This is a genomic window from Arthrobacter sp. CAN_A6, assembly GCF_015751715.1.
Classification (GTDB): Bacteria; Actinomycetota; Actinomycetes; order Actinomycetales; family Micrococcaceae; genus Arthrobacter_D.
On record NZ_JADOUV010000007.1, the window covers coordinates 57,672 to 115,342 of the forward strand.

Annotated in this window: 49 protein-coding genes (2 of these 49 cut by a window edge); 33 read left to right on the forward strand and 16 right to left on the reverse strand. The window is 66.5% G+C overall.

The genetic code is table 11. From position 1 onward, the window contains the following. The 18 genes from IWX75_RS12335 to IWX75_RS12420 form a co-directional block, all read left to right on the forward strand. Positions 1-954, forward strand: partial view of a UDP-N-acetylmuramoyl-L-alanyl-D-glutamate--2,6-diaminopimelate ligase gene (locus IWX75_RS12335; protein ID WP_196822542.1) — the 3' portion only. The gene continues 672 nt to the left of window position 1, outside the view; 954 of the gene's 1,626 nt are visible here — the last part of the coding sequence; its start codon lies beyond the left edge, outside the window; its stop codon occupies positions 952-954. A 6-nt stretch (positions 955-960) separates the two neighbouring features. After that, a complete protein-coding gene (locus IWX75_RS12340) occupies positions 961-2,520 on the forward strand; it encodes a UDP-N-acetylmuramoyl-tripeptide--D-alanyl-D-alanine ligase (protein ID WP_196822543.1) in 1,560 nt (519 codons plus the stop codon). Continuing rightward, entirely contained in the window at positions 2,517-3,617 is a 1,101-nt protein-coding gene (gene mraY, locus IWX75_RS12345) for a phospho-N-acetylmuramoyl-pentapeptide-transferase (protein WP_196822544.1), read from the forward strand. Before IWX75_RS12340 ends, mraY begins: the two co-directional genes overlap by 4 nt. Then, a complete protein-coding gene (murD, locus tag IWX75_RS12350; protein WP_196822545.1) occupies positions 3,602-5,191 on the forward strand; it encodes a UDP-N-acetylmuramoyl-L-alanine--D-glutamate ligase in 1,590 nt (529 codons plus the stop codon). Before mraY ends, murD begins: the two co-directional genes overlap by 16 nt. Beyond that, positions 5,192-6,484 carry a putative lipid II flippase FtsW gene (gene ftsW / locus IWX75_RS12355; RefSeq protein ID WP_196822546.1) on the forward strand — a complete coding sequence of 431 codons (1,293 nt, stop codon included), beginning with the start codon at positions 5,192-5,194 and terminating at the stop codon, positions 6,482-6,484. Further along, a complete protein-coding gene (murG, locus tag IWX75_RS12360; RefSeq protein ID WP_196822547.1) occupies positions 6,481-7,590 on the forward strand; it encodes an undecaprenyldiphospho-muramoylpentapeptide beta-N-acetylglucosaminyltransferase in 1,110 nt (369 codons plus the stop codon). The genes ftsW and murG overlap by 4 nt, the downstream gene beginning before the upstream one ends. Continuing rightward, positions 7,587-9,029 carry a UDP-N-acetylmuramate--L-alanine ligase gene (gene murC, locus IWX75_RS12365; RefSeq protein ID WP_196822548.1) on the forward strand — a complete coding sequence of 481 codons (1,443 nt, stop codon included), beginning with the start codon at positions 7,587-7,589 and terminating at the stop codon, positions 9,027-9,029. The genes murG and murC overlap by 4 nt, the downstream gene beginning before the upstream one ends. Continuing rightward, a complete protein-coding gene (locus IWX75_RS12370) occupies positions 9,019-9,915 on the forward strand; it encodes a cell division protein FtsQ/DivIB (protein ID WP_196822549.1) in 897 nt (298 codons plus the stop codon). The genes murC and IWX75_RS12370 overlap by 11 nt, the downstream gene beginning before the upstream one ends. 213 nt (positions 9,916-10,128) lie before the next feature. Continuing rightward, on the forward strand, positions 10,129-11,313 hold the full coding sequence (ftsZ, locus tag IWX75_RS12375) for a cell division protein FtsZ (RefSeq protein ID WP_196822550.1): 1,185 nt from the start codon (positions 10,129-10,131) through the stop codon (positions 11,311-11,313). A 53-nt stretch (positions 11,314-11,366) separates the two neighbouring features. Next, complete coding sequence (locus IWX75_RS12380) at positions 11,367-12,215, forward strand: polyphenol oxidase family protein (RefSeq protein ID WP_334684313.1); 849 nt, start codon at positions 11,367-11,369, stop codon at positions 12,213-12,215. Then, the gene (locus tag IWX75_RS12385) at positions 12,212-12,964 is read left to right on the forward strand and encodes a YggS family pyridoxal phosphate-dependent enzyme (protein ID WP_196822552.1); all 753 of its coding nucleotides are present in this window, start codon (positions 12,212-12,214) and stop codon (positions 12,962-12,964) included. The genes IWX75_RS12380 and IWX75_RS12385 overlap by 4 nt, the downstream gene beginning before the upstream one ends. A gap of 94 nt (positions 12,965-13,058) precedes the next feature. Then, positions 13,059-13,577, forward strand: coding sequence for a cell division protein SepF (locus IWX75_RS12390; RefSeq protein WP_196822553.1), 519 nt, complete (start codon positions 13,059-13,061; stop codon positions 13,575-13,577). A 60-nt stretch (positions 13,578-13,637) separates the two neighbouring features. Then, positions 13,638-13,928, forward strand: a complete 291-nt coding sequence (locus IWX75_RS12395) for a YggT family protein (protein ID WP_196822554.1) — start codon at positions 13,638-13,640, stop codon at positions 13,926-13,928. A gap of 144 nt (positions 13,929-14,072) precedes the next feature. Further along, positions 14,073-14,726 carry a DivIVA domain-containing protein gene (locus IWX75_RS12400; protein WP_196822555.1) on the forward strand — a complete coding sequence of 218 codons (654 nt, stop codon included), beginning with the start codon at positions 14,073-14,075 and terminating at the stop codon, positions 14,724-14,726. A gap of 48 nt (positions 14,727-14,774) precedes the next feature. Beyond that, positions 14,775-15,392 carry a signal peptidase II gene (lspA, locus tag IWX75_RS12405; protein ID WP_196822556.1) on the forward strand — a complete coding sequence of 206 codons (618 nt, stop codon included), beginning with the start codon at positions 14,775-14,777 and terminating at the stop codon, positions 15,390-15,392. Beyond that, positions 15,382-16,329 carry an RluA family pseudouridine synthase gene (locus tag IWX75_RS12410; protein ID WP_196822557.1) on the forward strand — a complete coding sequence of 316 codons (948 nt, stop codon included), beginning with the start codon at positions 15,382-15,384 and terminating at the stop codon, positions 16,327-16,329. The genes lspA and IWX75_RS12410 overlap by 11 nt, the downstream gene beginning before the upstream one ends. A 103-nt stretch (positions 16,330-16,432) precedes the next feature. Next, the gene (dnaE, locus tag IWX75_RS12415; protein ID WP_334684314.1) at positions 16,433-19,972 is read left to right on the forward strand and encodes a DNA polymerase III subunit alpha; all 3,540 of its coding nucleotides are present in this window, start codon (positions 16,433-16,435) and stop codon (positions 19,970-19,972) included. A gap of 172 nt (positions 19,973-20,144) precedes the next feature. Further along, a complete protein-coding gene (locus tag IWX75_RS12420; protein WP_334684315.1) occupies positions 20,145-20,888 on the forward strand; it encodes a GAF and ANTAR domain-containing protein in 744 nt (247 codons plus the stop codon). 130 nt (positions 20,889-21,018) lie between these two features. Here the strand turns inward: IWX75_RS12420 and IWX75_RS12425 are convergent, their stop codons facing one another. Further along, positions 21,019-21,534, reverse strand: coding sequence for a flavin reductase family protein (locus IWX75_RS12425; RefSeq protein ID WP_196822558.1), 516 nt, complete (start codon positions 21,532-21,534; stop codon positions 21,019-21,021). Between the two features lie 86 nt (positions 21,535-21,620). On the opposite strand from IWX75_RS12425, the gene IWX75_RS12430 reads away from it, so the two are divergent. The 3 genes from IWX75_RS12430 (at position 21,621) to nrdR (ending at position 24,151) form a co-directional block, all read left to right on the forward strand. Beyond that, a complete protein-coding gene (locus IWX75_RS12430; protein ID WP_196822559.1) occupies positions 21,621-22,151 on the forward strand; it encodes a hypothetical protein in 531 nt (176 codons plus the stop codon). 41 nt (positions 22,152-22,192) lie between these two features. After that, positions 22,193-23,539, forward strand: coding sequence for a histidinol dehydrogenase (hisD, locus tag IWX75_RS12435; protein ID WP_334684316.1), 1,347 nt, complete (start codon positions 22,193-22,195; stop codon positions 23,537-23,539). Positions 23,540-23,653: 114 nt separating this feature from the next. Continuing rightward, positions 23,654-24,151, forward strand: a complete 498-nt coding sequence (gene nrdR / locus IWX75_RS12440) for a transcriptional regulator NrdR (RefSeq protein WP_196822560.1) — start codon at positions 23,654-23,656, stop codon at positions 24,149-24,151. A 92-nt stretch (positions 24,152-24,243) separates the two neighbouring features. On the opposite strand, the gene ppgK is transcribed toward nrdR, so the two are convergent. Together ppgK and map are read right to left on the reverse strand one after the other, a co-directional pair. After that, positions 24,244-25,065 (reverse strand): polyphosphate--glucose phosphotransferase, encoded by an 822-nt coding sequence (gene ppgK, locus IWX75_RS12445; RefSeq protein ID WP_196822561.1) that lies wholly within the window; start codon positions 25,063-25,065, stop codon positions 24,244-24,246. A gap of 96 nt (positions 25,066-25,161) precedes the next feature. Further along, positions 25,162-26,037, reverse strand: coding sequence for a type I methionyl aminopeptidase (map, locus tag IWX75_RS12450; RefSeq protein WP_196822562.1), 876 nt, complete (start codon positions 26,035-26,037; stop codon positions 25,162-25,164). A gap of 58 nt (positions 26,038-26,095) precedes the next feature. Here map and IWX75_RS12455 point away from each other — a divergent pair, with 58 nt between their 5' ends. Then, positions 26,096-26,257: an SPOR domain-containing protein gene (locus IWX75_RS12455; protein ID WP_196822563.1), complete on the forward strand. Its 162-nt coding sequence runs from the start codon at positions 26,096-26,098 to the stop codon at positions 26,255-26,257. 24 nt (positions 26,258-26,281) lie between these two features. Here the strand turns inward: IWX75_RS12455 and panB are convergent, their stop codons facing one another. Continuing rightward, positions 26,282-27,169 carry a 3-methyl-2-oxobutanoate hydroxymethyltransferase gene (panB, locus tag IWX75_RS12460; RefSeq protein WP_196822564.1) on the reverse strand — a complete coding sequence of 296 codons (888 nt, stop codon included), beginning with the start codon at positions 27,167-27,169 and terminating at the stop codon, positions 26,282-26,284. A 178-nt stretch (positions 27,170-27,347) separates the two neighbouring features. Here panB and IWX75_RS12465 point away from each other — a divergent pair, with 178 nt between their 5' ends. Together IWX75_RS12465 and IWX75_RS12470 are read left to right on the forward strand one after the other, a co-directional pair. After that, positions 27,348-28,688 (forward strand): glutamine synthetase family protein, encoded by a 1,341-nt coding sequence (locus IWX75_RS12465; RefSeq protein ID WP_026532417.1) that lies wholly within the window; start codon positions 27,348-27,350, stop codon positions 28,686-28,688. 44 nt (positions 28,689-28,732) lie between these two features. Next, positions 28,733-31,729, forward strand: a complete 2,997-nt coding sequence (locus IWX75_RS12470; protein WP_196822692.1) for a bifunctional [glutamine synthetase] adenylyltransferase/[glutamine synthetase]-adenylyl-L-tyrosine phosphorylase — start codon at positions 28,733-28,735, stop codon at positions 31,727-31,729. 183 nt (positions 31,730-31,912) lie between these two features. On the opposite strand, the gene glnA is transcribed toward IWX75_RS12470, so the two are convergent. After that, positions 31,913-33,337: a type I glutamate--ammonia ligase gene (gene glnA / locus IWX75_RS12475; RefSeq protein ID WP_196822565.1), complete on the reverse strand. Its 1,425-nt coding sequence runs from the start codon at positions 33,335-33,337 to the stop codon at positions 31,913-31,915. 240 nt (positions 33,338-33,577) lie between these two features. Here glnA and IWX75_RS12480 point away from each other — a divergent pair, with 240 nt between their 5' ends. Continuing rightward, positions 33,578-34,015, forward strand: a complete 438-nt coding sequence (locus tag IWX75_RS12480; protein WP_196822566.1) for an RDD family protein — start codon at positions 33,578-33,580, stop codon at positions 34,013-34,015. A gap of 52 nt (positions 34,016-34,067) precedes the next feature. Here IWX75_RS12480 and IWX75_RS12485 read toward each other — a convergent pair whose 3' ends face one another. The 3 genes from IWX75_RS12485 to lipB form a co-directional block, all read right to left on the reverse strand. After that, on the reverse strand, positions 34,068-34,817 hold the full coding sequence (locus IWX75_RS12485; protein WP_196822567.1) for a DUF4191 domain-containing protein: 750 nt from the start codon (positions 34,815-34,817) through the stop codon (positions 34,068-34,070). A 68-nt stretch (positions 34,818-34,885) separates the two neighbouring features. Continuing rightward, complete coding sequence (lipA, locus tag IWX75_RS12490) at positions 34,886-35,887, reverse strand: lipoyl synthase (RefSeq protein ID WP_196822568.1); 1,002 nt, start codon at positions 35,885-35,887, stop codon at positions 34,886-34,888. Beyond that, positions 35,884-36,606, reverse strand: a complete 723-nt coding sequence (gene lipB / locus IWX75_RS12495) for a lipoyl(octanoyl) transferase LipB (RefSeq protein ID WP_196822569.1) — start codon at positions 36,604-36,606, stop codon at positions 35,884-35,886. Before lipB ends, lipA begins: the two co-directional genes overlap by 4 nt. A gap of 84 nt (positions 36,607-36,690) precedes the next feature. Here lipB and IWX75_RS12500 point away from each other — a divergent pair, with 84 nt between their 5' ends. Then, entirely contained in the window at positions 36,691-38,556 is a 1,866-nt protein-coding gene (locus tag IWX75_RS12500; protein WP_196822570.1) for a serine/threonine-protein kinase, read from the forward strand. A gap of 39 nt (positions 38,557-38,595) precedes the next feature. Here the strand turns inward: IWX75_RS12500 and IWX75_RS12505 are convergent, their stop codons facing one another. The 5 genes from IWX75_RS12505 to IWX75_RS12525 all read right to left on the reverse strand — a co-directional run bounded on the left by IWX75_RS12505 (position 38,596) and on the right by IWX75_RS12525 (position 45,232). After that, positions 38,596-39,492, reverse strand: a complete 897-nt coding sequence (locus tag IWX75_RS12505; RefSeq protein ID WP_196822571.1) for a TIGR01777 family oxidoreductase — start codon at positions 39,490-39,492, stop codon at positions 38,596-38,598. Positions 39,493-39,633: 141 nt separating this feature from the next. Next, positions 39,634-40,065 carry an OsmC family protein gene (locus tag IWX75_RS12510; RefSeq protein WP_196822572.1) on the reverse strand — a complete coding sequence of 144 codons (432 nt, stop codon included), beginning with the start codon at positions 40,063-40,065 and terminating at the stop codon, positions 39,634-39,636. Between the two features lie 47 nt (positions 40,066-40,112). Continuing rightward, positions 40,113-41,939: a 2-oxoglutarate dehydrogenase, E2 component, dihydrolipoamide succinyltransferase gene (gene sucB, locus IWX75_RS12515; RefSeq protein WP_196822573.1), complete on the reverse strand. Its 1,827-nt coding sequence runs from the start codon at positions 41,937-41,939 to the stop codon at positions 40,113-40,115. Positions 41,940-42,081: 142 nt separating this feature from the next. Further along, the gene (gene lpdA, locus IWX75_RS12520) at positions 42,082-43,464 is read right to left on the reverse strand and encodes a dihydrolipoyl dehydrogenase (RefSeq protein WP_196822574.1); all 1,383 of its coding nucleotides are present in this window, start codon (positions 43,462-43,464) and stop codon (positions 42,082-42,084) included. A gap of 220 nt (positions 43,465-43,684) precedes the next feature. After that, complete coding sequence (locus IWX75_RS12525) at positions 43,685-45,232, reverse strand: leucyl aminopeptidase (RefSeq protein WP_196822575.1); 1,548 nt, start codon at positions 45,230-45,232, stop codon at positions 43,685-43,687. A 240-nt stretch (positions 45,233-45,472) separates the two neighbouring features. Here IWX75_RS12525 and IWX75_RS12530 point away from each other — a divergent pair, with 240 nt between their 5' ends. The 4 genes from IWX75_RS12530 (at position 45,473) to IWX75_RS12545 (ending at position 50,702) form a co-directional block, all read left to right on the forward strand. Next, positions 45,473-46,474: a proteasome assembly chaperone family protein gene (locus tag IWX75_RS12530; protein ID WP_196822576.1), complete on the forward strand. Its 1,002-nt coding sequence runs from the start codon at positions 45,473-45,475 to the stop codon at positions 46,472-46,474. Positions 46,475-46,485: 11 nt separating this feature from the next. Beyond that, the gene (locus IWX75_RS12535) at positions 46,486-47,865 is read left to right on the forward strand and encodes an MFS transporter (protein ID WP_196822577.1); all 1,380 of its coding nucleotides are present in this window, start codon (positions 46,486-46,488) and stop codon (positions 47,863-47,865) included. 109 nt (positions 47,866-47,974) lie between these two features. Next, positions 47,975-49,219: a DUF4192 domain-containing protein gene (locus tag IWX75_RS12540; RefSeq protein ID WP_196822578.1), complete on the forward strand. Its 1,245-nt coding sequence runs from the start codon at positions 47,975-47,977 to the stop codon at positions 49,217-49,219. A gap of 283 nt (positions 49,220-49,502) precedes the next feature. Further along, on the forward strand, positions 49,503-50,702 hold the full coding sequence (locus IWX75_RS12545; protein WP_334684317.1) for an RNA polymerase sigma factor: 1,200 nt from the start codon (positions 49,503-49,505) through the stop codon (positions 50,700-50,702). 188 nt (positions 50,703-50,890) lie between these two features. Here the strand turns inward: IWX75_RS12545 and IWX75_RS12550 are convergent, their stop codons facing one another. Further along, on the reverse strand, positions 50,891-51,109 hold the full coding sequence (locus IWX75_RS12550; protein WP_196822579.1) for a DUF7455 domain-containing protein: 219 nt from the start codon (positions 51,107-51,109) through the stop codon (positions 50,891-50,893). Positions 51,110-51,336: 227 nt separating this feature from the next. On the opposite strand from IWX75_RS12550, the gene IWX75_RS12555 reads away from it, so the two are divergent. Further along, positions 51,337-53,445, forward strand: a complete 2,109-nt coding sequence (locus IWX75_RS12555) for a DNA gyrase/topoisomerase IV subunit B (protein WP_196822580.1) — start codon at positions 51,337-51,339, stop codon at positions 53,443-53,445. Position 53,446: 1 nt separating this feature from the next. Here IWX75_RS12555 and IWX75_RS12560 read toward each other — a convergent pair whose 3' ends face one another. Then, complete coding sequence (locus tag IWX75_RS12560; RefSeq protein WP_196822581.1) at positions 53,447-54,436, reverse strand: M48 family metalloprotease; 990 nt, start codon at positions 54,434-54,436, stop codon at positions 53,447-53,449. 7 nt (positions 54,437-54,443) lie between these two features. Beyond that, positions 54,444-54,812, reverse strand: coding sequence for a BlaI/MecI/CopY family transcriptional regulator (locus IWX75_RS12565; RefSeq protein ID WP_196822582.1), 369 nt, complete (start codon positions 54,810-54,812; stop codon positions 54,444-54,446). A 222-nt stretch (positions 54,813-55,034) separates the two neighbouring features. Between IWX75_RS12565 and IWX75_RS12570 the strand changes: the two genes are divergently transcribed. Both IWX75_RS12570 and cydB read left to right on the forward strand, forming a co-directional pair. Beyond that, a complete protein-coding gene (locus IWX75_RS12570; protein ID WP_196822583.1) occupies positions 55,035-56,624 on the forward strand; it encodes a cytochrome ubiquinol oxidase subunit I in 1,590 nt (529 codons plus the stop codon). A 54-nt stretch (positions 56,625-56,678) separates the two neighbouring features. Further along, positions 56,679-57,671: the 5' portion of a cytochrome d ubiquinol oxidase subunit II gene (gene cydB / locus IWX75_RS12575; protein ID WP_196822584.1), read on the forward strand. It continues 30 nt past the right edge of the window; only the first 993 of its 1,023 coding nucleotides appear in the window; the start codon lies at positions 56,679-56,681; its stop codon lies beyond the right edge, outside the window.

Here is a 57,671-nt window from a genome sequence, read left to right on the forward strand (position 1 = left end):
GGCTTCACCAACCTCACCCAGGACCATCTCGACCTTCATGGCGACATGGAGCGTTACTTCGCGGTCAAAGCCCAACTCTTCGATGCGGCGCACGCACGGACGAGGGTCATCACAGTCGATGACGCCTGGGGGCAGCGGCTCGCCCGCGAGGCCGCCCATCCCGTCACCACGCTGCTGACCACCGAGGCACGGATCGACGCGGCAAGCGACGGCGACGCCGCCGACTGGCGGGTGGGGGGCATCGAGCAGGACGGCCTCGGCCACGCCTTCACCATCACCGGGCCCGACGGCGTTACCCTGTCCCTGCGCTGTGGGCTGCCAGGAACTTTCAACATCTCCAACGCAGCCCTGGCTGCGGTCATGGTGCTTGCCTCTGGAGTGTCCGCGGACGAGGTGCAGCGCGCCGCCGACAGCCGGGACCCGTTCACCATCCAGGTCCCCGGGCGCATGCAGGTGATCAGCAACCGTCCTGCCGGCATCGTCGATTTCGCCCACAATCCCGACGCCCTGGAGCGCACCCTTTCCTCGGTGCGGCGGGACGGGTCACGCGTGATCGTCGTTTTCGGGGCAACAGGGCAGCGGGATGAGACGAAACGCCCCATCATGGGCGCCGTCGCGGCGCGACTGGCCGACGTCGTCATCGTCACCGACGATGATCCGCACGACGAGGATGATGCGTTCATCCGCGCCGGTGTCCTGGCGGGCGCCACCGCGGCCGTCCGCGCCGGCTCCCTGGCCACCGAGGTGCTGGAGGTGTTTCCGCGCGCGGCGGCGATCGAGCATGCGGTGCTGCTGGCGGGCCCCGACGACACCATCGTGGTCGCAGGCCGCGGCCACGAAGTGTGGCAGGAGGTCAAGGGTGTCAACCATTCCCTCGATGACCGCGTCGAACTGGCCGCCGCGTTGACAAGGCGCGGATTCTCTGTGCTTCCGCAGCCGGGGATAGAATCCTGAACCGTCATGATTGAATTCAGCGCAGCCGAGATCGCGGCAATCACCGGGGGCTATCTTTCACGCTCCGCCCAGGCAGATCCTTCCCGAACCGTCACCTCTGCAGCCACCGATTCCCGCGAGTGCACGGCGGGCAGCCTCTTCATCGCCAAGCCGGGCGAAAGCTCGGACGGGCACCGATTCGTCCCGCAGGCGGTTGAGCGCGGCGCTGTCCTCGCCCTGGCGGAGCGGCCCGTCTCGGCAACCGGTGACGGCGCCGACTTTCCTTCGGTGATCGTCCCCGACGCGGTGCTGGCCATGGGCGCCCTCGCAGCGGAAGCGGTACGCCGGATCCGGGCCTTCAGCCCACTGACGGTGATCGGCATCACCGGGTCGGCCGGCAAGACCACCACGAAGGACCTCCTGGCCGGCATGCTGGGAACCGAGGCTCCGACCATCGCGCCCGGCGGATCCTTCAACGGCGAGGTCGGAGTGCCGCTCACGGTCTTCAAAGCCGCCCTCGACACGCGCTATCTCATCATCGAGATGGGAGCCACGAAACCCGGGCATATCCGCTACCTGGCGGAGATGGTCCAGCCCGATATCGGTGTGGTCCTTGGGGTCGGGTCCGCCCACGCCGGGGAGTTCGGCGGCGTGGAGAATATCGCCGCGGCCAAGGGCGAACTCTTCGAGGCGCTCCCGTCCGGTGCAACCGCCGTCTTCAACGCGGACGACGAGCGCGTCTCCGCCATGAGGACCCGCACGGCCGCCGATAAGCTCTACTTCACATCGTCCACCGACTTCACGACCGACGACGGCACGGTCCTGAGCGCACGCGACAGCACCACCACCGCCGAGGGCCACCCCGACTTCACGCTCGTCCTGCCCGACGGTGAGACGCACCGGGTGACCTCACCCCTGCTGGGCCTCCACCAGGTGACGAACCTGCTTGCCGCCGCAGCAGTGGGCTGGGCCGTCGGAGTTCCGGGCGAGCGTATCGCGGCGGCCCTCCGCACCCAGCAGGCGACGAGCCGGTGGCGGATGGAACGCACTGAGCGCGACGACGGCGTCACCATCATCAACGATGCCTACAATGCCAACCCCGAATCCATGCGTGCCGCATTACGCACCCTGGCCGAACTCGGAGCCGGCCGGCGGCGTACCTGGGCCGTGCTGGGCGAGATGCTCGAACTGGGCGAGCGGTCGATCGAGGAACACGACCTCCTGGGACGCGTGGTGGTCCGGCTGAATATCTCGAAACTGGTCGTGGTGGGGGACAACGCCCGCGCGCTCTTCAACGGTGCAGTGCTCGAAGGTTCCTGGGGTGAGGAAGCCGTCCACGTGAGCGACGCGGCCGCCGCAGGCGAGATTCTCCGGGCGGGAGTTGCACCAGGGGACATCGTGCTGTTCAAATCCTCGAACGGCGCCGGACTGCGTTTCCTCGGCGACAGTTTCACCGCGTCCGGCGGCGTGTCCGTCGGCAGCGACACCTCCGGCAGCGACACCGTCGGCGGCGTGTCCGTCGGCAGCGACACCTCCGGCAGCGACACCTCCGGCAGAGTCCGGCCTGAAAGCGGGACACGGCCGTGATCGCGATACTGATCGGAGCGGCCACCGCCCTCGTCATCGGATTCCTCGGGACGCCCCTGTTCATTCGGCTCCTCGTCAGCAGGGGCTACGGACAGTTCATCCGCGACGACGGCCCCACAGCGCACCACACCAAGCGTGGTACTCCCACGATGGGCGGTGCGGTCATCGTCGGCGCAGTGCTCCTTGCCTATTTCCTGACGCACCTCGTCATGGGGATGGTCGGTGGCTCGAACGGGCCCACCGCCTCCGGGCTCCTCCTCCTGCTGCTCATGGCGGGCATGGGACTCGTCGGATTCTTCGACGACTACATCAAGATCTCGAAACAGCGCAGCCTCGGACTGAGCGCTCCCGCGAAGATCGTGGGACAGACCACTGTAGGGGTCGTGTTCGGCGTCCTGGCACTTCAGTTCCCCAACGAGGAGGGCCGGACACCCGGCTCCACCGCTGTCTCGTTCATCCGGGATACGTCCTTCGACTTCGCCTTCGCCGGCACTGTGGGCGGAGCGATCCTGTTCGTGCTGTGGGCGAACCTGATCATCACGGGAACCTCGAACGGCGTCAACCTCACGGATGGTCTGGACGGCCTTGCGGCGGGAGCCTCGATCCTGGTCTTCGGTGCCTACATGCTGATGGGAATCTGGCAGTCCAACCAGAGCTGCGGCTCCTCCCGCGTGGTCGGCGACGTCTGCTACTCGGTGCGGGATCCGCTGGACCTCGCACTCCTTGCGGCTTCCCTCTGCGGGGCTCTCGTGGGCTTCCTGTGGTGGAACACCTCGCCGGCGAAGATCTTCATGGGTGACACCGGATCCCTCGCGCTCGGCGGGGCGATCGCCGGTTTCGCGATCCTCTCGCGGACCGAACTGCTGCTGGTCATCCTTGCCGGCCTGTTCGTGGTCATCACGCTCTCCGTGATCATCCAGGTGGGCTATTTCAAGCTCACCGGAGGAAAGCGGGTCTTCCTCATGGCGCCGCTCCAGCATCACTTCGAACTCAAGGGCTGGCTTGAGGTGACCGTCGTGGTGCGATTCTGGATCCTCGCCGGTCTCTTCGTCGCGGTGGCCCTCGGTATCTTCTACGCGGAATGGGTTGTGGGTTGACCAGTACACCGTCCCCGGCCGAATCGGCGCCGGCAGACAGGCTCGGCGGCCTCACGACCTGGGATTCTCCCTGGCGCGGCCTGCGAGCCGTGGTCGCCGGCATCGGAGCCTCAGGATTCTCGGCCGCCGATACCCTTCTTGAGCTCGGCGTCGACGTCGTCGTGGTCGACGGCCTCGACTCTCCCGAGAACCGGGCGAAGGCCGACACGCTTCGCATCGTCGGTGCCGGAGCCGTCCTGCTGGGCAGCGGGCATGCCCTCACGGTGCCGCTGGTCGGCGGCGAGGAGCCCGACGTCGTCGTCACCTCGCCGGGTTGGAGCCCGGCCCAGCCGCTGCTCGTCGATGCCGCACGCCGTGGCATTCCGATCTGGGGCGACGTCGAGCTGGCGTGGCGCGTGCGGATCCGGCAGGGGCGCCCGACGGCGGAGTGGCTCACCATCACCGGGACCAACGGCAAGACGACCACGGTGGGACTGACCGAGTCGATGCTGCTCGCCGCGGGCAAGCGTGCCGTGGCCGCCGGCAACGTGGGGACGCCGATCCTCGACGTGATCCGGGATCCGCAGGGCTTCGATTTCCTCGCTGTGGAGCTCTCGAGTTTCCAGCTGCACTGGTCGGACTCGCTGGCACCGCTTGCGAGTGTCTGCCTCAATATCGCGGAGGACCACGTGGACTGGCACGGCGGCTATGACGCCTATGCGGCGGCGAAGGCGAAAGTGTACGAGCGGACGAGAGTCGCCTGCATCTACAACGTCGACCAGCGCGAGACGGAACTGATGGTGGAGAACGCCGAGGTCCAGGAGGGCTGCCGCGCCGTCGGTTTCACCACCGGCACCCCCGCGGTCAGCATGATGGGAGTGGTGGAGGACCTGCTGGTGGACCGGGCGTTCATCGAGCAGCGGAAGGACTCCGCGGCCGAACTGGCCTCGGTGCGGGAACTGGGCGAGGTGGTTCCACGCCATCTGGTGGCCAATGCGCTTGCAGCCGCTGCACTCGTGCGCGCAGCGGGAGTGGCACCGGCTGCCGTACGCGAGGGTATCCGTGCCTACCGACCGGGGGAGCACCGCATCCAGGTTGCGGGCAACGAGGCGGGGGTGCTGTGGATCAATGATTCCAAGGCGACCAATCCGCACGCCGCTGCCGCTTCGCTCGCCGCCTTCTCGTCCGTCGTCTGGCTGGCCGGCGGCCTCTCCAAGGGGGTCCGGTACGACGACCTCGTCCGCACCCATGCGCGGCGGCTGAAGGCCGTCGTCCTGATCGGGGAGGATGTCAGCGCCCTTCGGGAGGCCCTCCACCGACACGCTCCGGATGTTCCGGTCATTCCTGCCGTCGACCGGCACACTGGAACAGGGCAGTTCCCGGCCGGCGCGGCGGATCCGGCCTACGGCCGGGCCGTCATGGACCGGGCAGTCACCGAAGCCGCACGCCTTGCCGGGAACGGCGACACTGTGCTTCTGGCACCCGCCGCCGCATCAATGGACCAGTTCTCTTCCTACGCCCACAGGGGCACAGCCTTCCTTGAGGCAGTGCGTGCGGTTCTGGAGGGGCAGGCGAAAACCTCGGAGGAGTTGTAGATGGTCACCACGCCAACCAGACCCGGCGGGCACCAGCCGGCGGCTTCCAAATCCCTGGCCGGGAATGAACCGGCAAGGATCAAAGCGGCAGGCGGGCTCCGGCGGGCTTGGACCCTCCTCGAGGGGACGGGCCGCGCACCCAGCGGATCCAGCTACTACCTCATCCTCGGGACGGCGCTGGCCCTGACGGCGATCGGCCTGCTGATGGTCCTCTCGGCGTCGTCGGTCGAAGCGATCTCCGACGGCGAGGACGAGTTCGCCCTGTTCCTGAAACAGTCGGTCTGGGCGACCGCCGGGGTGGTGATGATGCTCATCCTGTCCCGGCTCGGGCCGAAGGCCTACCGCGTGCTCGCCTGGCCGGGGCTGGGCGTGGCGATCGTGCTTCTCGTCCTTGTCCTGCTCATCGGCGAGAACATCAACGGAAACCAGAACTGGATCCGGATCGGGGACCAGAGCTTCCAGCCCTCGGAACCCACGAAGCTGGCGCTCGCCCTGTGGTTCGCCACGGTGCTCGAGCGGAAGAAGGCTCTGATTCGGAACTGGAAACACGCAGTGGTCCCGGCCCTACCCATCGGGGGGCTTCCGATCCTGCTCGTGCTGATGGGTGGCGACCTCGGCACCGGCATGATCCTCATGATGATCCTCGCGGCTGCTCTGTTCTTCGCCGGAGCACCCCTGAAGATGTTCACCCTGGCCGGCATCGCCGGGATCATCGGCGTGCTGCTCCTGGTGGTGACCAGCGACAACCGAGGCGGGCGCATCAGCGCCTGGCTGCGGCTGAACTGCGACAACGGCGCGGATCTCTGCCTGCAGGCCGACAACGGGTTGTTCGCGATGGCATCAGGCGGGTGGTTCGGGGTGGGGATCGGCCAGAGCCGGCAGAAATGGAACTGGATCCCGGAGGCACACAACGACTTCATCTTCGCGATCATCGGCGAGGAGTTCGGGTTGATCGGGGCAACCCTCGTCGTCGCCCTGTTCGGTATCCTGGCAGTTGCCACCATCCGGGTGGCCATGCGCTACACGGACCCGTTCGTCCGCATCCTGATGGGATCGATCCTCGTGTGGCTGATCGGACAGGCTTTCGTGAACATCGGCATGGTCACCGGCCTCCTGCCCGTCATCGGTGTGCCGCTGCCCTTCATCTCCTACGGCGGGTCGGCATTGACCTTCACTCTGGCCGCTGTCGGTGTGCTGTTGTCCTTCGCCCGCAAGAGCCCCAAGATTCCGGGCGACGCAGCCGCCCGGACCGCTTCTCCAGCCAGCCCCGAAAGAGAACCCACAGCGCCATGACACGCAGCAAACCGCTTTCCGCCGTCCTGGCGGGCGGTGGCACAGCAGGCCACATCAGCCCGCTGCTCGCCATTGCACACGCCATTTCCGAACTGGAGCCCGGCGCACGGATCCTCGTGGTCGGCACTGAATCAGGCATGGAGACCCGGCTGGTACCGGCCGCCGGCTTCCAGCTCGAAACCATCGACCGGGTGCCGATGCCGAGGCGTCCGTCCTCCGACCTCCTGAAGCTTCCGTTCCGGCTGCTGCGGGCGATGCGTCAGGCACGGCGGATCCTCGACTCAGCGGGAGCCGACGTCGTCGTCGGTGTCGGCGGATACGTTGCCACACCCGTCTACCTGGCAGCCTGGCTCCGGCGGGTCCCTGTCCTCATCCACGAGGCGAACGCGCGCCCCGGGCTGGCCAATCGGCTCGGTGCCCGCATCGCCAACACCGTCGCCGTCGCGTTCCGGGACGCGGACCTGCCGAAGGCCCAATGGGTCGGCATGCCGATGCGCCCGGAGATCTCCGGTCTGGACCGGGCAACGGACCGTGCGAATGCCCGGCAGGGCCTCGGACTCGACCCGGAGCGGCCCACCCTTATCGTCACCGGAGGATCCTCCGGTGCTGCCAGCATCAACCGTGCGGTGGCCGACGCAGCGCCCGCACTCGTGGAGGCCGGGTTGCAGGTGCTCCACATCACCGGCCGCGGGAAGCAGGTCCTCGCCGCCGACGGCCATGCGCTGGCGCTACCCGGCTACCACCAGCTCGACTACGTGGACGGAATGGAACGCGTGTACGCCGCAGCGGACCTCCTGCTTGCGCGGGCCGGTGCTGCGACGGTGTGCGAGCTGGCTGCCGTCGGCCTTCCATCGATCCTGGTGCCGCTGTCCCACGGCAACGGGGAACAGCGCCTCAACGCCGCATCGCTGGTGACTGCCGGGGGCGCGTTGCTGGTCGAGGACTCCGACCTCACCCCGGAGTGGCTGGTTTCCACAGTGACCTCCCTTCTCACGGATTCCGCCGCCCTCGACGCCATGGGCGCCGCCGCTGCCGGGCAGGGAGTACGCGACGCCGACCAGCGCGTCGCGGCGCTCGTGATCGAAACGGCAGGGCGGAAAGCATGAGCCCCGCGGAAGAACACCAGGAACATCAGGGGGGGCTTGCCGAGCCGGTCCACTTCCTCGGACTCGGCGGAGCCGGCATGTCGGCCGTGGCGCGGGTGCTGCTCGGGCAGGGACTCCGCGTCACGGGGTCGGACGCCTCGGACTCGAAAGCACTCGCCGCACTCGCCGCCCTGGGCGCCGGCGTCCACGTGGGCCATGACGTGGCGAACCTCGGCAACGCCGGCACCGTCGTGATCTCTTCGGCAATCCGCGCAGGGAACCCGGAGCTGGTCGAAGCGAAGCGGCACGGAATTCCGGTTCTTCACCGGTCGGAGGCCCTCGCCGCCGCCACGGCGGGCCGGCAGCTGGTCGCCGTCGCCGGTACGCACGGGAAGACGACGACGACGGCGATGATCACCGTGATGCTCCAGGGCGCCGGCCTTGCGCCGTCGTTCGCGATCGGCGGCGATGTCGCGGCGCTGGGCGTCAATGCACAGTGGACCGGAGGGGACATCTTCGTGGCCGAGGCGGATGAGTCCGACGGCTCATTCCTCAACTACGCGCCGTTTATCGCCGTGGTCACGAACGTCGAGGCGGACCACCTGGACCACTACGGCACGGCGGACGCGGTGACGGCAGTGTTCCGCCGGTTCGCTGAGCTGGTACCCGAGAACGGGCTGCTCGTGGCATGCGCCGACGACCCCGGTGCAGCACAGCTCGTCGCAGGAACAGGTCCGGGCAGACGCGTGCGTACCTATGGCTACGCGGCGGAAGCGGACATCCGCATCGAGGCGACGCGCGCCCTCGGAAGCACCTCGAACAGCGTCCTGTCCTTCGTGGTCGACGGACTCGACGCCCGGCAGGATCTCCAACTCGGTGTTCCAGGGCGACACAACATCCTCAACGCAGCTGCTGCTTTCGCCGTGGCACTGGAACTCGGTGTGGATCCTGCCGTCGCGGCTGCGCACCTCGCCCTCTTCTCGGGCGCCGCACGCCGCTTCGAGGCACGCGGCGTTGGACGGGGAGTGCGCGTGTTCGACGACTACGCGCACCATCCGACCGAGGTTGCAGCAGCACTGACCGCGGCGCGCACCGTCGCCGGGGAGCACTCCGTCCACGTCCTGTTCCAGCCCCACCTCTATTCGAGGACCAGTGAATTCGCGCAGGGTTTCGCCAATGCGCTCGGCATTGCCGATTCCACGGCCATCCTTCCGGTCTACGCCGCCCGGGAGGACCCGGTGCCGGGCGTGGGGGGCTGGCTCATCGCCGATCGGATGGGACCCGCCGGCACCTATGAGGAAAACCCGGCCGCTGCGCTCGAGGCGCTGGTGGCGCGCGCCACTGAAGGGGACATCATCCTGACGGTCGGCGCCGGGGACGTCACCAGGTACGGCGTGCAGCTCGTCGAGCGACTTCGCGCCGGCGAGACCCCGCCGGACGGAGCGGCTGATGTCTTCTAGGAAGCCCCCCACTCCTGCCGGCAGCAGCGCGGCGCCCGGCACAGGATCCCGTGCGAACTCGAGCCGGGTTTCCATGCTCGACGACGGCCCCGCGGCCACCGCCCCCTCCGGCACCGCTCCCTCTGCCACTGTTCCCTCGGCCGTCGCCTCCGGTACGGCCCCCTCCGCCACTGTCCTCGAGTTTCCCGCACCGCCCCGCAGGCGGCGCCGCCGTTACGCGCTGATCTTCGTTCCACTCCTTGTACTTGCTCTTGTGGGACTGGTCGCCTACCTCGTGTTCTCCCCGGCGCTTGCGCTGAGGGAACTCGAGGTGCAGGGGAACTCGTTGGTTCCGACCGATGAGGTCACCGCGGCACTTGCTCCCCTTCAGGGCGTGCCCCTGCCGCAGATCTCCGACGACCAGGTCCGGGAGCTCCTGAAGGACAAGGCACCCATCGAGGACATCGATGTCGCTGCGGAACCACCGTCGACGCTGCTGGTCACCATTACCGAGCGGACTCCCGTGGCCATCGTGCAGGACATCAGCGGATTCGTCCTCGTCGATTCCACGGGCCGGCGGCTGGGCACCGTGGCGGCCCGGGACGCCGTACAGCTTCCGCTCATCGACGGCGGAACCGCGGCGATCGATTCCGCCGTTTTCCCCTCCATCACCGCGGTGCTGGCGGAACTTCCGGCAGATGTCCTCACGCGGCTGAACAGCGCCTCGGCATCGAGTCCGGACTCCATCCAGCTATCCCTGTCGGGGGACCAGAAAATTTTCTGGGGCAGCGCTGAGCGGAATGCCGCCAAGGCAAGGGTGCTGACCGCCCTTCTTGCGATGCCGCCCGGGGATCCGCCCGTGAAGGAGTTCGACGTCAGTACACCTGATCGGCCGGTGACGCGGTGACGCGGCAGAGCAGTAGGTCAGCCTGACTGATTGCAGTAATCGGTGCGACACGCGGCCGATGTCATTGCAACGGCGGCCCCGTGCCCATAGCGTCAAGATAGAAGTTACTTGACATAACGTTAACTTTCATCCTGAAGGTTAACGTTTAACGAGGTCCGGTTCCGGCCGGACGAACCCCATACAGCGTAAAGATTCGAACAAGGGACACAGGACGTGGCAGCACCGCAGAATTACTTGGCCGTCATCAAGGTCGTCGGCATCGGCGGTGGTGGCGTGAACGCCATCAACCGGATGATCGAGGTGGGTCTCCGCGGGGTGGAGTTCATCGCGATCAACACCGACGCGCAGGCGCTGTTGATGAGCGATGCCGACGTCAAGCTCGACGTCGGCCGTGAACTGACCCGCGGCCTGGGCGCAGGCGCCGACCCCGAGGTGGGACGGCGCGCAGCCGAGGACCATTCGGAGGAGATCGAGGAAGTACTCCGGGGTGCGGACATGGTCTTCGTCACCGCCGGCGAGGGAGGCGGGACCGGTACGGGCGGTGCGCCCGTCGTGGCCCGTATCGCGCGATCGCTGGGTGCACTGACCATCGGCGTGGTCACCCGACCCTTCACGTTCGAGGGCCGCCGCCGGTCCAACCAGGCGGAGTCCGGCATCGACACCCTCCGCGAGGAGGTCGATACCCTCATCGTGATTCCGAACGACCGGCTGCTCTCGATCAGCGACCGCAACGTGTCCATGCTCGATGCCTTCCGGTCCGCTGACCAGGTGCTGCTCTCCGGCGTCCAGGGAATCACCGACCTCATCACCACGCCCGGCCTGATCAACCTCGACTTCGCTGACGTGAAGTCCGTCATGCAGGGGGCCGGTTCGGCCCTCATGGGGATCGGCTCGGCCCGGGGCGAGGACCGCGCGGTCAAGGCCGCTGAGCTCGCCATCGCGTCCCCGCTGCTCGAGGCATCGATCGACGGCGCGCACGGCGTGCTGCTGTCCATCCAGGGTGGTTCCGACCTCGGCCTCTTCGAGATCAACGAGGCAGCCCGGCTGGTCCAGGAGGTTGCGCACCCGGAAGCGAACATCATCTTCGGTGCCGTGATCGACGACGCGCTGGGAGATGAAGCCCGCGTGACCGTCATTGCCGCCGGTTTCGACCAGGTGGACGTCACGTCCCAGCCCGCTACTCCTGCGCTCAAGCCGGCCTCGGCTCCCACGGTCGGGGAGAACCGCCGCGCGGCTGCTCCCGCTTCCGCCGGGCTCGGTGCCTGGTCGCAGCAGCGCTCGCGCGGTCAGGCCGTTCCGGCCGACGCAGGGTTCGACGTCGATCTGCCCGCGGTCGTGGAGCAGGACCTGTCCTCGGGCCGTTCCGATGACCTCGACGTGCCGGACTTCCTCAAATAGGGACGCCCGGCGCTGTGTTTTTCTGGCGGCAGCAGGTGCGCCCGGGGTTGCACGTGGCTTTCACCAGTGTGACCGCGGGCAACCTTGCCTTTTCGGTGGGGAATGATCCGGAGGCGACCGCGCGCAACCGCTGCGCCCTGGAGGCTTCGCTGGGGGTGCTCCCCGGACACCTGCGCTTCATGAACCAGACCCACTCCAGTGTTGTGGCCGATGTCGAACCGTCGGCAGGCACCGGAGCGGGTGGGTCCGGCGCCGTCACGCCTTCCAGGGGTTCCGGCGCCGGAACTCCTGCGAACGCAGCTGTTCACGCTGACACTGCTGTTCAGGCTGACACTGCTGTTCACGCTGACGCGATGGTTTCCGCGGACGGCTCGGTTCCCCTGGCCGTCCTGGTCGCCGATTGTGTGCCGATCGTGCTGGCTGACAGGCAAAGCCGGGCGACCGCGGTGGTGCACGCAGGCCGGCAGGGAATCCTCGACGGAATCGTCCGCGGGACCGTCGTGCGCCTGCGCGAGGAGGGGGCGACGGATCTCGAAGCATGGATCGGGCCGTCCGTCTGCGGGAAGTGCTACGAGGTTCCGGCGTCGATGAGGGATGAATTTTCGGCTGTGGTGCCTGCCGCCAGGGCCAGCACCCGATCCGGCAGCCCGTCCCTCGACCTTCCAGCGGCGGTTACGAGCCAGCTCGATGGGCTCGGGGTCGAGGTCGTATCCGGAGCCGTGCGTGCGGACATGGTCCTGTCCGATGATGGGTCGGACGCTGTACTGGTGGATACGGCGGCGTCGGACGTGCCGGCGCTGGATCCGTCGGATTCCCGCTGCACCCTTGAGAACCCGCGGCTCTTCTCGCACCGGCGTGAGCCGGGCGCGGGACGGATCGCCGGGCTCGTGTGGCGGACATGACTGATGCACCGGGCTCGCGATCCGGTGGCAGGCCTGCTGAACTGCAGGACCGACTGGCGGCAGTTCGGCAACGGATAGCTGCCGCGTCGGCGGAGGCAGCACTCCCGGAGCCGACCCTGATCGTCGTCACCAAATTCTTTCCGGCGTCCGACGTGCGTATTCTCGCCGGCCTCGGTGTCCGGGACGTCGGAGAGAACCGGAACCAGGAAGCAGCAGCCAAAGCCGACGAAACCGCCGACTGCGTCCTGCGCTGGCACTTCATCGGCCAGCTGCAGACGAACAAGGCGAAATCGGTGGTCCGGTACGCCGACGCCGTCCATTCAGTGGACCGGGCGGCCCTCGTGGGCGCGCTCGCCAAGGCGCGGGCGACGGAGAACGAGCACCGCGACCAGCGGGGGGAGCGGCCCCTGGATCCACTCTCCTGCTTCGTCCAGATCAATCTCGACGACGCCGCCACCGACACCCGGGGCGGGGCACCGCCGGGACAGGTCGAGGACCTTGCCGTCCGGATCGCCGGTGCTCCGGAGCTGGCCCTCGCCGGCGTCATGGCGGTCGCCCCCCTCGGGGTGGATCCACTAGCGGCTTTCCAGCGATTGGGGGACCTCGCTGCCACGGTACGATCCGTGGATTCCCGCGCGACGGGCATGTCGGCCGGCATGAGTGCCGACCTCGAAGCAGCGATCACCGCCGGTGCGACACACCTCAGGATCGGCTCTGATGTGCTCGGTCCGCGACCTCCGTTGCGGTAGCGTCTGAGCTATAACGGCGGGGATACCGGGGTCGACACCAGCGATGCCACGGGAACGACCAGACGTTCCACTTTCTTAGATGACAGGAGTTACCATGGCTGGCGCACTGCGCAAGACAATGATCTACCTTGGGCTTGCCGATGGTGACGAGCACTATGACCCCGAGCCGCGAAGCGCACACAGCAGGAACGAGGAGTACGCAGTGGACTACGACCGCGAAGAACGCCACCTCGAGGCGGCTCCGGCAGCACGAAGCGTATCCGTCGACGAGTACCGCGCCCCGGTGACCCCCATCAAGCGGGCGCACTCCTCCCGGGAGGACTCCTCGTCCCTCCGCCAGATCACCACGGTTCATCCACGGTCCTACAACGACGCGAAGCTCATCGGTGAGAGTTTCCGCGACGGCATTCCGGTCATCATGAACGTCACGGACATGGGTGAATCCGACGCCAAGCGGCTCGTCGATTTCTCCGCCGGCCTGGTTTTCGGTCTTCACGGGAGCATCGAAAGGGTCACCAATAAGGTGTTCCTGCTGTCGCCGTCGTATATTGAAGTCCTTGGCGAGGACCAGAAAGCCAGTGAGGCGCAGACCAGTTTCTTCAACCAGAGCTGAATCCGCGGGCTTCCCGGACCTGCCGCACCCCTGTAAGGCCCAAAGGACTGGATCTTCTCTGTGAGTTTGGTATTTGCCCTCGTCTACCTCGTGTTGATGTTGTTTCAACTCGCGCTCATCATCCGCATCGTGTACGACGCCGTGCAGATGTTCGCCCGCGACTGGCGCCCCAAGAAGTGGGCGCTTGTCCTGGCGACGGGCGTCTACACCGTCACCGATCCACCAATCCGGGCGCTACGGCGTCTGATCCCGCCGCTTCGCCTGGGTGGCGTTTCACTGGACCTGGCATTCCTCGTCCTCTTCATCGCCGTCGTTATCCTGATGGGCGTATCGGCCAACCTGGCAGTCTAAGCAGTTTAGGAACTTGGCTTCCAAAAGATATACGCTGAATTCCGGCTTGATGGAAAGCCGCCGTTCCATGTCCACAATTTCCGGTACCGAAGGCAAGGCCGTGTTGAGAGCCGGCTTTCCTGATAACTCCCACGAGGTGACCAGATGGCCTTGACGCCAGAAGACGTTGTGAACAAAAGGTTCCAACCCACGAAATTCCGTGAAGGCTACGATCAGGACGAGGTCGACGACTTCCTCGACGAGATCGTCGTGGAACTGCGCCGTCTCAACCAGGAGAACGAGGAGCTTCGACTCCAGGTGAACGGAGCGCCCCCCGCCGCACAGCAGCCCACCTCGGTGCCGGCACCGGTGGCGGCAGGCGCCGATGCGCGAGAGGCCTCCGGCGAGGTCGGAGCCGGGGTCGCCCCCGAGCCCGAGGTCGAGAGTTCAGCAGCGGATCCCGCCGCCATACCGGCCCAAACAGGCATCTCCTCCGCGGCATCCGCTGCAGGCGTCCTGGCGATGGCGGAGCGGCTGCACGACGAGTACGTCAACGCCGGCGTCGAGCAGCGCGACAAGATCATCGCCGAAGCGCAGAGCGAAGCCACAGGCCTGGTGACTGACGCCGAGGAGAAGAGCCGCCTGACGCTCGGCGCGCTCGAGGAGCAGAAGTCAGTTCTCGAGGAGAAGGTCGAGCAGCTCCGCGAGTTCGAGCGCGACTACCGTTCGCGGCTCAAGGCGTACATCGAGGGGCAGCTGCAGGACCTCGATTCGCGGGGTTCAGTTGCTACCGAATCCACCGAAGTCGCAGAATCCTAGCCAGTTCCGCCCTGCGGCACGGGACCACGGCCGCGGCGAGAGTGCACCATGACCGATGATGGAATCCCGAATGCCGGGCAGCCCGAGAAGGCTGCCGGCAGCAGCAGCAGGAGGGCCGGGCGCGGGGGCGGCCGGGCGATGTACCGCCTCGTAGTGGTCCTCTGCGCCGCCGTCGCCTACGTCTTCGACCAGCTCACCAAGCTCTGGGTGGTCGGCACCATGACCGAGGGGCAGATCACTCCGGTTCTCCCTCCGCTGCTGAACTGGCACTTCATCCGGAACCCCGGGGCGGCCTTCTCCATCGGCACCGAGATCACGTGGGTGTTCACGATCGTGATGGTCCTGGTATCGATCGCCATCATCACCCAGGTCCCCAAGATCGCCTCAAGGGGCTGGGCCGCGGCCCTCGGACTCGTCCTCGGTGGTGCCCTGGGCAACCTGACGGACCGCCTGGTGCGGGAACCGTCCTTCGCACAGGGCCACGTGGTCGATTTCATCGCCCTGCCGAACTTCGCGATCTTCAACATCGCGGACTCCGCCGTCGTCAGCGGAGTGGTGCTGATCTGCCTGCTCACCCTCCGCGGCATCAATCTGGACGGCTCACGCATCGGCGACGAAACAGGAACCGAAGGGACGCCGGGCGCGGGGGAGCCTCATGAACGCTGAGCTGCCCGGCAGCAGGAGCGTCTTCACCGTGCCGGAGGAACTCGGCGGTGCGCGCGCCGACGCTGCGCTCTCACTGGTCGCCGACGTCTCGCGGTCCGTTGCCGCCGCCTGGTGCAGGGAGGGCAGGGTCACCCGGGGCGGGGCGAAGCTGGCCAAGGCGGACCGGGTGCTGGCCGGACACGAACTCTCCGTGGTCCTGCCTGAAGCGGTGGATCCGCATCGCATCGTCCCGCAGGCCGTCGACGGCCTGGTGATCCTCCTCGATGATGATGACTTCGTGGTGATCGACAAGCCGGTGGGTGTCGCTGCACATCCCTCGCCGGGCTGGGTAGGGCCGACGGTGGTCGGTGCGCTGGCCGCCGAGGGGTACCGCATCTCGACGTCGGGTGCACCGGAACGCGCTGGGATCGTCCACCGGCTCGACGTCGGAACGTCCGGCGCCATGGTCGTCGCGAAGACCGAGCCGGCCTACACCGCACTGAAACGTGCGTTCAAGGAACGAACGGTCGAGAAGGTGTATCACGCGGTGGTGCAGGGTCTGCCCGATCCGCTCGTCGGAACCATCGACGCCCCGATCGGCAGGCACCCGCACGCCGACTGGCGCTTCGCGGTGATGGAGGACGGACGGCCTTCGGTCACGCACTACGCCGTCCTCGAGGCCTTCGGCCGGGCGAGCCTGGTCGAGGTCCACCTCGAGACGGGAAGGACCCACCAGATCCGCGTGCATTTCTCGGCGCTGCGGCATCCCTGCGCGGGAGACCTCACCTACGGCGCTGACCCCCGACTGGCCGCGAACCTCGGCCTGACACGGCAGTGGCTGCACGCCCACCGGCTCGGTTTCGCCCACCCCCGGACCGGCGAGCCCGTCTCGTGCGAAAGTCCCTATCCCCTCGACCTGGCCTACGCCCTCTCGGCGCTGGCCAGCGGGGCCGTCTAGGCCGCTCCTTCCGGATCGTCAGCCGGACCGCGACCCCGCGTCCCGGCCCGGCTCCTGTTCCGCCGGACAGGGGGACCGGCGTCCTCTGGCCTAGAATAGGCAGGTGGTTTCAGCAGCGGCAGCAAATGCATCCTTCGTCCATCTTCACAATCACACCGAGTACTCGATGCTCGACGGCGCCGCTCGGCTGACGGACCTGTTCAGCCACACCGAGGAACTGGGGATGAGCGCCCTCGCGACCACCGACCACGGATTCGTCTTCGGCGCGTTCGACTTCTGGAGCAAGGCCCGCACCGCCGGTATCAAACCCATCATCGGCGTCGAGGCCTACCTGACGCCCGGCACGGCACGCGCGGACCGGACCCGCGTCCAGTGGGGCGGGGGAGGGCGCGACGACGTCTCCGGTGCCGGTGCCTACACCCACATGACGCTCTGGTCCGAGTCGACCGAGGGCATGCACAACCTGTTCCGGATGTCTTCGCTGGCCTCCCTCGAGGGCTACCTCTACAAGCCGCGTATGGACCGTGACCTGCTGCAGACCTACGGCAAGGGGCTCATCGCCACCACCGGATGCCCTTCCGGGGAGGTCCAGACGAAACTGCGGCTCGGCCTGTACAACGAGGCGAAACAGGCTGCGTCCGACTTCCGGGACATCTTCGGGGCGGAGAACTACTTCTGCGAGCTGATGGACCACGGCCTGGACATCGAGCGGAGGGTCAAGACCGACCTCATCCGGCTGGCCTCCGAACTCGGACTGCCGCTCGTGGCCACGAACGACCTCCACTACACCCACGCAGAGGACTCCAAGGCCCACGCCGCCCTCCTGTGCGTCCAGTCGGGCTCGACCCTCGCCGATCCCAAGCGCTTCAAGTTCGATGCCGACGAGTTCTACCTCAAGTCCCCGGCCGAGATGCGGGCCATCTTCCGTGACTACCCCGAGGCGTGCGACAACACCCTCCTCATCGCGGAGCGGTGCGACGTCGAGTTCAACACCAAGGCCAACTACATGCCGCGGTTCCCGGTGCCGGAGGGGGAGAACGAGCAGTCCTGGTTCGTCAAGGAAGTCGAGACGGGCTTGGCGTACCGGTACCCCGCCGGGATTCCCGATGACGTACGGAAGCAGGCCGAGTTCGAGGTGGGCGTCATCGCCCAGATGGGCTTCCCCGGCTACTTCCTGGTGGTGGCCGACTTCATCAACTGGGCCAAGGACAACGGCATCCGGGTAGGCCCCGGGCGCGGTTCCGGAGCCGGCTCCATGGTGGCCTACGCCATGCGCATCACGGACCTCGACCCGCTCAAGCACGGCCTGATCTTCGAGCGCTTCCTCAACCCCGAACGTGTCTCGATGCCCGACTTCGACGTCGACTTCGATGATCGTCGCCGCTCCGAGGTGATCCGCTACGTCAGCGACAAGTACGGCGATGAGCGCGTGGCCATGATCGTCACCTACGGCACCATCAAGGCCAAGCAGGCGCTGAAGGATTCATCCCGCGTCATGGGCTACCCCTTCTCCACCGGCGAGCGGCTCACGAAGGCCATGCCGCCCGACGTCATGGGCAAGGGCCTTGCGCTTGCCGACGTCCACAACAAGGACGCCAAGCGCCATTCCGAAGCCGAGGAGCTGCGTGAACTGCTGAAGACCGATCCCGAGTCGGCCAAGGTGTTCGAGACGGCACTCGGACTCGAGGGACTGAAGCGCCAGTGGGGCGTGCACGCCGCCGGGGTCATCATGTCCTCGGATCCGCTGATCGACATCATCCCGATCATGCGCCGTGACCAGGACGGCCAGATCATCACGCAGTTCGACTACCCCACCTGCGAGGGGCTCGGACTCATCAAGATGGACTTCCTGGGGCTCCGCAACCTCACGATCATCACCGACGCCGTCGAGAACATCAAGGGCAACAAGGACACCGACCTGGTACTCGAGGACCTCGAGCTCGACGACAAGGCGTCCTATGAGCTGCTGGCGCGCGGCGACACCCTCGGGGTCTTCCAGCTCGACGGCGGACCGATGCGGGCGCTCCTGAAACTCATGCGCCCCGACAACTTCGAGGACATCTCAGCGGTGCTGGCCCTGTACCGTCCGGGACCGATGGGCGTGAACTCCCACACCAACTACGCACTCCGCAAGAACGGGCTGCAGGAGATCGAGCCCATCCACCCCGAGCTCGAGGGCCCCCTCGAGGAGATCCTCGGTGGGACGTACGGCCTGATCGTGTACCAGGAGCAGGTGATGTCCGCGGCCCAGAAGCTTGCCAACTTCAGCCTCGGCCAGGCGGACATGCTCCGCCGGGCCATGGGCAAGAAGAAGAAGTCCGAGCTCGACAAGCAGCAGGCCGACTTCTTCTCCGGCATGAAGGAGAACGGATACTCGCAGGCAGCGATGGACAAGCTGTGGATCGTCCTCGAATCCTTCTCGGACTACGCGTTCAACAAGGCGCACACCGCCGCCTACGGGCTCATCTCCTACTGGACGGCGTACCTCAAGGCACATTACCCGGCCGAATACATGGCCGCCCTCCTCACCAGCGTGGGCGACGACAAGGACAAGCTGGCCATCTACCTCAACGAGTGCCGCCGCATGGGCATCACCGTCCTGCCGCCCGACGTCAATGAATCGAGCGTGAACTTCACCCCGGTCGGCAAGGACATCCGCTTCGGCATGGGCGCCATCCGCAACGTCGGTGCCAACGTGGTGGGCGCGATGGTCGGAGCCCGGGAGGAGAAGGGCGCCTTCACCTCCTTCAGCGACTTCCTGCAGAAGGTGCCCGCCGTCGTCTGCAACAAGCGGACTATCGAATCGCTGATCAAGGCAGGCGCCTTCGACTCACTCAGGCATCCCCGGCGTGCGCTGGCGATGATCCATGAGGAGGCGGTGGACTCGGTGATCGTCCTCAAGCGCAACGAGGCGGCCAACCAGTTCGATCTGTTCAGCGCCTTCGACGATCCGGCCGCCGGAAGCGGGCTGGCGGTGGAGGTGCCGGACCTGCCCGAATGGGAGAAGAAGGACAAGCTCTCCTTCGAGCGGGACATGCTGGGGCTCTACGTCTCGGACCACCCGCTGCAGGGACTCGAGGGCATCCTCAGCCAGCACGCCGACTCCTCGATCACCTCGATCATCAGCGATGAGGGACCGGCCGACGGCGCCATCGTCACTATTGCCGGCATGATCACCTCGCTGCAGCGCAGGATCGCCAAGAACAGTGGCAATGCCTATGCCCGGGCGGAAGTGGAGGACCTCGCCGGTTCGATGGAGGTGATGTTCTTCGGGCAGGTCTACGGGCCCATCTCCGCGGTGCTCGCCGAGGACCTCATCGTGGTGGTCCGAGGGCGGTTGCAGCGCAGGGACGACGGCGCCGTCATGCTGAACGCCCAGGAGCTCAGCGTTCCCGACCTCAGCGAGGGCCATTCAGGGCCCGTGGTGATCTCGATGAACCAGCACAAGGCCACCGAGGCGGCGGTGAGCGCCCTGGGCGACGTGCTGCGGACCCACCCCGGCACCAGCGAGGTGCTCATCCGCCTGAGCGGATCGCGCAAGATCGAGGTGATGAAGCTCGGCGTCGACCTGCGAGTCAGCCCGACGCCCGGCCTGTTCGGTGACCTGAAGGTGCTTCTCGGTCCCGCCTGCCTCGACGCCTGACCCGGGACGGCCTTTCCAGCCGGGCCGCGAGGGTCGCCGTAGCAGCCCAAGAGGGTTCCCGGGGGCCCATCCCGACCGGTAGCGTTAGCTTGATCGTCCAGGAGAGGCGACCGATGCCCGAAGCTACCCTGCCGTCCGGCGGGCCGATGGCAAGGGCCGGAAAGTGGGATAGGTGTCCGAAGAGAAATCGACCATAGAGAACGTATCCCTGCCGGGGATGCTGCAGGACATGGTGCTCGAAAGCTCCGACGTCGAGGGATTCCTGAAGGGGCTGGCGAAGCTTGCCGCCGACAGACTCTCTTCCCCGGGCAGCGAGGTGCTCTGTGGAGTCACGCTGCTCCGTCCCAGGGCCAAGGGGACGATGGCCACCAGCAGCGAGCACGCGCGGAAGATGGACGAGGTGCAGTACGCATTCAACGACGGGCCGTGCCTGCGTGCAGCCCGCGAAGGGAAGACCTACACCGTCGCGGATTTTCGGACCGAGACCAGGTTCGGCCGGTACACCGAGGCGATCGCGGACCATGGGATCCTTTCGGCACTGGGGGTTCCGATCCCGCTCGACGGTGACGCCGATGCAGGGCTCGACCTGTACGCCGAGACAGCGCACGCTTTCGGCCCGGCGGGCATTGCTGCTGCCGAAGAACTGGCGAGGGAGGCATCGAAGTCGCTCCGCATGGCAGTGCGTCTAGCGCAGCTGACGGAGACCGGAAACAACCTCAGGGCCGCGATAAGTTCACGGACGACCATCGACATTGCCGCAGGCATCATCATGGGACAGAACCGCTGCAGTCATGACACGGCGATGACCATCCTCAAAGCCGCGTCCAACGGACGGAACAGGAAGCTCCACCAGGTGGCCGCTGCCGCCATCGAGTCCCTCGGTCAGGAAGTGCCGCAAACCCACTTCGACGGATGACCGGTAGCGCGCCGTCCGCCGAAACGTCAGGAGGAGGTGCTTTCCCGCCGCACCCCTTGGCGGGTACCGGACCGGACAGGAGGGAGCGGACCGGTTCGAAGGCCGGTCGACAATCCCCGGCGTGTGGAGCCTAGATCACGTAGTCGGTTGCAGCGGGCGTCCCGTAGCTCCCGCCGTGATACAGCAGGGGTGCGCCGTCGGGCCCGGTGTCGCCGGCCACCACTTCGGCCACCACCACGGCGTTGTTCTCGAACGAGAGCCTCATGCTGATCCGGCCGATGAGCCAGCCCGCCACGCCGTGGAGCAGGGGCACCGAATGGGGGCCCGACGACCAGTCGTCCCCGCTGAAACGGTCCTTCGACCGTGCAAAACGTTCGGCCAACGCCTCGTTGTCGATACTCATCATGTGGACGCCGACGAAGTTCGTGTTGGCGACAGCCGGCCAGGAGGAGGACGTTCGCGCCATATTGAAGCTGAACCGCGGGGGATCGGCCGAGAGGGAGGCGACAGATGTCGCGGTGAACCCGAAGGGGCGTCCCTCATAGGTTGCGGTGATGATGGCGACACCAGCCGCGTGGCGGCGGAAGACCTCGCGGAACGGGCCCTGGAGGGCAGGGGCGCTGACCGCGCCGGGATGGTCGGTCACGAATTACCTCCGAGGTTGCGGTTGAAACACACCTTCCACGATAGGCCGGTCCTGGAACCCTCCTGCATTTTGTTAATGTAGAAGTCATGCGTCCACGCCAGCAGCCCGTCACCGGGGCTTCCCCGTATCCCCCTCCGGTGTACGCGGTGCCCGAGGATCGCACCACAGTTCCGCCCGCCGGAGTCCTGTGGTGGGCCGGCATCACCCTGCTGGTCGGCGTCGCCATGGGTGTGGCATGGTGGCTCGGTGCCCCGGCGGGGTTCCTGTACGGCGATCGGCTTCGGCCCTCGACCTGGCTGCTGCGGGACCTGACCCTGGCCGCCCTCGGGCTGGTCGCCGGCCTCGTGCTCGGCGGGGTCGTTGCAGCCCGCATGGATGCGCCAGGGCTGGTTCCCCGCGTGGTGACGGTAGTGGCCGGCTCCGCCCTGGGTTCGCTGGCTGCCGTGCTGGTGGGAGAGGGGCTAGCTCTGCTGTTCGGTCCGCACGGTACCGAGGATTCGCCGGGCTCGGTGTTCCTGCTGCATTCGCCGGGCGCCGCCGCTATCTGGCCGGCCACCGTGGCCCTGGTTGTTTTCGTCGTGTCCCTGTTCTCACTGGCGCGCACCCGGCGCGGGTGACCGGCTGCGGCAATGGTGAGCGCCGCCGGTAGACTTTCGGCGTGACTTCAACCAGCAATGCTCCAGCGGGGGACGCCTTCCGCACCCTCGACCTGCGCGGTACCGACCTCTCCCCGGGCCAGCTCCGGCGTGCCATGCCCCGCGCCGCGCCCAGCGAGCATTCCTCGGAAACCGTCGTCGCGGGGATCATCAGCGACGTCCGTGCTCGCGGGCTCGCAGCCCTGACCGACCTCGCTGCCCGGTTCGACGGCGTCGAGCAGCTCCATCCCCGGGTGCCCGGTGCCGTGATCGACAGAGCCCTGCAGTCCCTGGATCCCGCCGTGCGAGCCGCACTGGAGGAGTCGATCGCGCGGGCGAGGGTGTTCGCCGGCGCGCAGAAGCCTGCCGACGTCGACGTCGAGATCAGCGAAGGCGCCCGGCTCACCTCCCGGTGGGTGGCAGTCGACCGCGTGGGGCTGTACGTGCCGGGAGGGCTCGCCGTCTACCCGTCGTCGGTGATCATGAATGTGGTTCCGGCGCAGGCCGCCGGCGTGGCTTCGCTCGCCCTGGCCTCGCCCCCGCAGAAGGAATTCGGCGGTTGGCCGCACCCGGTCATCCTCGCCGCGGCAGCGATGCTCGGCATCGATGAGGTCTACGCGATCGGCGGCGCCCAGGCCGTGGCTGCCCTGGCCTACGGCATCGCGGAGTCCGACGCCGGCCCTGCCATCGAACCGGTCAACGTGATCACCGGACCCGGAAACATCTTCGTCGCGACCGCCAAGCGGCTGGTGAGGTCAGTGGTGGGAATCGATTCCGAGGCAGGCACCACCGAGATCGCCGTGCTCGCCGATGGCACCGCGGACCCCGCACTCATTGCTGCCGACCTCGTCAGCCAGGCCGAGCACGATCCGGACGCGGCCTCGGTCCTCATCACCGATTCCCCCGCGCTCGCCGAATCCGTGCGCCGCGAATTGTCCGCCCGCAGTTTCGCAACGAAGCATTCGGAGCGGGTCCGCACTGCGCTGGCCGGTCCGCAATCCGGAACCATCCTGGTGGAGGATATGGAACACGGCGTGCGGGTGTGCAACGCCTATGCGGCGGAACACCTGGAAATCCATACCGCCGACGCCGAGGCGGTTGCCGCACGCATCCGCAGCGCCGGGGCCGTCTTCGTCGGGAAGTACACACCCGTCAGCCTCGGGGACTACTGCGCAGGTTCCAATCACGTACTGCCGACAGCAGGAACGGCGGCGTTCGCATCGGGGCTGAATGTGACGACATTCCTGCGGATGGTGCAGTTCGTTTCCTACAGCAGGGACGCACTGCAGGAGGTCCGGCAGCACATTGCCGCACTTTCCTCCGCAGAGAATCTGCCGGCTCATGGCGAAGCGGTCGAAGCACGCTTCTAGGCGGATAATACCAGATGTAGTAATTGCAGCCTTGTAGTTTCACCAGATGTAGTCCTACACTTGACTTGATACGACTGATCAGCGCGACCAGCCAGAGGAAAGCAGGCATGGCACATGTATTGTCCCTACTGCCGCAATCCTGACTCGCGGGTGGTCGACAGTCGCCTGGCCGACGACGGCTCGGCGATCCGGCGTCGGCGTCAGTGTCCCCAGTGTGCGCGGCGTTTCACCACTGTTGAAACCACGAGCCTGAGTGTCGTCAAACGATCCGGTGCAGGAGAGCCTTTCAGCAGGGGCAAGATCATCAATGGCGTCCGCAAGGCATGCCAGGGCCGGCCCGTCACCGAGGATGACCTCGCGCTCCTGGCGCAGGAAGTCGAGGAAACGGTGCGCGCCAGCGGTGTCGCGGAAATCGACGCCCACGAGGTGGGCCTCGCGATTCTCGGCCCGCTCCGCAAACTCGACCAGATCGCCTATCTCCGCTTCGCGAGCGTCTACCAGGGATTTGAGTCCCTCGAGGATTTCGACGAAGCGATCTCCCTCCTCCGCCATCAGTCGCAGGAGAGCCAGCGGGTTCCCACCGGCGCGCAGCGGCCGCTGACGGCACGATAGACCTCAGGAGAACCGTCTCCTCCGGAAGCGGTGGGAAGCGGATCGACCCTCGAATTCCGCCGGCGCGGCCGGGCGGCTGCAGCACCGTGGTGCTAGATCTTTCTCCGTTCCAGCAGGATAGCGGCCTGCAACGCTCCGCCCACGATTCCCGCCTGGTTCTTGAGCTGCGCCGGGATGATGGGGGTGCGGAGGTTCAAGCCCGGCAGGTAATCCGCGCTGCGTTTGGAGATTCCCCCGCCGACAATTATCAGTTCCGGGGAGAACAGGAACTCGACATGCGAGAAGTACCGCTGGAGCCGGACCGTGTATTCGTCCCAACCGATGCCGTCACGCTCGCGGGCGACGGCCGACGCCCTGGTCTCGGCGTCGTGGCCGTCGATCTCCAGGTGGCCGAGTTCCACGTTGGGGACGAGCCGGCCGTCGAAGATGAACGCGGAGCCGATCCCGGTGCCCAGCGTGATGACCAGGACCGTGCCCAGCTTGCCCTTGCCTGCGCCGTAGCGGACCTCGGCGAGACCGGCGGCGTCGGCGTCGTTGATCACGTGCACATCCCGCCCGAGGACCTTCGTGAACAGGGCATCCACATCGGTGTCGACCCAGCTCTTGTCGACGTTCGCCGCCGAGCGCGCCACTCCGTGCTGGATGATGGCCGGGAACGTCACTCCGACCGGCACGTCCTCCGACGGCCCTTCAGGCCGTGAACTGAGTTCCTTCACGATCTCGGCCACAACAGCGGCCACGGCCTCGGGTGTGGAGGGCTTCGGCGTCGGAATGCGGAAACGTTCCCCCACGACCACGCCCTTTTCAAGGTTGACGATGCCGCCCTTGATGCCCGTGCCTCCGATGTCGACGCCGATGACGGTGGCGGGCATCGACTTCTTGCCGGGTTTCTTCTTCTCGGTGTCCTTGGGCATTATTCTCCAGAGGTCGGTGGTCGGTGGTCGGCTGCGGGCCGAGGGGATTGGTCGGGCTGAGAGGTGGGGCTGAGGGAACGGAGCCGGCAGTGGCTACTAGGGCTTGGTCAGAATTTCGGCGCCGCGGTCGGTCACCAGCAGTGTGTGCTCGAATTGTGCGGTGCGCTTGCGGTCCTTCGTGACGACGGTCCAGTCGTCCGGCCACATGTCCCACTCGATGGTGCCGAGGGTGAGCATCGGTTCGATCGTGAACACCATTCCGGGCTCAATGACGCGGTTGTAGGCGGGCGCGGCGTCGTAGTGGGGAATGATCAGCCCCGTGTGGAACGCCTCGCCGACCCCGTGCCCGGTGAAGTCACGCACAACACCATAACCGAACCGGCGCGCGTAGGACTCGATGGCGCGGCCTACGACATTTATTTCACGACCCGGCGCCACCGCGCGGATGGCCCGGTTGAGCGACTCCTGCGTGCGCTCGACGAGGAGCCGGGACTCCTCATCGACGTCGCCGATGAGGAAGGTGTGGTTGGTGTCGCCATGCACGCCGTCGAGGTAGGCCGTGATGTCGATGTTGAGGATGTCGCCGTCCCGCACCACCGTGGAGTCGGGGATGCCGTGGCAGATCACCTCGTTCAAGGACGAACACAGGGACTTCGGAAATCCGCGGTACCCGAGCGTGGAGGGGTACGCGCCGTGGTCGAGGAGGAACTCGTGCCCCACCCGGTCCAGTTCGTCGGTGGTGACCCCCGGTACCGCGTGTGCTCCGACTTCCACGATGGCCTGCGCGGCGACCTTGCTGGCGCGCCGGATCCTTTCGATGGTTTCAGCGCTTTTGACCTCGGAACCCGTGAATTTCGCTGGTGCTGTGCGTCCCACATATTCGGGACGGACGATGTCCTTCGGCACGGGCCGCTGGGGGCTGACGGTGCCGCGTTCAAGGATTCCAGCGGGTGCAGTTGCAGAGGAAGGCATACCCTTGATCTTATAGGCGAGGCCGGCATGACGAAGCGAAATACGTCCAAGGAGCAACATGAGCGAATACTGGTTCAACGTCCGCACTCACGAGGTGGAGGTCGACGCGCAGTCCGACTGGTCGCAGCTCATCGGCCCCTACGAAACGCGGGCAGAGGCAGAGAAGGCCCTCGAGAAGGTTGAGCAGCGGAACAAGGCGTGGGACGCCGAAGACGACTGAACTTCCGGGAAAGGGACCGGGCAGCTAGAAGGAGTGCTCCGGACCGGGGAACGCGCCGGACCGGACCTCCTCGGCATAGGTCCGTGCGGCGCTGGAGAGAACGCTCCGGAGATCGGCATACTGCTTCACGAATCGTGCCTGTTTTCCGCCGCCGAGACCGGCCATGTCCTGCCACACCAGCACCTGGCCCGTGGTGGATGCCCCCGCGCCGATACCGATCGTGGGCACCGGCACTGCGGCGTCGACGTCGGCCGCCGTCTGTGCCGGCACCATCTCCAAAAGGATGCTGAAGGCTCCGGCGTCGGCGAGCGTGACGGCGTCGTCGAGGATCCGCTGGGAAGCATCGCCGCGGCCCTGCACCCGGTAGCCGCCGAGCGCATGTTCGCTCTGCGGCGTGAAGCCGATGTGGGCCATGACGGGGATGCCTGCCTTGACCAACGCCCGCACCGTTTCCGCGTACTCGGCGCCGCCCTCCATCTTGACCGCGTGGACGAGGCCCTCCTTGAGGAGCCGGACGGCGGACTGCACCGCCTGTTCGGGGGAGACCTCGTAGCTGCCGAAGGGAAGGTCTGCCACCACCAGCGCGTGCCTGGCGGCGGTGCTGACGGCCCGGGAGAAAAGGATCATCTCATCAAGGGTGATCGGCAGTGTGGTGGCATGTCCCAGCACGTTGTTGGCAGCGGAATCCCCGACGAGCAGCACCTCGATGCCGACCTCGTCGAAGAGCTGGGCCGCGTACTGGTCATAGGCGGTGAGCATCGCGAACCGCCTGCCCTCGGCCTTCGCCTGCTGAAGGTGATGGGTGCGGATTCGTCGGGGACCGGACGCGGTCTGCTGCGGATCAGCGGACGGCGCGGCAGCGCCCACGCCGTACGGCGCTGGAATCTCGGCGGAGTTCTCGGCGGAGGTCATAGTCGAGAGCCTAGCGGAGGAGTGGAACGGCAAGGTTCCTGCATTCCGTGCAGGTTACCCCGCCGTAACATCCGGGCGTCATAATGGTCCGGTCCGGTGGAGGGAATTCGCTGTCGGCTGTCGCTAGAGTGAAGAGTGGATCGAAGCGCCGTGGAAGCGGCAGAAAAGTGGGTTGTTCATGGATCGGCAGCAGGAATTTGTACTGCGCACCATCGAGGAGCGGGACGTGCGCTTTGTCCGGCTGTGGTTCACCGACGTCGTCGGTTCACTGAAGTCCGTGGCGCTGGCCCCGGCTGAGGTGGAAGGCGCGTTCGAGGAGGGCCTCGGGTTCGATGGCTCGTCGATCGAAGGCCTTGCACGCGTCTTCGAGTCGGATATGCTGGCGCAGCCCGACCCCTCGACCTTCCAGATCCTGCCCTGGCGCGGTGACAAAGAACAGACTTCGCGGATGTTCTGCGACATCCTGACCCCCGACGGGCAGCCCTCCACGGCCGATCCACGCGGCGTGCTGAAGAAGACGCTCGCCACGGCGGCCGACATGGGGTTCACCTGCTACACCCACCCGGAGATCGAGTTCTACCTCCTTGAATCGGACGAGCTCGGACCCGATGGACAGCCCGTCCCGGTGGACCAGGCCGGCTACTTCGACCACGTCCCGGGAGGTGTCGCCCAGGATTTCCGGCGCACCGCCGTCGCCATGCTCGAATCAGTGGGCATCTCCGTGGAGTTCAGTCACCACGAGGCCGGCCCCGGGCAGAACGAGATCGACCTGCGCTATGCCGATGCGCTCCAGACCGCGGACAACATCATGACGTTCCGGACCATCATTAAGGAAGTGGCGCTGACCCAGAACAGCTACGCCACCTTCATGCCGAAACCGTTCTCGGAGCACCCCGGCTCGGGCATGCACACCCACTTCTCGCTGTTCGAGGGCGACACCAACGCTTTCTTCGAGGCAGGAGCCGAGTTCCAGCTCTCGCGCACCGCACGGCAGTTCATCGCGGGCATCCTGCGCCACGCCCCAGAGTTCACTGCCGTCACCAACCAGTTCGTGAACTCCTACAAGCGCCTGTGGGGCGGGGGAGAAGCTCCCAGTTACCTCTCCTGGGGCCACAACAACCGCTCCGCCCTGGTGCGCGTACCCCTCTACAAGCCGAACAAGGGCCAGTCCGCCCGGATCGAGTACCGTGGCATCGACTCGGCCAGCAACCCCTACCTGGCTTATTCAGTGCTGCTCGGTGCGGGACTCAAGGGCATCCAGGAGGAGTACGAGCTGCCGCAGGGCGCCGAGGACGACGTCTGGAGCCTCACTGCAGCCGAGCGGCGCGCCATGGGCCACGATCCCCTTCCCGCGAGCCTCCATGATGCAACGCGGGCCATGGAGGAGTCCGAACTCGTCGCCGAGATCCTGGGGGAGCAGGTCTTCGAGAATTTCCTGCGGAACAAGCGTGCCGAGTGGCATGACTACCGCATCCAGGTGACGCCGTACGAGCTCCGCCGCAACCTGGGGATCCTCTAACGGCACGCGCCCAGGGAGCCGGTGGAACGAGCTCCAACGGGAAACTGATCAGCTCGGGGTTCACGGACCTCGAGCAGAGCAGGCGCTTCCTCGCCGCCCCGGAACTCGACGGGATCGACGAGGTAGTCCTGTTCGACGCCCTGGGGGCCTCCGCCAGTCCTGACCTCGCCCTGCAGTCCTGCGTCCGGCTGCTGGCCGCCCACCCGGAAGCGGTGTCCCTCATCACGGGAGACACCGCGCGCTGCACCGCACTGTTCCGTCTCCTCGGGGCGTCCGAGGCACTCGGCGAGTTCCTCATGCGCCACCCGGAGCACCTCGACGTCGTTCGACCGTTCACCGGACGGATGCCGCCGGTCGATGACCGGTCGCTGCGGGCCTCCCTCCTGGAAGCCGTCGGAGCGGATCCCGGGAATGACAACCCCATAGCGGGAATCACCGGAACCGAGGCGCACCAGCGCCTGCGGACGACGTACCGGCGGCACCTGACGGACCTGGCCGTGCGTGACCTGTCGGCCCCCTCGCCCGTCGATCACCTGCCCGCGGTCGGCAGGGAACTTGCGGACCTCGCAGCCGCGGCGCTCGAGGCGTCCCTCGCCGTCGCACGCAGGGAAGCCGCCTCGACCCACGATCCCGACGACGTCGCGAAGGTGCAGCTCGCAGTGATCGCGATGGGCAAGTGCGGCGCCGGTGAGCTGAACTACATCTCCGACGTCGATGTCATCTATGTTGTCGATGCACCAGGACTGGATGAAGCGCAGGCTACCCGGATCGGCACCTTCCTCGCGTCCGGAATCTCCCGCGGAGTCTATTCGCCCGGGGTCGAACCGGCCCTCTGGGAGGTCGATGCGAACCTGCGACCCGAGGGGCGGGACGGTCCGCTGGTCCGCACACTCGAGTCCCACCTGAGCTACTACGCACGTTGGGCGCAGATGTGGGAGTTCCAGGCGCTCCTGAAGGCCCGTGCGGTGGCGGGTGACCCCGGGCTGGGCCGCCGTTACGAAGAGGCTATCGCGCCGCTTGTCTGGGCCTCCTCCCAGCGCGACGGCTTCGTCGAGGCGGTGCGGGCCATGCGGCGGAGGGTGACGGAGAACATCCCCCGCAGCGAGGAGGCCCGACAGCTCAAGCTGGGACCCGGTGGCCTCCGCGACATCGAATTCACCGTCCAACTGCTCCAGCTCGTGCACGGGCGGGTCGATATTAGCCTGCGGGTGCGGGACACCGTGGGCGCCATCAAGGCGCTCAGTGCCGGCGGTTACATCGGGCGCTCGGATGCGATGGACTTCGACGACGCCTACCGCTACCTCCGCGTGCTCGAGCACCGCCTCCAGCTGACCCGGATGCGCCGCACGCACCTGATGCCGAAGAACGACGACGAGGCCGCCCTCCGCGCCCTGGCGCGTTCGTCGGAGGGCGCGCTGGTGAGCGTGCGTCCCAGCGCCCAGGGACTGCTCGAGAAATGGCAGCGTACCAAGCGCCTGGTCCGGCGCCTTCACGAGTCGATCTTCTACCGACCGCTCCTCAACACGGCTGCGAACCTGAGCGCGGAGGATGTCCAGCTCACCCCCGAAGCGGCACAGGCGCGGCTCGCGGCGCTCGGCTACTCGGATCCGAAGGGTGCGATGCGCCACATCGAGGCCCTCACCGGCGGAATCCGGCGCCGGGCTGTGCTCCAGCGCCAGCTCCTGCCGATCCTGCTGGCCTGGTTCGCCGACGGCGTCGATCCCGACGCCGGACTGCTGGGCTTCCGGCGGCTCAGCGAGTCGCTCGGGGAGAGCCACTGGTACCTCGGGATGCTGCGGGACTCGAAGGCCGCCGCTGAACGGCTCTGCGCTGTACTTTCGAGCAGCCGGTTCATCACCGACCTGCTCGAGGTCTCGCCCGAATCGACCAAGTGGCTCGGGTCCGACAGTGAGCTGATCCCTGACAGCTTCGACGTGCAATGGCAGGAGATCCAGTCGAAGATGTCACGCCACCCGGAGCCGTTGGAGGCGATGCGGCTCATCCGGCTGATCCGCCGCCGCGAACTCCTCCGGATCGCGATCGCCGACAGCGCGGGACTGCTGACCCAACCCGAGGTCGGTCGCGCACTCTCCGACGCCGATCGGGCGGCCGTACTCGGGGCGCTGCACGTCGCGGAGAAGGCCGTCTACGCCACCGAGGAGCGCGTGACCGACGTCGTCGTGATGGCCATGGGGCGCCAGGGCGGCCGGGAGATCACCTACGGGTCCGACGCCGACGTCATGTACGTCCACCGGCCACACCCGGGCGCGGACGCCGCCGCCGCGCAGCAGCAGGCCGAGAAGGTGGTCGCGCAGCTCGCGGCGCTTCTGACCCAACCCTGCAAGCCGCCCGTTCTCGCGGAGCGGGTGCTGGAGATCGACGCCGCCCTGCGGCCGGAGGGCAAGCAGGGGCCGATGGTGCGGTCACTGGAATCATTCCGGGAGTACTACAAGCGGTGGTCGTTGATCTGGGAGGCCCAGGCGCTCCTTCGTGCGCGGCCGCTCGCCGGAGACGACGCGCTCGCCCGGGACTTCCTCGCGCTGATCGACCCCATCCGCTATCCCGCCGAGTTGTCCGATACCGACCTTCGGGAAATCCGCCGGATCAAGGCCCGGGTCGAAGCGGAGCGCCTGCCACGTGGTGCCGATCCGTCACGTCACCTGAAGCTCGGTCGCGGGGCCCTGAGCGACGTCGAATGGCTGGTCCAGCTCCTGCAGCTCCGGCATGCGCACGCCGTCCCGATCCTGAGGACGGCGTCGACGCTCGAGGCCCTCGACGCTCTGGGGGACGCGGAACTTCTGCCCCGGGAGGACCTTGCGACCCTCCGGCGAAGCTGGGCCCTTGCCACCCGCATCCGGGCGGCGAACGTCATCTGGACCGGCCGCAGCTCGGACCTCCTGCCCTCCTCCCGCCGTGATCTCGAGGCGGTGGCGCGGTGGTGCGGGTACGGGCCCGAGAGCGGAGCGCGGCTCGAGGAGGACTACCTGAAGCTGACCCGCCGCAGCCGTGCGGTATTCGAGCGCCACTTCTACGGATACTGACGCGGGCGGACGGTTGCGTTCAAGGCCGTACCCGGCACGCCCACTGGCGAGAAGATGGTCGGTCCGGGGAAGCTATCGCCTCACCACGACGGAGCGGCCGCTGCCCTACGGATAAGTACCCGTAGGGCAGCGGCCGCTCGAATGTCCCGGTGGGGAGACGCCGTCGTGCAGGAAACCTGTCTGCTAGACGCCGTAGTACAGCTCGAACTCGTAGGGGTTCGGGCGCAGTGACAGCGGACGGATCTCCATCTCGCGCTTGTAGTCCACCCAGGTGTCGATCAGGTCCTGGGTGAAGACGCCGCCGGCCTGCAGGAACTCGTTGTCGGCTTCGAGGGCCAGCAGTGCCTCCTCGAGGGAGCCGGGAGCCTTCTGGATATCCTTGGCCTCTTCGGCAGGAAGCTCGTAGAGGTCCTTGTCGATCGGATCGGCCGGCTCGATGCGGTTCTTGATTCCGTCCAGCCCGGCCATGAGCTGTGCAGCGAAGGCGAGGTACGGGTTGGAGGAGGGATCCGGCGCGCGGAACTCGATGCGCTTCGCCTTGGGGTTGGATCCGGTGATCGGGATGCGGATGCCGGCGGAGCGGTTGCCCTGGGAATAGACCATGTTCACGGGGGCCTCGAAGCCCTTGACGAGGCGGCGGTACGAGTTGACCGTCGGGTTGGTGAACGCCAGGACCGCCGAGGCGTGCTTCAGCAGACCGCCGATATACCAGCGGGCCATGTCGGAGAGGCCTGCGTAACCCTTCTCGTCGTAGAAGAGCGGAACGCCGTCGCTCCACAGTGACTGGTGGCAGTGCATCCCCGAGCCGTTGTCACCGAAGACAGGCTTGGGCATGAACGTGGCCGACTTGCCCCACGCATCGGAGACGTTCTTGACGATGTACTTGAACTTCTGCAGGTCGTCGGCAGCGTGGGTCATCGTGGTGAATTTGTAGTTGATCTCGGCCTGGCCTGCGCCGCCCACCTCGTGGTGCGACCGCTCGACCTCAAGGCCCGCCTTGTCCAGTTCCACGCAGATCGCGTCGCGAAGGTCCGCCTGCTTGTCGACAGGGGACACGGGGAAGTAGCCGCCCTTGAACGGCGTCTTGTTGCCGAGGTTTCCGCCGATTTCCTCGCGGCCGCTGTTCCAGGGCGCTTCGATCGAGTCGACCTTATAGAAGCTGCCCTGCGGTGAGGACTCGTACTGGACGTTGTCGAAGATGAAGAACTCGGCCTCGGGGGCGAAGAAGGCGGTATCCGCGATGCCGGTGGACGCCAGGTAGGCCTCCGCCCGTTCCGCCACGCCGCGCGGGTCGCGGTGGTAAGGATCACCGGTACGCGGGTTCACGATCGAGAAGTTCAGGGCGAGGGTCTTCTCGGTCCGGAAGGGATCGATGAACGCGGTGGTGACGTCGGGAATCAGCTGCATGTCCGATTCGGCGATGCCCTGGAAGCCACGGATGGAGGAGCCGTCGAACAATTGGCCGTGAACGAAGAAGTCAGCGTCGACCGACTTCGCCGGCACGTTGAAGTGCTGCTGCACCCCGGGTAGGTCGGTGAATCGGACGTCGACGAACTTGACCTCTTCGTCAGCGATGTATTTGAGGACTTCGTCCGCATTTTTGAACATCGATTTATGCTCCTTACGCATGGCTGTGGGGATGAACGGGCCGCACGGAGTGCTGCCGGTAACTTGTTCCAACTGTAGGCGCGCACGGTTACCCGCCGGTGTCGGCTTTGTTTCCGGCTCGTTTCCTGGCCGGTGGGAGTACTTCGGTGTCCTTCGAGCCTATCCCGAAAGAGTCAGATGCTGCAGGTGCCGGGCTTTCCGACGCACGGCGGGCGCCTCGACCCGCAGTAATCTTGGAGGGTGGTCAATAGAAACGACGTCGGATCCTGGTTGAACGGCCCACCACCCGCGGGCGGCTCCGCATGGCCGGGGCAACGCCTCGGGCGCCCGGAGGGCGGGCCGGGGTCGATCGCGCGGCTGGGACCACGGATCGGGGCGATCGCCGTCGACTGGGCCTTGTGCTCGCTGGTTTCTGCCGCGTTCTTCAACTGGGACGGTCTGGCGACCCTGCTGATCTTCCTCGTCGAACAGGTCCTGCTCGTGGGCTTCTTCGGCTACAGCATCGGTCACCGGGTCTTTCGCATGCAGGTGCAGACCCTCTATGGCCGGCCGGCGAAATATCCGACCGCCACCGTCCGCGCGGTCCTCGTGTGCCTGGTGGTCCCGGCACTCATCTTCGATGTCGATCAGCGCGGACTTCACGATCGGGCACGAGGAACGGTGCTCGTCCGCATCTAGTGCATCTGGTGCGTGAACGAACCCTAGCGTCCGCTGGTGCGAGAACGAACCCCTAGCGTCCGCGCATCGCCTTACGGTCCGGCCGTGCCTTGAAGGGATCGACACCCTTGGGGATCGGAAGTTTCGTGCCGAGTGCGGCGAGCCGCTTGTCGACCGCATAGACTTCCTGCTTCGTGAGTGACTTCTTGAGCTTCTGGATGGTTTTCGGAACCTTGGCAAGGGCTACCTGACCCTTATCCCGTCCGGTCTCGAGGACATGGACCGGCACATTGGGGACGATCCGGCTCATCTTGCGGCGTTCGCCGTCCACGAGCTGCTTGACGCGTGCCGACGGACCCTCGGACACGAGGATGATTCCCGGCCTTCCAATGACGCGGAACACCGCATCCTGGGTGCGGGGATTGACCGCAACCGGCTGCTCCTGGAGGATCCAGCCCCTGCGCAACACGCTGAGCGCAGCGCCGGCCGCTCCCGGTTTTCCTTCGATCTGGGAGAAGGCGGCGCGTTCGGCCTTCCGCGAGAGGATGAAAACCGCGGCAAGGAAGGCGAGCGGCAAGGAAATGAGGAGGAGCGTGATGACGTTCTGGATCAGCACGCCGATCAGCAGACCGACGGCCACGATTCCCACGAACGCCAGCAGCATGAACCACACAACGCTGGGGTCGTTCCGGCGCGTCATCTTGAAGACTTCGACGATCTGCTTCATCCGCCCGGTTTTCTTCGGCCCTTTCGCGGCCTTGGGCTTGCGGGAGAACAGACGCCGTTTAGGCGCGGGGGAGGAGGACTCAGTGCTGTGCGACATAGTTCTACAATCCTACGTGATGGCCGCGGTCCCGCGGTCGGGCACCGCCACCGGCGACGGGCAGGAGATCAGCCTGCGAGGAGGGTGGAAGCTTCCTGCAGGGTGGAGCCGGAATCCTCGATGTGCGCGAGTTCGGGGGGCAGCTCAAGGCCCTTCTTGCGCATCGCCCCGGCCCATAGCCTGCCGGCACGGTAGGAGGAGCGCACCAGCGGACCAGCCATGACGCCGAGGAATCCGATCTCCTCGGCCTCGTCCCGCAGGTCGACGAACTCTCCGGGCTTCACCCAGCGGTCGACAGGGAGGTGCCGCTCGCTCGGGCGAAGGTACTGGTTGATGGTGATGAGGTCACAGCCGGCGGCGTGCAGGTCGCGGAGGGCTTCGGAGATTTCTGCCCGGGTCTCGCCCATGCCGAGAATCAGGTTCGACTTCGTCACCATTCCGAGGTCCCGGCCCCGCGTGATGACGTCGAGCGAGCGTTGGTAGCGGAACGCTGGTCGGATCTTCTTGAAGATCCGCGGAACCGTCTCCACGTTGTGGGCGAAAACCTCGGGAGCCGCATCGCAGATGGCCGCGATGTGTTCGGGGCGGCCGGAGAAGTCCGGAATGAGGATCTCGACTCCCGTGCCAGGATTCATGCTGTGGATCTGGCGGATGGTCTCGGCGTAGAGCCAGACGCCCTCGTCGGGAAGATCGTCCCGCGCCACTCCGGTAACGGTGGCGTAGCGGAGGTTCATCGACTTCACGGACTGCGCCACCTTGAACGGCTCGCTCCGATCCAGCGGCTGGGGCTTCCCGGTGTCGATCTGGCAGAAATCGCAGCGGCGGGTGCACTCGGAACCACCGATGAGGAACGTTGCCTCGCGGTCCTCCCAGCACTCGAAGATGTTGGGGCAGCCGGCCTCCTCGCACACGGTGTGGAGGCCTTCCTTCTTGACCAGGTTCTTCATCGCGACGAACTCGGGACCGATATTGACCTTGGCCTTGATCCAGTCCGGTTTGCGCTCGACGGGCGTCTCGGCGTTACGCGCTTCGATACGCAGCAGGCGTCGGCCTTCGGGGGCGAGACTCACAGGAAAGCTCCTTCCGGCTGGTACGACCCAGCTCGGTTAGCTGCCCCGACGAGGCGAGCACGGGCTGCCTCGTCGAGAACCAATAATGATTCATTCTTGCGCAGTTCGTCTTCAATACGCGAAACGATATCGAGCGGGGTGATGGTCCGCCCGGTTTCTGCGGAGAGGGTCGTGACACCGGCGTCGGCGATTCCGCAGGGGACGATCTGCTGGAATGGTGCGAGGTCGTTGCTGCAGTTGACTGCGAAACCGTGCATCGTCACCCTGCGTTTGACGCGGATTCCGACGGCGGCGATCTTCCGTTCCGGGCGTCCCCTGTCCGCCTCGATCCACACTCCGGACCGGCCGTCGACGCGAATGCCCTGGACCCCGTAGTCCTTCAGGACAGTGATTATTATCTCCTCGAGGATATCGACGTACCCTGCAACTTTCGTCGGCTCCGGCAGCGCGAGGATCGGGTAGCCGACGAGCTGGCCGGGCCCGTGCCAGGTGAGTTTCCCTCCGCGGTCCGCGGGCACGACGGGCGTTCCGTCGAGGGGCCGCTCGTGGTCCTCGGTCCGCTTGCCGGCCGTATATACTGCCGCGTGCTCAAGCAGCAGGACGGTACTGGGTGCGCTTCCGTTCACGACGGCGGCGTGCAGCTGCTGCTGGCGGCTCCAGCCGTCTTCGTAGCCGATGAGATGTGGGGAGAACCCAACCCGCGAGAGCTCAAGAGTCATATCTCAAGGGTAGACCCCGGGACGGTGGCGGAATGCCTGTGGATAACCATCCGGGGCGTTCCGGGGTCGGCTAGAACTGAGCTCATGGACTATTCCACGGGAATTGCGCGCGACGTCGACGGCGGGGATGGCAACGGCTTCCTGCCGCCGCGGATTGCAGGATTCCGGACGGGACGTCTGCTCGGGACGGGGGGAAGCGCCGTTGTGTGGCTCGTCGAGAGCATCGCCACCGGGGAGCCTTTCGCCCTCAAGGTGACGAGCACTTTCGATGTCGACAGCACTGCCGTCATGTCCCACCCGGGGGATCCAGCGGGAGGTGGCGTTCAGGGTCCCGGCGGGGCCGGGACCACAGCGGGCCGTGAACTGAGACTACTGCAGCGTTTCGCGCACGAGCATCTGATTCGGGTACATGAGTTCGTGCTCACCGACCAGGGCCCCGCCGTCCGGTTGGACTACGCTCCGGGCGGTTCACTGCTGCAGCTTGTCGCCAGCCGCGGTCCGCTGCCGGTCGGTGAAGCCGTCACCGTCCTTGCTCCCGTGGCGCAGGCTCTGGCCTACCTGCATTCCGAGGGGGCAGCGCATGGAGATGTCTCACCCGGTAATATCCTCTTCACCGCCGAGGGTAAACCGCTTCTCAGCGACCTCGGGGTGGGGCGCCTGCTGGGGGAGGACACAGGTGCCGTCTTCGGCACGCCCGGCTTTTCGGGGCCGGCTGCCGGCCGGGGGAGGCATTCGGGAACCAGCACAAGCGGACCGGAGCTCGATACGGGGGTGGATGTCTTCGCCCTCGCCGCGGTGGCCTGGTTCGCGCTGACCGGGCGTGTGCCTGGGCCGTCCGTCGAGCGGGCTCCGTTGTCGCTTCTCATTCCCGGGGTTCCGGTCCAGCTGATGGAGCTCATCGAAGCGGGGCTTTCGGAAGAGGAGCTGCAGCGGCCCACCGCAGCCGAATTCGCCGACGTCGTCCTGGGCTCCGGAACGCCGCTGCCCGTCGACCTCGTCGGCTCGGTCCACGAGAGCGTCCTTCCGCACCTGAGGACGCGTCGGAACGTCCAGAACAAGGACATCGGCAGGCGACGACGGGCGGGCCGGGCACCCGCGCGAACCCCCGGCAAGAGAGGAGGAAGGAATGCCAGGGAACCGAGTGGCGGGGGCGGCCCGCCGATCCGCGGAATCATCGGCGGCGCAGCCGGTGCCCTGCTGCTGCTGGGAGGGTTGGCGCTCGGCATCCCCCTTCTGACGCGCGGCGCGATGCCCGGCCTCGTCCCCGGGCTGCCGCCGTCGCCCGCTATCTCTAACCCGGGCGGGCAATTTCCGCAGCCGGGTGCCGGCGCAGTGCCCACCGGACGCACTACCGGTTCCGGATCAGGCCCGCCGGCCGGCCTCTCGACCAGTCCGCCGGCCGACCCGGCACCTGGCCCCATGACCGGCCCCGGAAATGGTCCTTCAGCCGGAACGCCGGCGAATCGGGTGCCGGCCCGTCTTCCGGCCGACCTCGGTTCCACGGATCCCATCGCTGCGCTGGCGGCTCTCGCCGAGGTTCGTGCCTCCGCGTTCACGGAAGCTGATCCGTCCCTCTTGGATGTCGTCAATGTGGCGGACTCGCCGGCGATGTCGGCCGACGCCGAAGCCGTGTCGGCACTGTCGGAATCGGGCAGGCGGCTTGACGGTCTTCGCATCACCATCGAGGACGCCGAGCGGTTGGGCAAGGCTACTGGCTTCCGCGCGGAAGGCAGGGGGGCCGGCATTCCGGTCGACGGGACAGAAGAACCGGTTGCGGCCTCTGTTGCCGCGCGGGCCGCCGTCTCCGGCTACACCCGCGTTGGGGACGACGGCACGCCGGGTTCCGTGTGGCTGCCCGCCGAAACCCAGGAGCTCGTGTTCGTGCTCCGGAACGACGGCGGTGGCTGGAAGATCTATTCAGTGCATGAATCAGCGGGGGACGAACGGTGAGCCTGCCGGTGAACCCGCAGAAGGGGTGGCCGGGCGAGGCTAGGTGGCCAGTGAGGCGCGAACCCAGGCGGCAAGGTCCCTGGAAGTGGATTGCTCGAAGGTGAACCCGGCACCGGTGAGAACGCGCGGTTCCATCCGCGCACTGACGAGGAGCAATTCATAGGCCAGACGGCCACCCAGGACTTTCAGCACTTTCTCAGGAATCCGCAGTGTGCTCGGTCTGTGCAGTGCATTCCCCAGGTCCGCGACGATGGTGCCGACCTGGGCAGGTTCTGGCGCCCCGAGATTGACGGGGCCCTCGACCGGAGCAGTCAACAGGAATTCCATGGCCCGAACCTGGTCGGTCATGGTGATCCAGGGCCACCATTGCTGCCCGGAGCCGATGGGCCCGCCACCGTACAGGCGGAGCGGAAGCAGGAGCTTGGGCAGTGCCCCTCCGCCCCTGGTCATCACGATGCCCGTGCGGGGAGTGACCACTCGAACCGGTGACGGCGCCCGGTGTGCTTCGGCTTCCCACCGGCGGCAGATGTCGGCGAGGATCGTCGCACCCGAGGACGAAGACTCGGTCAGCACCTCGTCCCCGCGGTCCCCGTAATAGCCCGAGGCTGACTGGCTGATGAAGACGGCAGGTGCATTTTTCGCGCGAATCATCGCATCCACCAGCGTCCTGGTGGGCTTGAGCCTCGAGGAGTAGAGGAGTTCCTTGTAGCTGCGTGTCCACAGCCCTCCGGCGATACCGGCACCCGAGAGATTCACCACCGCGTCGGCATCCTCTATCGCCGCTTGGTCGATCTCTCCGCGTGACGGATCCCAGTAACTCTCGTCAGGGCCGGCGGGCTTACGCCGGACGAGCCGGTGGACGTCGTGGGCTCCGCTGAGCTGCTGGACCAGTGCCGTACCGATGGTGCCGGATGCTCCGGCGATGAGGATGCGCATGGAACCATCGAACCACTCCCTACGCCATCCGGAAAACAGCGGACACTTCCGTGCGTGATGTGGTTCTGCATGTGCGGCGGCGGGACAACGGAAAGCGGGCCCGGATTCCAGCTCCGGGCCCGCTTCCGTGAGGCTCGATCCCTATGACTCCAGAGTCGCCGAGAGCGTGATGTCCTTGACCGCGGCGAGTGCCTGCGACACCGGGCACCCTTCCTTCGCGTCATTGGCAAGGCGCTGGAAGTCATCCTCGGACAGGCCGGGGACGCGTGCGCTGAGCGTCAGGCGGATGGCAGTGATGCCCTTACCCGGCACGAAGTCGACTTCGGCATGCGTCTCGAGTCGGTCCGGGGTCTTGCCCTCTTCGCTCAGCGCGAGGCTGAACGCCATCGAGAAGCAGGCCGAGTGGGCAGCAGCGATGAGTTCCTCGGGACTCGTCTTTCCGCCCGCCTCTTCTGCGCGGGCCTTCCAGGTGACGTCATAGGTCCCGAGACCCGATGAATCGAGGGTCACCTGACCGGAACCGGTTGGAAGGTCACCCGACCAGACGGCGTGGGCTTTACGAACGGTAGCCATGTTTTCTCCTTGCATTGACAGGATGGAAAGGTACTGCTGGTACTTCCCTACAGCCCGAGGTCGGCCTCGAACGCGCCGGCTTCGAGCCGCGACTTGAGCGTCTGCAGGAAACGTCCCGCATCGGCGCCGTCCACCAGTCGGTGGTCGTAGGTCAGGCTGAGGTACATCATGGAGCGGATGGCGATGGTGTCCTCGCCGTCCGAGTCGGTCATGACCACGGGGCGCTTGACGATCGCCCCGGTACCCAGGATGCCGACCTGCGGCTGGTTGATGATCGGAGTGTCGAACAGTGCTCCCACCGAGCCGATATTGGTGATGGTGAAGGTTCCGCCCGACAGTTCGTCGGGTCCGATCTTCCCGCTGCGGGTGCGTGCACCGACATCGGCGATCTTCTTCGCCAGACCGCCCAGGTTGAGGTTCCCCGCATCCCGGATGACCGGAACCAGGAGGCCCTTTTCGGTATCCACCGCGATGGCGAGGTGCTCGGCGTCGTGGTAGGTCACTTCCTTCTTCTCCTCGTCGAACGAGGCGTTCAGCTTCGCGTGCTGCTTCAAGGCCTCGGTCACCGCCTTGGAGATGAAGGGCAGGAAGGTCAGCTTCGCGCCGTTCTGCGCCTGGAAGGTGGTTTTCGCCGCGGTGCGCAGGCGTGCGACACGAGTCATGTCGACCTCGATGACCTGGGTCAGCTGTGCCGAGACCTCAAGTGATTCCCGCATGCGCTTGGCGATGGTCTGGCGGATCCGCGGTGCCTTCTCCACGGTGCCGCGCAGCTTCGAGGGCTCGGCGGCGGCAGCGGCGGGGGCTGCAGGCTGCTGCGGCGCGGATGCACCGGACGGAGCGGAGGCGGCGGGCGCCGCCTCCCTTGCCTTCTGGGCTTCTGCTGCCTCCAGGACGTCCTGCTTGCGGATGCGGCCGCCGACACCGGTTCCCTTGACCGACGCCAGGTCCACCTTGCTCTGGTTGGCGAGCTTCCGCACCAGGGGAGTGACGTAGGCCGAAGCGTCGGAGGAACTGTCGGTTTCAGGCTCGGAGGACTTCGCGGGTGCTTCCGACGGTTCTGCCGGGGCTTCCTTCGCAGCGGGAGCTTCCTGAGTCGGCTGCTCGTCGGGCTCCGACGTCGAGCTCGAGCGCTGGGCTTCCTTGTCGGCTCCGGGCTTTTCCGTGGGCGCTTCGCTGCGTTCTTCCGACGGTGCTGCCGCTACCGGTTCCCCTGACCCGGCCTCGGCCTTCGCAGGTGCGGAGGGGCCCGAGCCGATGACGGCGAGCACTGCACCCACCTCGGCTGTCTCGTCCTCGTTGACCCGGATCTCCTGGAGCTTTCCGGCGACGGGGGAGGGGATTTCGGTGTCGACCTTGTCGGTCGAAACCTCGAGCAACGGCTCATCCACCTCGACGTCGTCGCCGACGGCCTTGAGCCAGCGCGTCACCGTTCCCTCGGTGACGCTCTCGCCAAGCGCGGGAAGCGTCACCTCGGTGCCCTCGGAGTTGCCGCTGTCCGGTGAGGATTCGGCCGGGGCCTCCTGCGGAGCCGGGGCCTGCTCTTCCGCTGCAGGCTCTGCAGCAGGTGCGGCTTCGGCCTGTGCCGGCGCGTCCTCGGGCGCTGCGTCGTCCGATTCACCTCCACCGGTCCCGCCTGAGCCGTCGCCGATCCTGACCAGGGGAGCGCCTACCTCGGCGGTCTCGTCCTCGGCGACGAGGATTTCCTCGATGACTCCGGCGATCGGTGAAGGAATTTCGGTGTCGACCTTGTCGGTCGACACCTCCAGCAGCGGCTCGTCAACCTCGACGCGGTCACCGACCTGCTTGAGCCATCGCGTCACGGTGCCCTCAGTGACGCTTTCACCGAGAGCGGGTAAGTTCACGGATTCAGACATAGTGTCCCCGTTTCTCCTTATTTAGTTCGATCCTTGGCAGCTGGGCGACCAGCGGTGCCGGATCAGCTGAGGTTGCTGTGGTGCATTATCTGCGAGCTTAGTCCACCCGCACCCGACCGGGAGCGGGTGGACGGGGGACGGCTCAGCCGTGAAGGGGTTTGCCGGCGAGGGCCAGGTGCGCCTCGCCCAGGGCCTCGTTCTGGGTGGGGTGTGCGTGGATGAGTGAAGCGACGTCCTCGGGGTATGCCTCCCAGTTCACGATGAGCTGCGCCTCGCCGATCTGCTCGCCCATCCGGCTACCGAGCATGTGGATGCCCACGATCGGTCCATCCTTCTCCCGCACGACCTTCACGAGGCCGCCGGTGCCGATGATCGAGCTCTTGCCGTTGCCGGCGAGGTTGTACTCGGCGGTCTCCACGCGGTCGTCGCCGAGCTTTTCGCGGGCGGCCTTCTCGGTGTAGCCGACGGACGCGATTTCAGGATCGCTGTAGGTCACCTTGGGAATGTTGATGTCCTCGACGATCACCGGCTTCAGCCCGGCGATCTCCTCGGCGACGAAGATGCCCTGTTGGAACCCTCGGTGGGCCAGCTGGAGGCCGGGCACGATGTCACCGACGGCATAGATGTTGCCCACGCCCGTGTGGAGGCGCTCGTTGGTGAGAACGTAGCCGCGGTCCATGTTGAGTCCGGCTTCCTCGTAGCCGAGGCCGTCCGTGACGGGCCCGCGGCCGACGGCGACGAGCATCAGGTCCGCCTCGAAGGTCTTGCCGTCCTCGAGGGTGGCCTTCACACCGCCGTCATTCTGCTCGACGCCCTTGAACCGCGTGCCGGTGTTGAACTTGATGCCGCGCTTCTTGAACGCCCGCTCGAAGCCCTTGACGATCGCAGCATCCTCGTTCGGCACCAGGGAGGGCAGCGCCTCGATGATGGTGACGTCGACGCCGAACGAGGTCCATACCGAGGCGAACTCGCAGCCGATGACGCCGCCGCCGAGGATGATCACGCTCTTGGGGACGAAGTCCATGGTCAGGGCCTGGTCCGAGGTGATGACCTTGCCGCCGATTTCGAGGCCGGGCAGCGTCTTGGAGAAGGAACCCGTTGCCAGGATGATGTTCTTGCCGGTGTAGGAGGTGCCGTTGACCTCGACCGTGTTCTGGGAGGTGAGTTTGCCTGCGCCTTCGATGACGGTGATGCCCTTGGACTTGATGAGCCCCTGCAGCCCGCGGTACTTGCCGGCGATGATGCCGTCCTTGTACGCGTTCACGGCCGGCATGTCGATGGAGTCCAGTGACGCTTTGACGCCGTATTTCGCGGCATCGCGGGCGCCGTCGGCGATTTCGGCCGAGTGCAGCAGTGCCTTCGTGGGAATGCAGCCGTTGTGGAGGCAGGTACCACCCAGCTTGCCCTTCTCGATCAGGCCAACGGTCTGGCCGAGCTGCACGGCGCGAAGCGCCGCGGCATAGCCACCGCTTCCCCCACCGAGTACCAGGATGTCGAATTCTTGCGCAGGTGCCGTTTCGGCCACTTTGACGCTCCCTCGCGTGATCTGTGACGCATGTGAGCGCGTCGGTCGGTGATTCTGGCCAAGTGCCAGGCGATCAGGTTTCACCCTATCCCCACATCACCCGTGCATCCACTTGCTAACCGAATTCCGGGCCTCCAGTGTGGCCAGCATCACCTGGGTAAGCCTCTGGAGCTGCAGGGCTTCGTGCCCGGCAGCTCCAGAGGGCAGTACCGTGCCGTTCCTAGGCGGCCCGGGCGAGGACGTCCTCGATGTAGGCGAGCAGCGTCCGCACCCCGACGCCGGTTCCCGACTTCGGGGTGTAGCCGTACGCCGAACCCTCGTTGAACGCGGGCCCCGCGATGTCCAGGTGGGCCCAGGGAATTTTCTCCCCGTCCACCTGGCCCACGAACTCGCGCAGGAAGACAGCGGCGGTCATCATCCCGCCGTTGCGTTCGCCGATGTTCGCAATATCGGCCACCTGCGAGTCCAGGCTCGCGCGGAGCTCCTCGGGGAGCGGCATCGGCCAGAACTGCTCGCCGGCGCGGTCCGCTGCGGCCTTGACGGCGTCGCGTACTCCGTCGTCGCCCATGACTCCCGATACGCGGTTGCCCAGGGCGATCATCTGGGCGCCCGTCAGGGTGGCGATGTCGATGATCGCGTCCGGAGCTTCCTCGCTGGCGGCGGCGAGGCCGTCGGCGAGGACGAGGCGTCCCTCGGCGTCGGTGTTGAGGACCTCCACGGTGCGGCCCCCGAAGATCGTCAGGACGTCCTCGGGCCGTTGGGCTGTGCCCGAGGGCATGTTCTCGGCGAGGCACAGCCATGCCGTGACCTTGGCGGGAAGGCCGAGTTCGGCAACAGCAAGGAGGGTGTTCAGGACGACCGCGGCACCTGCCATGTCGAGCTTCATGGTCTGCATGCCGGCTGCCGGCTTGAGGGACAGTCCGCCCGAGTCGAAGGTGATGCCCTTGCCGACCAGGGCGAGGTGGACCTGGAACTTGGCCGGGGAGTATTCCACCTTGACCATCCGGGGCGGCCGGGACGATCCCTTGCCGACGCCCAGGATTCCGCCGTAACCGTCGCGCTCAAGCCTTTTCTCGTCCATCACGGTGACCTTGACAGGGAGACCCTTCGCGAGATCCTTGGCGGCCTGGGCGAACGTCTCGGGGTAGAGGTGGCTCGGCGGCTGGTTCACCAGCGATCGCGTGGCATTCACGTTCCTGCCCAGCACCGTGGCCCGCCGCAGGGCGTCCTGCAGCGTGGAGTCCTGCGCGCACTCGCAGTACACGATGACGTTCTTGACCGCGCCCGTGTCCTCTTTCGGTGCTGCAGTGCCGTCCGCTCCGATTCCCGACCGGTAGCCTTCATAGGCGTAGGCGCCCAGGGCCGCGCCCTCGGCGACGGCAGCCGCTTCGGCGACGGAGGGGGAGGGAAGGGCGACGACGACCGTCTCGACTCCCGCGAGCTGGCGGATGGCGGCGCCGGCGGCCCGCCGCAGGGTCTCCGCCGGCAGGCCGTGTCCGGGTTGTGCCCGTCCCACGCCCGTCAGGACCAGGGAGTCGGCGCCGGTCTCGGGCAACCCCGGAAGGCGCCGCACCTCATCAGCGGCACCGGTGATTCCCAGGACCGAAAGCGAATCATTGAGTGCCCTGGCGGCTTTGGCAGGCAGGGCGGAGCCGAGAAGGACCGGCCCGTCAGGTCCCTTGGCCACACCGATCACCAAGGCGTCGCTGGGAATCTTCCTCAGGTCCTTCGACGCGGCTGTCAGGTTAAGTTCGCTTGCTTTGATCACGAAGCTGCTTCCTCATTTCCGGATGGTTGCCCGCGGATTTTCCAGGATCGGGCGTGGGCTGTCCTTTCGATCGTAGTCTCTTGTCGTTGGTGGACTTCCGCCGGCCGGAACGGCGGGCGCGCCGCGGAGGCACGGAATGAAACGGGTCGTCCCGGGCGTTAGCTAACTACGGGCGCCGTGGGCGTCCTATCACTTGACTGCCGCCGGGCGCGGCAGATGCAGGGAGGCAGGGAGAAAGCAATGCTGGAGCCACGGACACTGTTCAATGTCAATGCGGAGATCTATGATGACCCCGCGCTGCGGGGTCTGCCGCTACTGGCGAGCCTGAGCGGGTTCGTCGACGCCGGGCACGTCGTGTCGCAGGTCAGCGAAGAGCTGCTCGAGATCCTTGCCTCCGAGACCGTGGCCGTGTTCGACGCCGACCAGTTGATCGACTACCGCAACCGGCGCCCGCGAATCACCTTCGCCGAAGACCACCTGACCGATTACCAGCCGCCCCGCCTCGAGCTCCACCGGTTGCATGACGGACTCGGTGAGCCCTTCCTGCTGCTGACTGGTTTCGAGCCCGACCTGCAGTGGGAGCGTTTCATCAGCGCCGTCCTGCTCATCGTCGAGGAGCTCGAGATCCCACTGCTGTCCTGGATCCACGCCATTCCGATGCCCGTTCCGCATACGCGGCCCATCGGTGTCACCGTGCACGGGAACCGCCTGGACCTCATCGATGGCATGAATGCCTGGCGGCCGACGGCCGAACTGCAGGCGTCGATCGGCCACCTGCTGGAGTTGAGGCTCATCGAAGCCGGGCACGACGTCGTCGGGCACGTGGTGCACGTCCCCCACTACCTCGCGGAGGCCGAGTATCCGCCCGCCGCGGTTGCCGGCCTGGAATATCTCGGGGCCTCAGCCGGACTCATGCTCCCCACCGACCGGTTGCGGGAAACCGGGCGCGACGTCGAGCGCCAGATAGCTCGGCAGGTCGACGGATCCTCCGAGGTGCAGTCAGTGGTGACTAATCTCGAGCGGAAGTACGACGAGCATGCCGGAAGCACCGAGCGCAGATCCCTCCTCGTGAAGGAGAACAGCGAACTGGCCAGTGCCGAGGAGCTCGGTGCCGCCGTCGAGGCCTATCTTGCAAGTCCCCGGGCGGAAGAGGAGTCGACGCTCCTCTGGGAGGCGGCGAACGAGCCGGACATGCCGGGTGCGACGGACGACGACGGTGGGGAAGACAGCCCTGTGCGTTGAATAATGGGCAGGTGAGCGGATCCCGTAACCATCGTGCGTATGTTGTGTGGGCGGCGGGCGTCTGCGCCTACCTCGTCGCAGTGACCCAGCGGACCACCTTCGGTGTGGCGGGGATCGAGGCGACCGAGCGGTTCGGTGCGACGGCGTCACAGCTGGCGGTTTTCACCGTGGTGCAGCTGCTGGTCTATGCGGCCCTGCAGATCCCCGTGGGGGTGCTGGTGGACCGCTGGGGTTCGCGCGCCCTGATCGTGGGCGGCGCCCTGCTGATGATGCTCGGGCAGCTGCAGTTGGCTTTCGCCGATTCCGTGGGCGCCGGCATCGTGGGGAGGCTTCTGGTGGGTGCCGGTGACGCCACCACCTTCATCTCGGTGCTCCGGCTGCTCCCGGCGTGGTTCGAACCGCGGAGGATTCCGGTCCTGACACAGTGGACCGGCATCATCGGCCAGCTCGGCCAGATCATGTCGGTCGTGCCCTTCGTGGCTGTCCTTTCGACGTTCGGCTGGACACCCGCGTTCCTGGCGGCGGCGTCGCTTTCCCTCCTCGCTTTCGTGCTGGCCCTGACCCTGATCCGCGACAGCCCGCAGCGGAAGAGCGGAGGCGTCCCTCCCACGCTTCGGCAGACCGGCGTCTCGCTTGCCGAAGCCTGGCGGCAGCCCGGTACCCGCCTCGGACTGTGGTCCCACTTCACCATCCAATTCCCCGGCACGGTCTTCGTCCTGATGTGGGGTTACCCCTACCTCGTCAGCGCCGAAGGCGTGGAGGAAGGTGCGGCGTCAGCACTGATGACGCTCTTCGTGGCTGTCGGGATCATCTGCGGCCCGATCCTCGGACGTTACGTGGCGCGCCACCCGTTGCGGAGGTCCACCATGGTGCTGGCCATTGCGGGGGCCATCACGCTCGGCTGGCTCCTGGTGCTCCTGCATGCCGGCCCTGCGCCGTACTGGCTCCTGGCGCTGCTCGTCGTGGCGCTGGCAATCGGCGGTCCGGGGTCGATGATCGCCTTCGATTTCGCCCGAACCTTCAACCCTTCCACGCGGGTCGGCACCGCGACCGGCATCGTCAACATCGGCGGCTTCGCCGCGTCGCTCGTATCGATGTACGTCATCGGAGTGGTCCTCGACATCCTGCTGGCCTCGGGTTTCTCGGAAGGCAGGCTGTACTCGCTGGCCTCGTTCCGGCTCGCGCTCGCAACCCAGCTGGTGTTCCTTGTGCTGGGTGCCGGCGCCACGCTCGTCGCCCGGCGGAGGGTCCGGCGGCAGCTCGCGACCCAGGGCGTCGTCGTCCCGCCGATCCGGCAGGCCGTCGCGCGGGAGCGGGCTCGGCGGAGGCGGGAGAAAGCCCTGCGGCGGCTCCCGGAGCCGCCGGGCAGTGGGCGCCCGGGACAGTCCTGAGCCGGAATCTCCCGGCGTCGCGATCGGTTCGTCCTTCCTGCGGCACCGAAGTATCCACATAGGGCAGTGGCCGCTGTTTCGGGCGGTGCCGACGGAGGAGGGTCGGGGCATGACCACATCTCCTTCGCCCCTCAGCATCACCTCGCCGGCAGACATCCTGTCCTATGTACCTCATGCCCTCGGGTTCGTTCCGTTCGAGAGCCTCGTCGTCATGACGATGACCGGCAGACGGGTCGGGGCCACCCTTCGGGTTGACCTCCCGAAGGCGGACGGAAACGCAGCGGCGTTCGCCGACGGAGTGTGCTCATTCCTCAGTTCCGACGACACGGCTGACGGTTCCCTGATGATGCTCTACACCGCCGCAGGATGGGAACGGCCCGACGACCCACCGTACGGAACGGTGGTCAAAGCCCTCGGTTCCGCACTGGAGGCTGCGGGCCTCCACCTGCGCGACGGTTGGCTCGTCTCACCCTCGACCTGGCGCGACTACTTCTGTGCAGACCCGCAGTGCTGCCCCTGGCCGGGACACCCACTGGAGGTGGTGGCCGACAGCGCGCTGAATGCCGAGCTCATCTACGAGGGCAGTTCATTCGCGCCGTCGGTGGACGCGGCAGTCCACCTGGCAGCAGCCGCCGCGCCGGTTCCGCAGACGACGGCGAACGTGGCGCTGGCCCGTGCGGAGTACGCTGCGCTCTGTGAGGGCCGGTGGCTGGAAGCAGGCCAGTTCCGCGCAACGGTCGAGCTCTGGGAAGCAGTGATCGACCTGCCGCTACCCCTTGAGTGCAGGGAAAAGCCTGACGTCGCAGGCTTCCTTCTCGCCAGCCTGGGCTCGAAGACGATCCGGGATTTCCTCCTCGTCAGCAGCTGTCTGGGTCTTGGAAGCGCTGTCCGTGGGGCCCGGGCCTGCGCGCTGCTCGAGGAACGATATCCGGCAGCGTCACCGGTGGTACCGGCGCTCGGAAGCCTTCGGCGGAACGGCGGAGTCCGTGATACGTCCGTCTGGGATGCGCCGTCCTCGAGGGCGGACGCACTTCAGCTCAGCGACTTGCTGTCGGGGAATTACGAGGGTGCGATCATCTGGAGCAGGGTCGACGCCGTGCACGCACTCCTGACGGGGCTATCCCCGGTCTCGACCGGCGAGGGGAAGGCCGCACTGTGCTCGATGCTGGCGTGGATCGAATTCGCACGGGGGCGGGGCTCACGCGCCTGCGTGCACCTCGCGGAGGCAGAGGAGGCTGCGCCCGATTACCGCCTGGCAAGGCTGCTTTCCGAACTGATCTCCAGGGGTGGAATGCCTGCATGGGCAAGGAAACGCAGCTCGGCGTGGGCCCCGCCGCACCGGCAGGCGGGGTGAGGTGAAAAACCCGGGAGCCCGACCCTCGAGATTTCCAGGACGCGGGCATCTCGTGCGACAATGGGGGTTGAGACCCGGTCGGGTCCGTGCACCAATTGGAGGACTGCGCAGTACCCGCTGAAGCCTGGAAAGCTGAAGGTGGCGGGAATAGCGCAGGCAGAAGGCGGGTTCCAACAAGGAACCCCGCCTGACCGATGCCATTGGAAGAAGCTACGGACTTGACAGGGTCATAGTGGTGTTGTCCCCTTGACGGCACCGCACACCGCCGTATGAAAGGTTCTCTGTGTCGGTCAAGAAGACAGCAGCACCGGTTTCGGTCGAAACCGGTTCCACCACCACCAAGCGTCGGGCAGCGCCCAAGAAGGCCGCCTCCGCCAAGACGCCGGTGAAGGCTTCAACCGCTGCCCTGAGCCCGGACGAGGCGCTGGATGCCGTTGCGGATCCACAGGCCGAGCCGGAGGCCGAAGAGATCAAGCCCGAGGTCGCCGAAGCCGAAACCGGCTCGACGACCGGGTTCGTCTACTCCGACGCGGACGACGACGACGCCCCCGCGCAGCAGGTGGTTTCAGCCGGCGCCACGGCCGACCCTGTCAAGGACTACCTCAAGCAGATCGGCAAGGTCGCGCTCCTCAACGCGGAGCAGGAAGTGGATCTTGCGCTGCGCATCGAGGCCGGCCTGTTCGCCGAGGACAAGATCAACGCCAATCCGGGGATGGACGCCAAGCTCCGCAGGGAACTCGAATGGGTCATCCACGACGGGAAGCGCGCCAAGAACCACCTCCTTGAGGCGAACCTCCGCCTGGTGGTGTCACTGGCGAAGCGTTACACCGGACGCGGCATGCTCTTCCTGGACCTCATCCAGGAAGGGAACCTGGGGCTCATCCGCGCGGTCGAGAAGTTCGACTACACGAAGGGCTTCAAGTTCTCCACCTACGCCACGTGGTGGATCCGCCAGGCCATCACCCGAGCCATGGCCGACCAGGCAAGGACCATCCGTATTCCGGTCCACATGGTCGAGGTCATCAACAAGCTCGCACGGGTCCAGCGGCAGATGCTGCAGGACCTCGGGCGCGAGCCCACTCCCGAGGAGCTGGCCCTCGAGCTCGACATGACGCCGGAAAAGGTCGTCGAGGTGCAGAAGTACGGCCGCGAGCCGATCTCGCTGCACACGCCCCTCGGCGAGGACGGTGACTCCGAGTTCGGTGACCTCATCGAGGATTCCGAGGCAGTGGTCCCGGCGGACGCGGTGAGTTTCACACTGCTCCAGGAGCAGCTCCATTCGGTGCTCGACACCCTTTCGGAACGCGAGGCCGGGGTGGTCGCCATGCGGTTCGGCCTGACCGACGGACAGCCGAAGACTCTGGACGAGATCGGCAAGGTCTACGGCGTAACCCGCGAGCGGATTCGCCAGATCGAATCGAAGACGATGTCCAAGCTGCGCCACCCGTCGCGGTCGCAGGTGCTGCGGGACTACCTGGACTAGGGTTCAGGTTCGCCTCCGCCGGTCCGGTGCTGCCTGACTCCCGGCAGGAGGAAGATCAACTGGAGCATTAACCACTGGAGGCCCCCTCGATACGAGGGGGCCTCCAGTGGTTGGTACGGTTCCGTCATTCCGGCCGGACGTGCACCGGAGCCGTCGGGGGAAGCCTGCTGCCAGCCTGTTGCCTGCTCCTAGGCAATAACCGCAGGCTTCTCACGAAGCCGCTGGGTCTCGTCCTGCCACTCCGACGTGAGCGGCTTGAGGTTCGACTCGACCGCCCGCGCGTGATGGCCGCAGAAGAGAAGCTCGCCACCGGAGGTCTGAAGGACTGCCCGAACGTAGGCCTGGGCGCCGCAGCGGTCGCAGCGGTCCAGGGCGGTTAGTTCGCGTGTTGCTACTGCAGTGGACATGAATGCCTCCTCGTGTGGATCGTCTTCCCATATAACCATCATTCGTCGCTGATCCTTCCTCGGCTGGGTGTCCTTTCGCTCCGGGCGTACCAGCGAACCAGCCGGACGGTCGGCGGACCGGCCAGCCTGTCCGGGCTTGGGGGAGCCGGGTCATAAACTGGCTGGTGATACGACACGCCGCACGCCGGCACCGCCATGCCCCCATTTCTCGAGGAGATCATCCACCCGTGGCCCCACCAAGTTCCGATTACACAGCGCGGCACCTCTCAGTCCTCGAGGGGCTCGAAGCCGTTCGTAAGAGGCCAGGCATGTACATCGGGTCGACGGACTCCCGGGGACTGATGCATTGTCTCTGGGAGATCATTGACAACTCCGTCGACGAGGCGCTTGCCGGTTTCGGCCAGAGCATCACGGTCATCCTCCACTCCGACGGCTCAGTGGAGATCCACGACGATGGCCGGGGCATTCCCGTCGACGCCGAACCGAAGACCGGGCTCAGTGGAGTCGAAGTGGTCTTCACGAAGCTCCATGCGGGCGGCAAGTTCGGCGGTGGGTCCTACACGGCCTCCGGAGGCCTGCACGGTGTCGGTGCCAGCGTCGTCAATGCCCTGTCCGCACGGCTGGACGTCTTCGTGGACCGCGGGAGCAAGACCTACAAGATGTCATTCCGCCGTGGAGAGCCCGGCCGGTTCAAGGACGGCAAGACACTCTCGCCCACCGCCGAGTTCCAACCGTTCCTCGATGAATCCCGCCTCGAAGTGGTCGGTACGGCAAAGCGGGGTGTCACCGGAACCCGGGTCCGCTACTGGGCCGACCGCCAGATCTTCACCCAGGACGCCAAATTCTCCTACGAGGAGCTCCAGGCTCGGGCCCGCCAGACCTCTTTCCTGGTGCCGGGGCTCCGCATCACGCTCCGCGACGAACGCAGGCTGCCGGGCTCCGCGGGTGAAGCGGGTCCGGTGGAGGAGGTTTTCCAGCACGACGGCGGCATCTCCGAATACGCCGAGTTCCTCGCCGCGGACGCTGCAGTGACCGACGTCTGGCGGATTCACGGATCGGGCCGTTTCAAGGAGTCGGTTCCAGTGCTCGATGAGCGCGGGCACAGCCACATGACTGAGGTCGAGCGCGAGTGCGACGTCGACATCGCGCTGCGCTGGGGCATCGGGTACGAGACCACGGTGCGCAGCTATGTCAATATCATCGCCACCCCGAAGGGCGGCACCCATCAGAGCGGCTTCGAGCAGGCACTCCTCAAGACCTTCCGCAAGGTCATCGAGGCAAACGCGCGCAAGCTGAAGGCCGGCGGTGACAAGATCGAGAAGGATGACGTTTTCGCCGGCCTGACCGCCGTCCTGACCGTGCGACTCGCCGAGCCGCAATTCGAGGGTCAAACCAAGGAGATCCTCGGCACATCAGCGGTGCGGGCCATCGTCGCGAAAGTGGTCGAGAAGGAGATCCAGGCCCGGCTCAACTCGACAGCCCGCCACGACAAACCGCAGTCGGCCATGCTTCTCGAGAAAGTGGTCGCCGAGATGAAGTCCCGCATCTCGGCACGCGTGCACAAGGAGACCCAACGGCGGAAGAATGCCCTGGAGACCTCCTCGATGCCGTCCAAGCTCGCCGACTGCCGGATTGATGATGCGGAGCGCTCCGAACTGTTCATCGTGGAGGGCGACAGCGCGCTCGGTACCGCGAAGTTGGCGCGGTCCTCGGACTATCAGGCGCTACTGCCTATCCGTGGCAAGATCCTGAACGTGCAGAAAGCCTCGGTAGGGGACATGCTGTCCAATGCCGAGTGTGCGGCCCTGATCCAGGTGGTGGGCGCGGGCTCCGGTCGCAGCTTCCAGCTCGACGCGCGCCGCTACGGCAAGGTGATCCTGATGACCGACGCGGATGTGGACGGCGCCCATATCCGCACCCTTTTGTTGACACTCTTCTTCCGGTACATGCGTCCTCTGGTGACCGCCGGCCGGGTATATGCCGCGGTACCTCCGCTCCATCGCGTCGAGGTGATCAACGCCGGATCCAAGCCCAATGAGATGGTCTACACCTACTCGGAGAACGAACTGCACCGGCTCCTTGCGGCGATGGAGAAGTCGGGCAAGCGCTTCAAGGAACCCATCCAGCGTTACAAGGGACTCGGCGAGATGGACGCAGGGCAGCTCGCGGAGACCACCATGGACCCCCGTCACCGGACGTTGCGCCGCGTCCGCATCCAGGAGGCGGAGTCCGCCGAACGCGTGTTCGATCTTCTGATGGGTAGCGACGTCGCACCGCGGAAGGACTTCATCGTCGCCGGGGCTGCCAGCCTGGACCGGGAACGCATCGACGCCTGACTCAGCCCAGCAGCTCCGGCACGACCAGGAGGATGGGCGGCACGGTCAGCAACAGGGCGGCCGTGCCCAGGACGGTGCCGCGCTGCAGGATGGACAGCGGCGGCAGGGGACTCAGGAGCCTGCGGAGGCGCTGGGCCGTCGCCTCGACGGTGCTCGCTGTCCCGGGGTCGAACGCCGGCAGCGCAGTGAGCGCCAGAGGTTCCGGAGGGGTTTGCCATTCTTCGCCGGACACCGGTGGAGGCGAACCTGAGGCGACGATGGCGATAGCGCGCACCAGTGTGGCTTCCTTGACGTGCTTCAACGCCTCGTCATCCGCGAGCATCTCGATCAGCTCGTTGACCGAGCGCTGCGCCAGCTGGGAGGTCGGCAGCCACGGTAGCGCCGCACGCCATGCAGCGAAGGCCCAGAGCAGCAGGTGGTGCCGCTGGTGGAGGTGGGCGCGTTCGTGGGTGAGCACGGCGTCGAGCTCTTCACGGGACAGAAGGTCCAGGAGGCCGTCGGACAGTACCGTCACCGACCGGGCTCCGCCGGGAAGGCAATAGGCCACCGGGGCCGGGTGGTTGATGACGAGGGTCGCGGGATTGTCGAGCGCAGGTGAACTGAGCAGCTCGAGGAGGTCCCGGTGGCGGCGGCGCTGGCGCCGGATCCGAACGAAGGTCAGCATCAGGGTGAAGATCAGGTGCGCGCCGAGGAGGAAAGCCGCGCTGAGCGCGAAGACATGTACGACGCCGAGTGTCTCGGCCGGGCGCTGGTTCCTGGCAACGTCCCAGAAACCGCCGGCTGCCGACACGAGGTTGTCACCGAGCGGCTCGAGACCCCACACGAGCATGGCGCCGATCATGGACAGGCCGCCGGCAAGGGCTATCGATTGCCAGAGCACCATGGCAGTGAACGGGGCGCGCGCCGGCCACCTTGCCCGGGAGAGCGCAATGGGCGCGGGCCGTGCGAGGATGATCGCGAGCGCAGCCAGCAGGTAGGACGCCCAGAACACGGGCGGGTCAGCTGCCGCCGAGCAGCTTGCGGAGTGTCTGTGCTTCAGTTTCGGAGACGCTGCCGATGAAGCGCGCAAGCACCGCTTCCCGGTCCGGCGCGGTGACGAGGACCTCGTGCATCAGCTCCGCTGTGTGGGCTTCACGGCTGGTGACCGACTTGTACCGGTGGGGTCGGCTGTTCCGCCCGCGTTCCACCAGGCCCTTCTTCTCGAGCCGGGAGAGGACGGTGAGAACCGTCGTGACCGCCAGTTCGCGACCCGTCTCGCCTGATGGTGCCTCGGCGATTGCGTCCCGCAGTTCGTTTGCAGTAAGTGCCTCCGGCGTGGCCCACAGCAGTTCCATCACCGTGCGTTCGAGATCTCCGAGCGTTGCCATGTTCTTCCTTGTTTTTCGATCAGTTCGCGATTCACACTTCCGGCGGGGCCGGATCCGCCCCGTAGGAGGCAAAGTTCATGAACCTAACCTACAGGCTTCCGGCAGGGATTTCTACTCTTTGTAGAAAACGCCCCACTTTTATTCTACGATGTGTAGAAGAACTTCTTCTACACGCTGTAGAAGTCTGGGAGTACCAACGTAAGGCGTACGCGGAAGGGTCCTATGGAAGCCTTGGAAATTGCCCGATGGCAATTCGGAATCACCACTGTCTACCACTTCCTCATGGTCCCGCTGACCATCGGGCTCGGGCTCCTTGTCGCAGGCATGCAGACGATGTGGCACCGCACCGGCCAGGAGCAGTACCTCCGGATGACGAAGTTCTGGGGGAAGCTTTTCCTCATCAATTTCATCCTGGGAGTGGCGACGGGCCTGGTGCAGGAGTTCCAGTTCGGAATGGCCTGGAGTGAGTACAGCCGCTTCGTCGGCGATGTCTTCGGCGCTCCGCTCGCGATGGAGGCGCTGCTCGCATTCTTCGTCGAATCGACCTTCCTCGGTCTGTGGATCTTCGGATGGGGCCGCCTGCCCAAGCTCATCCATTTGCTCTGCCTGTGGGCCGCAGTCCTCGCATCGGTCTTCTCCGCGTACTTCATCCTGGTGGCCAACTCCTGGATGCAGCACCCCGTCGGCGTCGAGATGGTCGATGGCCGCCCGGTCATGGTCGATGCGTGGGCGGTCTTCACCAACAACACGGCCCTCGTGGCCTTCCCGCACTCCGTGTTCGGTGCGCTTGCTGTGGCCGGTGCGTTCCTCCTCGGCATCAGCTGGTACCACCTCTGGAAGCGGCGCTTCGACGGCCTGGACACGGTGGGTGCCGACGGCCGCGTCGTCGTCGGTGACGACACGGCAGCTGCCCGCTCCCGCGATGCGGTGGACCACGGGGTCTGGCTGCGATCGGCACGGGCCGGCGCAGTCGTCGCAATGATCGCCTTCGCGGGCACCGCGATCACCGGAGACCTCCAGGGCAAGCTGATGTTCGACCAGCAGCCCATGAAGATGGCGGCGGCCGAGGCGGCCTGCCACGACGGCACGGGCTTCTCCATCCTCTCGGTCGGCAACCTCGGGGCCCAGAGCTGTGACGACATCACTGCCGTGATCGAGGTTCCAGGGGTGCTGTCCTTCCTCGCGAATGGTGACTTCACCACCGAGGTCAAGGGCGTCAACACGCTTCTCCCCGAGTACCAGGAGAAGTACGGCACTACCCTGCCCGATGACCCCATCTACGGCGAGCGCGCCGGCAGCGAGATCGACTACCTTCCGGTGATGGAGGTCACCTACTGGGGGTTCCGCATCATGATCGGGTTCGGTGCCATCGCGGCCGCCGCTGCCGGAGCCGCGCTCTGGGTGCTGCGCAGGGGCACCGTGCCTGCGTCTCGGGGGCTCATGCGACTGGCCGTGGTCGGCATCCTTGCGCCCTTCGGCGCGAACTCCGCCGGCTGGATTTTCACGGAGATGGGCCGCCAGCCCTTCGTCGTCGCACCGAACCCCGACCCGTCCGGCGTCGACAGCGTCTTCATGTTCACTGCCGCAGCTGTCTCGCCGGGCGTCTCGCTCGCCGAACTGGTGGTCTCGCTCATTGCGCTGACCGGTGTGTACGCCGTCCTGCTGGTCGTGGAGGTCAGGCTCCTCGTCACCTATGTACGGGGCGGGGTGGCATCCGCGATGCCCGAACTCAGCCACGACGCCGCCGACGGCGAGGGCGCCGGGGATACCGGCAGGAAGGACGACGGCGATGTCCTTGCCTTCGCCTACTGACCCGATGTGCCCCTGCCGATACCCCGATTCCGACCTGCAGAGGGAGACTTCCGAATGACCGAGGCGCTACCCACCCTCTGGTTCGTGCTGATTGCCGTGCTGTGGGCCGGTTACCTTTTCCTCGAGGGATTCGACCTCGGAGTGGGCATGCACCTGTTGCTTCTGGCGCGCAACGACACCCAGCGCAGGGTCCTGCTGGGCACCGTCGGCCCGGTCTGGGACGGCAATGAGGTGTGGCTCATCACTGCTGTGGGGGCCACCTTCGCCGCCTTCCCGTACTGGTACGCCTCACTGCTCTCAGCGCTCTACCTTCCGTTCCTGCTCGTCCTGCTGGGCTTGATCTTCCGGGCCGTCGCGTTCGAGTGGCGCGGTAAACGGGACAGCGACACCTGGCGGAACCGCTGGGACTGGGCCATCGCCGTCGGTTCCTTCACTGCTGCCGCCGGTATCGGTGCGGCCCTGGCTCTGACGACCACCGGGCTTCCCCTGGACGCGAACGGCGACCGGGTGGGGGGCGCCTTCGCCTGGGCGAACACCAGTGCACTGCTGGGAGCGGCCGCCGTCGTGCTCTTCTGCCTCGTCCACGCGGCGGCGTTCGTCGTCCTGAAGACCGAGGGCGGCGTGCGCAGCCAGGCGGACCGGTTCTTCCGCCGCGTCCTGCCCCTGGCGATGGTTCCGTTCGTCGGCTGGGCCCTGCTGATCCAGGTGCGGTCCGGCTCGCCGCTCACCTGGACCATTCTGGCGCTCGGCGTCGCGGGGATCGCCGTCGCCTACCGGGCTTCCTCCGCCGACCGCGACGGCTGGGCCTTTCTCGGGTTGGGCGCCGCGATGCTGGCGCTCGTGGGATCCATCTTCGGGGCGGTCTTCCCCGTCGTCCTGCCCTCCACCCTCGGCTCCGCGTTCGACCTGACCGTGCAGAACGCGTCCTCCTCGCCCTACACGCTGGGACTGATGAGCGTCGTCGCGTGCTTCGGCCTGCCGCTCGTCATCGCCTACCAGGCGTGGACGTACTGGGTCTTTCGTCGCCGCATCTCCGAAGCCAGCATC

Coding starts and splice junctions, on each gene's coding strand:
- IWX75_RS12340 (WP_196822543.1), top strand. CDS start 961: ATGATTGAATTCAGCGCAGCCGAGATCGCGGCAATCACCGGGGGCTAT.
- murD (WP_196822545.1), top strand. CDS start 3,602: ATGGGTTGTGGGTTGACCAGTACACCGTCCCCGGCCGAATCGGCGCCG.
- ftsW (WP_196822546.1), top strand. CDS start 5,192: ATGGTCACCACGCCAACCAGACCCGGCGGGCACCAGCCGGCGGCTTCC.
- murG (WP_196822547.1), top strand. CDS start 6,481: ATGACACGCAGCAAACCGCTTTCCGCCGTCCTGGCGGGCGGTGGCACA.
- murC (WP_196822548.1), top strand. CDS start 7,587: ATGAGCCCCGCGGAAGAACACCAGGAACATCAGGGGGGGCTTGCCGAG.
- IWX75_RS12370 (WP_196822549.1), top strand. CDS start 9,019: ATGTCTTCTAGGAAGCCCCCCACTCCTGCCGGCAGCAGCGCGGCGCCC.
- IWX75_RS12385 (WP_196822552.1), top strand. CDS start 12,212: ATGACTGATGCACCGGGCTCGCGATCCGGTGGCAGGCCTGCTGAACTG.
- IWX75_RS12390 (WP_196822553.1), top strand. CDS start 13,059: ATGGCTGGCGCACTGCGCAAGACAATGATCTACCTTGGGCTTGCCGAT.
- IWX75_RS12400 (WP_196822555.1), top strand. CDS start 14,073: ATGGCCTTGACGCCAGAAGACGTTGTGAACAAAAGGTTCCAACCCACG.
- lspA (WP_196822556.1), top strand. CDS start 14,775: ATGACCGATGATGGAATCCCGAATGCCGGGCAGCCCGAGAAGGCTGCC.
- IWX75_RS12410 (WP_196822557.1), top strand. CDS start 15,382: ATGAACGCTGAGCTGCCCGGCAGCAGGAGCGTCTTCACCGTGCCGGAG.
- IWX75_RS12430 (WP_196822559.1), top strand. CDS start 21,621: ATGCGTCCACGCCAGCAGCCCGTCACCGGGGCTTCCCCGTATCCCCCT.
- nrdR (WP_196822560.1), top strand. CDS start 23,654: ATGTATTGTCCCTACTGCCGCAATCCTGACTCGCGGGTGGTCGACAGT.
- ppgK (WP_196822561.1), bottom strand. CDS start 25,065: ATGCCCAAGGACACCGAGAAGAAGAAACCCGGCAAGAAGTCGATGCCC.
- map (WP_196822562.1), bottom strand. CDS start 26,037: ATGCCTTCCTCTGCAACTGCACCCGCTGGAATCCTTGAACGCGGCACC.
- IWX75_RS12455 (WP_196822563.1), top strand. CDS start 26,096: ATGAGCGAATACTGGTTCAACGTCCGCACTCACGAGGTGGAGGTCGAC.
- panB (WP_196822564.1), bottom strand. CDS start 27,169: ATGACCTCCGCCGAGAACTCCGCCGAGATTCCAGCGCCGTACGGCGTG.
- IWX75_RS12465 (WP_026532417.1), top strand. CDS start 27,348: ATGGATCGGCAGCAGGAATTTGTACTGCGCACCATCGAGGAGCGGGAC.
- glnA (WP_196822565.1), bottom strand. CDS start 33,337: ATGTTCAAAAATGCGGACGAAGTCCTCAAATACATCGCTGACGAAGAG.
- IWX75_RS12485 (WP_196822567.1), bottom strand. CDS start 34,817: ATGTCGCACAGCACTGAGTCCTCCTCCCCCGCGCCTAAACGGCGTCTG.
- lipB (WP_196822569.1), bottom strand. CDS start 36,606: ATGACTCTTGAGCTCTCGCGGGTTGGGTTCTCCCCACATCTCATCGGC.
- IWX75_RS12500 (WP_196822570.1), top strand. CDS start 36,691: ATGGACTATTCCACGGGAATTGCGCGCGACGTCGACGGCGGGGATGGC.
- IWX75_RS12505 (WP_196822571.1), bottom strand. CDS start 39,492: ATGCGCATCCTCATCGCCGGAGCATCCGGCACCATCGGTACGGCACTG.
- IWX75_RS12510 (WP_196822572.1), bottom strand. CDS start 40,065: ATGGCTACCGTTCGTAAAGCCCACGCCGTCTGGTCGGGTGACCTTCCA.
- sucB (WP_196822573.1), bottom strand. CDS start 41,939: ATGTCTGAATCCGTGAACTTACCCGCTCTCGGTGAAAGCGTCACTGAG.
- IWX75_RS12530 (WP_196822576.1), top strand. CDS start 45,473: ATGCTGGAGCCACGGACACTGTTCAATGTCAATGCGGAGATCTATGAT.
- IWX75_RS12540 (WP_196822578.1), top strand. CDS start 47,975: ATGACCACATCTCCTTCGCCCCTCAGCATCACCTCGCCGGCAGACATC.
- IWX75_RS12550 (WP_196822579.1), bottom strand. CDS start 51,109: ATGTCCACTGCAGTAGCAACACGCGAACTAACCGCCCTGGACCGCTGC.
- IWX75_RS12565 (WP_196822582.1), bottom strand. CDS start 54,812: ATGGCAACGCTCGGAGATCTCGAACGCACGGTGATGGAACTGCTGTGG.
- IWX75_RS12570 (WP_196822583.1), top strand. CDS start 55,035: ATGGAAGCCTTGGAAATTGCCCGATGGCAATTCGGAATCACCACTGTC.